This window comes from Sagittula marina (genome assembly GCF_014196795.1).
Taxonomy (GTDB): domain Bacteria; phylum Pseudomonadota; class Alphaproteobacteria; order Rhodobacterales; family Rhodobacteraceae; genus Sagittula; species Sagittula marina.
Map to the genome: position 1 here is coordinate 1 of NZ_JACIEJ010000003.1, position 56343 is coordinate 56343.

The window sequence follows — 56343 nt, forward strand, 5'->3', positions numbered from 1 at the left end:
CCCTTTTCGACCAGCACGACGTTCTGGCCTTCCCGCGCCAACCACCAGGCGGCACAGACGCCGACGATGCCGCCACCGATCACGACGCAATCGGCATCTTTGGGAAGGATGGTGGATGTAACCACCGCCAGGCGTGGTGCGGACATGAGCGATCCTTTCGTTTGGCTAAAGCCTATCTGCAGGAATAGAGCAGGGTGTCCCGCAATGGATGGCGCAAATGGCACCTTTAGTTGAAACCGGATGAGTAACGAGCATGAGCCGGAAATCCTGCGGGGGCTCTTCTGACCATACCGAGGAGGAAAAGCAAATGCGATGACGCGGGCCTGCACGCTCGACCGGACGGACGTGAAGCGCCTCACTGTGCTGCAACGCAATGGCTGGATCACGAACCTCGAGCTGGCCGAAAAGGTTAACCAGTCGCCATCCCCCTTTCTGTTGCGTGTGAAAAAGCTGCTGAATGCGGGCTATTCGCCTTGGATCGACTTGGGGTGCCTTGGCTCGCGCATGATGGTGTTTACCGACTTCACGCTCAAGAACCTCAGGCAGATCGATTTCGCGTGCTTCCAAGAGGCGCTGGAAAAAAATCGATGCCTGTGTGAAATGCCATCTGGTGTCCGGTGGATGCGACTTACTTGTGCCGTTGGTCACTGGCTGGATCGATGATTGCCCGCCCATCGTGGAGGCGCTGGGCGAGCAGAACCCGGGCATCGACAAGTATTTCAGTTTCGTCGTGCTCAAGACCCTCTTTGCGCGCCAGCACTTTGATCTGACGAGCCTTTTCGGTGACCCCGATTGATCCATCGCCAACAGCCGCGTGCGGGGCAGGGACAGACAGCAGACCAGCAGGTCGGTCCGGGCAAAGCCGTCGATCAGCTCTCGTCCGTCGGCATCTGTGCGGGTGTGCGATCACCAAGCGTCCCCCGCGCGGCTTCTGATCCCGGAAGGAAGACACCGGAGGGACGAGATGGCGTCGGTCCAGTTCGGCAAGGGACTTGGCGCGGGGGGCTTGGTCAGCATTGTCACGACCTTTTGTCAGCCATGGGCTTGGGAGATCATGGCGTGCGTCTGGTAATCGCCGTCGGTTCGGGCCTTGGGATTGCGGACCATGCTTGTGCCGCCGCCGACCACCGTCAGCCCCAGCTCCTCGACAAAAGGAACGAGGCCCCTTTCTTCGATCAGGTCGATCCGCAGGAACCGGCCCTGCATATGGTTCACCCCGGCCGCGATGAGCGACCGTGCAGCGGTGGCATCCCGCGCGACCACCGGGCCAAGAACATGTCCCTTGCCGAACCGGCGCAGGATGGCAAAGCCGCCGGTGGTGGTCAGCGTCTCGCCGCTGTCTGCAATCCGCGAAAGGAGCGGCCCGCGCGCCATCCCGCTGGCCTCTGTATCCATTTCTGCCAGCTTGTGGAGGTTTGCAGGCGCAAAGGTCACCGGCAGTTCCGGGGTCGCGGCACAGGCTGTCCCTTGCAACTGCACCACATGCCCGCAGTCCTCAAACCCCAGCTTGCGGTAAAGCGGAAGACCGTCCTGGGGGGCGACAAGGCGCATTTCGCGGTCCCGGGCAAGGGTGATCACGTGCTCCATCAACCTGCGTCCCAGCCCCCGGCCGCGCATCGCCGCGTCGGCGATGATCATGTTCACGGCGGCCACGGGACCGAACAGAGAACACAGCGCCGTGCCCATGACCCGGCCGTCGGCCACGGCGGCAACCCCTTGGGATATTGCCAGATGTAGCTTCCAGTCTTCGATCCGGTGGGGCCATTGCACGGCTTGCGACTGGCCCTGCGCCTCGGGGAGATGCGCCTCGGCGAAGGGCACAAGCTCGATCGCGGGAGAGGGCGAGGAGACAACTTGGGTCATGGCGGAATTCTTTCATATCTGTCCGCAATCTTGTGATCCTACGACAGTATCTGTCGCGTGATCGCAAGGGCGCGCGGCAGGTTTCGCCAAAACGGGTGGTGCAGGGCATCCGAACGGCGTTGACCACCCGGCCGCCGTAGCTGGCCACCACGCCGATGAGCCTGCCCAGAACGGCGGCCATAACCAACCAGCAGCGAAATGCGTCTCGCTGTCAGCGGTCGTGCTGCGATGTCGCATCCCAACGGATCGGTGCCAAGGTAATGTTGTCCTGTCAGCCGGCGGCGCAAACCGCGCCCGCTGGTCTATCTGCTGGGAACGTAAGGCAGCAAATAGGGGCCGAGGACGCAGGCGAGCGCGAATTGCGACAGGGGACCTCCCGGAATCAGGATTAGCACGGTGAAACCGATGACCGAACCTGATCGTCGGCACCTCGGCGGCGAGGTTCGCAACGAAATTGCCGTCGGGGGTGATGCGGCACAGCGCGTCGAACAGGGAGACTGCAACGTCATCAGCGGTATAGATGCGTGGCATCCAGCGGGATGAACACCGTCGGTTTCTGCGACAATCCGACCCCTATCCGGCCAGTAGGCCCGGACGGCACAGTCTGGGCGAAGGCTGGTTTCCTCAGCAGGTTTGGCGTCATCATGCACGCTTTGAACAGCCACACATGCCGAAGACCCACCACCGCACGGCCGGATCGGTTGGACAAAGACCGGGTGAACGCAACTTTTCCCAAAGACGGTGGTCCTCAACAAAAACGTCGTTCAGGTGTTTGCGAAACACAGGCGGTCCCCTGACCGGCTGCACATGCTTACAGGTCTGATCCCGAAATGAATGGTTGGGCCGAACCTTCCGGAAAGAGAGGCAGGTCGCGGGCATTCGGACGTCAGCCGGTTCAGGCAACCACGCGGGGAACGCGTCAGCCGGCGAACGGGAGCCAGTCGTGCCTGAACGCTGCCGGGCATTCAAGGTGAGAGAGAAGGCGCAGGAACGCCCGCAAGCCTGACATTTACACATGGAGGGCAGGGTCGCAGGACAAGGAATGGCACAGATAATGGTTTTCCGCGTCTGTTAAACAAGCCGCTAATCAGTCCGGATTTACATAAGATGCTTTGGTTTATGTTTGGTCAGAGCCGGAATCCTAACAGTTTTGCAAGCTCCCGCTGATACCGAACAGGAGAATGTCGGAGCAGGGAGAGCGCTCAATCATGACTAATTTCTTCAAGACTGTAACCGGCAAAATGGTCGTCGCGACCGGTATCTCGATAACACTCATCTTGGCCGGCTACATCAGCTACAGCGGATGGAGTGCATCACACCAGGCTGATCGCCAAGTTATGGCGCTCGCGACCGAAACAGCCGGGGAAATTGCGCAAACCGTTGCTGTACAAATCACCGAAGCAACCTCGGCCGGTGCCGCGATCAGCGGGACACTGGCCGGCTACATGTCTACCGGGAACGCCACGAACGCGAACATGATCGAGATGTTGCGCGGTGTTCCGATGCAGTATGACATTGTTTTTTCTGCGTGGATGGCCGGGTTGCCCAACGGAGCAACCGATGCCTATTTGACCGGCTCCGAGGGACGGAATGCTGACGGTGTCTTCACACCTTACTGGACAAAGTCCGAACAAGGCGGCCTGGAATTCTCGACCTTCAGCGTCGACCCCACCTCCCAGTGGTTTTCTGTGCCGGTGGATACGGAAGAAGGATTGATTACAGAGCCTTACCTGTCAGGTGAAGGGCGTCTTCTCACGTCTGTCTCGGTCCCCGTTGTCGTCGATGGACAAACGGTTGGCGTCGCAGGTGTGGACATCGTTTTGACAGACCTGACCACGATGCTCGCCACACTTGAAACATTTGACGGCGGACGCGTCATGCTCGTGGACAGCGAGGGGAAGTGGCTGGCCAATCCAGACGAGGCCAACCTGACGCAACCTTATGCCGACGTGGGATCGGACGTGGTCAACGCTGCACTGACGAATGGCACGCCCCAGGTGATCAAGGGGCTGCCGGACGGCGCAACACGGTTGGTGTACCCCTTCACGGCCCCGGGTATGAACACGACCTGGGCAACGATCTTGGATGTTCCAGAAGCCGTTTTTTCCACGCCTGTTCATGATGCTGTCTTTGAAGCTATCTCGGGCGGACTTTTGATTCTGATCATGTCGCTCTGTACGATCTACTTCACGGCGCGCGCGCTGGTAGGGCGGCCACTCGGGGTTATGCTGGTTTCGATCAACAAGCTTGCCGCAGGACAGTACACCGAGGAGGTGCGCGGAACCGATGGCCGTGACGATGTCGGGACCATGGCCGCTTCGGTAGAGGCCTTGCGGGTTCGCCTGCTCGAGAAAGAAGGGCTGGAGCAGGAACAGGAGCGCCAGCAAGAAGAGCAGGCGCGCGTCGTCGAGACGTTGGCCAAAGGCTTGCAGGGACTTGCAAATGGCGACCTGTCGCAGACAATCGAGACCGAGTTCTCGGGATCGTACGACGCACTGCGCGAAGATTTCAACCTGACCGTCACCACACTCAATGACATTATGGCAAATCTATCTGAAAGCATCGTGGCAATACGCTCGCGGTCTGACGAAATCAGCATTGGGTCAGATGAACTGGCACGACGGACGGAAAGCCAGGCGGCCACTCTGGAACAAACGGTGGCTGCTTTGGATCAAATGACAACGTCGGTGAAAGCCGCTGCGAAGACCGCTGCGAATGCCGAACACGACATGTCCGAGGCGCGCAAGACGGCCGAAAACTCGGGCGAGATCGTCCGAGATGCGGTCACTGCCATGTCTGAAATCGAGAAGTCCTCTGAAGCGATCACGCAAATCATCAATGTCATCGAAGACATCGCGTTTCAGACAAATCTCTTGGCGCTGAATGCTGGTGTCGAGGCCGCGCGCGCCGGCGAGGTCGGGCGCGGTTTCGCTGTTGTCGCGTCTGACGTTCTGAGCCTCGCACAGAGATCGTCAGAATCCGCAAATGATATCAGGCGCTTGATCGATTCCAGTTCAGCGCAGGTGGCCAATGGCGTTGAGTTGGTCAACCGTGCGGGGGCGTCCCTCACAGATATCGTCAAGCGCGTCGCCCAGGTTGCGGACGAGATGTCAGACATCGCGTCAGGTGCAGAGGAACAGTCCGTTGGCCTGGGGGAAATCAACGTCGCGGCCACACATCTTGACCAGGTTACGCAACACAATGCGGCTATGGTTGAGGAAACATCTGCCGCAGCCGCAACCCTTCAGCACGAGGCGACCTCTCTCGAAAACCAGGTTGGCCGTTTCAACTTGCGCGCTGTCGATCGTCACCGTCAGGGGGTGGCGCCGGGGGCTTCCAAGGTATCAAAGCCCTCGGAGGTTCCGGCAGAGACTGGCCCTTCAGAAACCATGAAGGCCTTTTCTCAAACTCCGCAAAGACACGACGAAAGCAGCGCAGTTGCGGAGAAAAAGGTTGCAAATGGCTCTTGGTCCGAATTCTGAACCAAGTCCGAAGCTGGCGCTCAGAAGCGGTACGGACGTCAGGCGGATCAGCATTCGGATCAGGGGGCCGGGTTTGATCGAGGGGCGCTCGTGTCGCTGTAGAAACCGCGCATCTCTTCGTGAAGGCCATTCAGGGAGGCTATCAATGCCCCGGAGAGGAGGACCGGCAGGACTGGGAAACGAGAGGGCGCGCTTATGGAACAACCGATCATGAACCTTCTGCCGTCCTAGCATCGCCAACCTTGCAAGACCCCGTAATCCGACGGAACGAGAAGCCCGTGCTCAACCAAGCAAAGAGATTTTCAACAACATCACCCCATGCGTCGTTGGACGGCAAACGAAAAGGGCAGGGGCCATCGCGGCCACTCCGCCCCTGCCTCGTCATGAATGACGTATAGGTGCTGCCGATGCCAATCGCGGAGACAGAACACCGCGATCACTGTTCCCGTTTGTTCCCCGGCGTTACTGTCGCACGCTCACTCAGCCATCCAGCCTTGATCGAACCAGTCCGATACGGTGCCGGGCCAGACGAGAGGCGCCCCATCGGTCCCGCGCAACACACCGCTATCGTAGAGGAAACGCGCCATCGTCGTCAGTCGCGCCTCGTCGATCCGGCCCACTGAGGTCGTACCGTCGGTCAGGTAATTGCCCTCGTCGATCACCCGCATCGAACCGCGAACGAGGTCTTCGTTGGGGAAATCTCCGGCGGCAATCAGGATCTCTGCCGCGGCCTGTGGATGTTCGGCGGCCCAGGTGTAGCCCTTTGCGGTGGCTTTCATGAAGGCATCGACCGTTTCGGGGTCGCTCTCGAGCATTGCAGTCCGGCTCCCGATATAGCCGCCCTGGGGTTCGGGCACGCCGTAATCCGAATAGATGAAATGCGACTGCTCGCGCCCGAGAAGATCGCTGTTCACCCCTTCCCAGGTGGCCACCTCCAATGTGAAATCCACGGCGCCCGTGGCCAGCGCTTCGTAGGCGCCCGTGCCCAGCGTCACGGTGTCGTAATCGGCTGTGCCGCCATCGTTTTCGATCATTGTCGAGATCAGCGCATCCTCCCAGGCGCTCCCGAAGCCGGCATAGGTCTTGCCTTCCAGATCGGCTGGGCGGGTGATGTCGGCGTTGTTGCTGTCATAGACCAGCCGGCCGGCCTCGCGCTGCATCGTGACCCAAAGCGCGGTGATGTCCGCGCCGCCAGCCTTGGCGCTCATGAACCCCAGCGCGGTCATGTAGGCGAAATCCACCGCACCGGCGGCAAGCAACGCGGTCGATGCGGTGTCGGAGTAGGGCAGGATATCGACCTGCAGTCCGGCGTCAGCGAAATATCCTTTCTCGCGCGCGACAACCAGACCGATGTGGTTCGTGTTCAGGGTCCAGTCCAGCGCGATGGTGACGTCCTCGGCCTGGGCCATCGAGGCCACGAGGCATGGCAAAAGGCTCAGCGTCATGATTTTCATGGGGTTTCCTTCAAGAGCATGGATTTCAGGGTCGAACGGATGTCGGCCAGCGTGGCCTCGCTGCGGTCGGCGCGCGGGGTGGAAATGGGAATGTCGGCGATGATGCGGCCGGGACCGCCGGCCATGACGAGAATGCGGTCGGCCATTTGCGTGGCCTCGTAGAGGTCGTGGGTCACCATCAGGACGGCCCGCGGGCGTTCGGCCAGCCGGTCGATCAGCCAGTCCTGCATCTGTAACCGTGTCACCGCATCCAGCGCCGAAAAGGGTTCGTCCAGCAACAGAATGCGCGCGTCCTGAACGATGGTCCGCAGAAAGGCCGCCCTTTGACGCATCCCGCCGGACAGCTGGTCGGGAAAACTGTCCTCATGGCCGTCCAACCCGAACGCCGGAAACAGACGCCGCACCCGGTCACGCGCCGTGCGCCGCTCCATCCCCCTGATTTCCAACCCAAGGCGCGCGTTCTCGCAAATCGTGAGCCACGGGAAAAGCGTATCCTGCTGCGGCTGATATGCGATGGCGTCATGCGGCAGCTCGACGGTCTGGCCGTCCAGATGCAGGTCACCTTTGGTTTGCAATTCCGGCGCCAGAACGCCGGCAAGCCATTTGATCACCGAACTCTTGCCGCAGCCTGATGGGCCGATCAGACACGTCAGGCTGCCCTCGACAAGGTCGAGCGACACATCCTCGACCAGCGGATCTGACCCGGCACGCACCGTAAGACCTTGCAGCTCAAGCATGCGCGTTCCTCCGGTACCGGCGGCCCGTGGCCCGTTCGATCCCGTGGATGATCGCCAGAAGCGCAAGCGTGAGACAGGCCGACACCAACACCGCCGACAGCACGAGATCCGCCCGGAAGTTGTTCTTTGCCGACAGGATGTAGATGCCGAGCCCCTGCCGCGCGCCGGCATATTCGGCAAAGATCGTGGCAACGATGGCATAGGTCGCCGAAATCCTGAGCCCGGAAAAGAAATGCCCCCGCGCAGAGGGAAGCGTGGCCCGGCGATAGACTGTCCACGGTGTCGCCCCCATGGAGACCAGCTGATCGCGAAACGGACGCGGCAGGCTCGCGTAGCCGGCGACAAGGCTGACCACCATCGGGAAGAAGGTGACCAGGATCACCAGCAGCACCTTGGGCAGCAGGCCGAAGCCGAACCAAAGCACCATCAGCGGGGCAAGGGCGACGATCGGCACGGTCTGGCTGGCGACCAGAAGCGGCAGCAGCCCCCGGCGCAGCCAGCCCGAGAAGTGAAGCACGATGGAAACAGCGAAAGCGAACAGCACCGACAGGCCAAAGCCCACGCCCGCGACACCCAGTGTGGCCGCAGCGTGCCGCGCGATCGCGGACCGCTCGACCAACAGCCCATTCACGACGTCGCTCGGCGCGGGCAACACAAGCGGCGAGGCATCCGTCAGCGCGACATAGCCTTCCCAGCCGCCAAGAAAGACGCAGATGACCACAAGGGCCGGTAGGATCTGACCGAGATACTTCATGACAAGCCTGTCGCGGGCGCATGATGCCCGCGTGTGGCAGCCCGCTCAGCCGAGGCTGGGGCTGTTGGCCGAGGCTGTCAGGTCGATGGTCACATGGCCTTCTGCCGGGCCGAACCGCAGAAAGGCCTGGCGCAGCGTCTCGAACACCGCGCCCGCATCACCGCGCAACCGCGTGCAGAAATTCTTGGACCGCAGGAACGTGCCGCTGTCTTTCAGGAAGTCGATGCAGCCGTAGATTTCGTCCATATGGCCACCCGCGCCCATGACATAGAGCGAGAATTGCACATCTATCCCGACACCCATATCGGGCGCATCCTTCACGGCGTGCGCCGCCAGTGTCTGCCGCTCGGCCAAGGATTGATCCTGCGCGCGCGCAAGCGTGTCGCACCGGCAATTGGGATCATCCGGCTCACCGGGGCAACCGCGCGACAGGGTCACGTGCATGGTCACATGTTCGGGCCGTTTTGCGGCGGCGGAGAACAGGTCCCGGATCGCGTCGAACAGCGGTCCGGGGGCGCCGACCATGAGCGTCGACATGTCGTCGGTCTCGATTCTCAGGTCGGATTTATAGGGGGACAGGGCGTCCAGCCCGGTGGTGATGACGTCCACGAAATCGGAAGTCATCGGATAAAGTGACACTTGCGCGCCTATGAACATGGTAGCACCTCGCTCCGCTGGCATTATCCAGATCAGCTGTGAAGGGTTCACGCATGTCGCGCATCTCAGCTCCGCTCGGAGCACCCCCGGTTATATGCGCGTACCATTGTTCAACCGGCATTTGATGTCAACCGATTGTCTTTGCATCAGTTTGAAACGCTTGGCTGCACGCGCGGAACGAAGCCAATCTCAGCCATGCTCGTCATGCGTTGGTCTGCAAGCGGCCACACATTGTGTCACTCAAGCGAGCCGAGGTCGGTGCCGTGTCTAAGGTGCGCTTTCTCGCCCGGCTGCGGGGATGACCTGCGCGAATCTTTCTGGCGGAACGGCGCGCGAATTTCCGGCCGTGTGCCGGCCGCAAGACCGTTCCCACCACCCAAACCAACAGGTGACAATGGCCGGACAGCTCAGAAAGCGGTCTTTGGACCATCCCATGCGATGTGTGGGGGCAGGGCGACCTGAGCAAAGCAATGCAAACGCGCATGACGTGGAAAAGGCAGGCCCTATGATTGACCGCCCTCCGCCGACCGAAAGAAACCGGTTTGCCGGGCGTGCGGCACGATCCGGCTTGGCGGCCTTTCTGCAACCCCAGACCAAGCCGGGGAAGTGGAGACACCTTGCGCATGATCCCACGGGCTCTACACTCTGACGGGACGGGAAGAGGGCTCATGCGCGACATCATTCGAAACACCATCGCGGGGGCGTTGCTTCTGACGGGGCTGGGCGTCGGGGCCTGGCCCTATCTTGTGTCCGGCACGTCCGACGTCAGCAGTTCCGACTCCATGTCCCGGCAGGAATTCTCGCAGAACAGCCCGCTGCTGCTGCCGGGCATCCTCGCCGATGTCTACACCGCCTTCGGAGAGACGGAGGAGGCCGCGATCTACGACAAGCTGGCCGAGGTCGCCACGGGGGACGCGCTGGAGCAGCTCTACCTCGAACGGGTCGGCGCAATGGCCGGGGGCGGCCTGAACCCCGATCAGGAAATCCACGAAGTGTCGCTGTTGGGGATGAGCGCGCGACCGTCCGGCGAAACGGTGAACATCTCGGCCCGCTGGCGGGTGCTGGGGGTCGTGGGTCACGCCGAACATATGCACATGCGCGGCAACGCCTACGCAGCGGATCTGAGGTTCGCCGCGACGGATGGGCGCTGGAAGATCGCGGGTTTCGATCTGACGGACGTGGACCGCACGGATGCCGGAACGCTGGAACGCAACGCCGATGCGCCGGGCAACACCCCCCCGGTCGCCCCATCGGAGCAGGAGAGTTGATCCACGCCCGCGACCTGACCTTTGCCTACCCGCGCGCCGGGTTTGCGCTGAACGTGTCAGCCCTCGACGTGGCCAAGGGCGAGCGCGTCGGCATCATCGGACCCAGCGGCACGGGCAAGACCACGCTGCTGAACCTTGTCGCCGGGCTCGCACAGCCGGACACCGGCGCCTTGAAGGTGGCGGACCACGATCTGACCGCGCTGGACGACGGCGGGCGCAGGCGGTTTCGCGCGGCGCAGATCGGCTTCATCTTCCAGACCTTCGCGCTGGTCGATTACCTGAACGCCTTCGAGAATATCCTGTACCCTTACCGCGTCGGCCTTGGCCTGACGCTCGATCGTGATGTCCGCAACCGGGCGCAGGCACTGGCCGAGGCCTGCGGCATCGCGCATCGCCTGAAAAGCCATCCGAACGCGCTGTCAGGCGGCGAACAGCAGCGCGTTGCCATCTGCCGCGCATTGATAACGCAGCCGGGGCTGATCCTCGCCGATGAGGCGACCGGCAACCTCGACCCCGAGACCAAGGAAGTCATCCTCGACGTGCTCTTTGCCCGCGCCGCCGAACAGGGGGCAACCGTGCTGGCCGTGACGCATGACCACGATCTGCTGCCGCGCTTTGATCGGGTGATCGACTTCGCCACCCTGCGCCAGCCCGCGGAGCAGACCTCTTGAACGCTCTTTTCCTCGCCTTCGCCCACCTGCGCTGGACATGGGCGCGCAGCCTTGTGCTGATCCTTGTGGGCGCGCTGATCCTTGCGGTGCCGATGGTGACCCAGACTTTGCTGCGCGGGTCCGAAGATGCCCTGACGCGCCGGGCCGAAGCGACGCCGCTGGTGCTGGGGGCGCGTGGCAGCCAGCTCGATCTGGTGATGGGGGCGGTCTATTTCTCCGAGGACCGCGCGCAGCCGATCACCCGCGCCGCCGAGGATGCCGTCTGGGACAGTGGTCTTGGCCTGCCCATCCCGCTCAACACCGCCTTCCAGACGAATGGTGCGCGGATTGTCGGCACCTCGCTGGATTACTTCGACTTTCGCGGGCTGACCCTGGCCGAGGGGCGGCAGATGGCCATCCTCGGGGAGGCGGTGCTCGGCGCGGACGTGGCGCAGCGGCTGGCGCTCGGGCCCGGCGATACGGTGGTCTCTGCGCCAGAGAACCTGTTTGATCTCGACGGGGTCTACCCGCTGGAGCTGCAGATCACCGGCGTTCTCGAACCGACCGGCACCCCCGACGACGAGGCGGTGTTCACCGATGTGAAGACGGCCTGGGTGATCGCGGGCATCGGCCACGGCCATGACGACGTGGTCACGGCGGACGCCGACGGCAACGTGACCGCCAACGCCGCCATCACGGAGTTCCAGCGCATCACGCCGGAGAACATCGACAGCTTTCACTTCCACGGCGCCGCCGGCGGCTACCCGCTGTCCGCCGTGATCGTCGCGCCCTACGACACCCGCTCCGGCACGATCCTGCGTGGCCGCTACCTCGATCCGGAGAACCCGGTGCAGTTGACTGACCCGTCCGAGGTCATCGCAGGGCTGGTGGACCGCATCTTCCGCATCGCGGCGCTGCTCGACGCGGTGACGGTCATCATCGGCATTGCCGCATTGGGCGCCATCGGCCTGTCGCTTTTCCTCGCATGGAGCCTGCGCGCCCCCGAAATGCAGACCGCTCGTCGCCTTGGCGCGGGGCGGTTCACGATCCTGCGACTGGCCACCGCAGAGATCGCAATACTTCTGAGTTGTGCCATGGTGTTGGCGGCAGGTATCGTCCTCGTCGTAAACGCGAATGGCGATCAACTCGTCGCCTGGCTGCTGGCCTTCTAAATTCGCAAACCCCAGAACGGAGCCCTTCATGAAAACCTTCCTGACCGCCGCCGCCCTGCTGGCCTCTGCCACCACCGCCTCGGCGCATTACGGCATGATCATCCCTTCGGACAACATGCCGGGACAGGAGGACGGGCGCAGCGTCGATCTGACCCTGTCGTTCTCGCATCCTTTCGAGGGCGTCGGCATGGAACTGGACAAGCCCGTTGCCTTCACCGTCACCCACGAGGGCGAAACAACCGATCTGCTCGACACGCTGACCGAGGCGCAGGTGATGGACCACGCGGCCTTCGCCACCGAATACCGGATGGAACGGCCCGGCACCTACGTCTTCGCGATGGAGCCGCAGCCCTACTGGGAGCCGGAGGAAGACGCCTTCATCACCCATTTCACCAAGACCTACGTGTCGGCCTACGGCGATGACGAGGGCTGGGACACGGAACTGGGCCTGAAGACAGAGATCGTGCCGCTGTCCAAGCCTTTCGCGCTGTGGGACGGCAACGTGTTTCAGGGCATCGTGAAGCTCGACGGCGAGGCTGTCCCTTATGCCGAGGTCGAGGTCGAATATTACAACGAGGACGGCAGCGCCACCGCGCCCTCCGACCTGATGATCACCCAGACGGTGAAGGCCGACGCCGATGGCGTCTTTACCTATGCCGCACCGACAGACGGATGGTGGGGCTTTGCCGCGCTGAACACCGCCGAGGAACCGATGCAACACGAGGGCGAGGACAAGGCGCATGAACTCGGCGCCGTGATCTGGGTCCACTTCGAGCCGTGGACCACGCAGTGATCCGCCCGCTTGCCATAACTTTCGCCATGGTCGCAGCCCTCCCGGCTGCGGCACATGACCTGCGGGTCTTTGCATCTGTTGCCGGGGACACCGTGACCGTCGAGTCCACCTTTTCCTCGGGACGTGTCCCGACCGAGGGAGAGGTGCGCGTGCTGGATGCCGGGAACGTTCTGCTGATGACGCTGGACATCGGGGCCGAGGGGATGACCCGCTTCGACCTGCCAGACGGCGCGGCGGACAGCGGCCTGATGATCGAGGTCGATGTCAGCGAAGGCCATTCCGACTACTGGATGCTGACGCCCGACGATATCGCTTACGGCCAGACGCATTCGCAGACCAAGGACGAGACCAACTGATGCTGAAACGCCTCTGCCTTGCTGCCGCGCTGGCGGCCTCCGCTGCCTCCGCACAGGACCGCCCCGTCGTGGCAACCGTGAACTATCCGCTGGCCTGGATGGCGGAGCGGCTGGGCGGCGGCGCGGTGGAGGTTCTTTTCCCGGTGCCAGTGGGGCAGGATCCGTCGCTTTGGCGGCCCGGCCTGTCGGACATCGCCGCGATTCAGCAGGCCGCCGTCATCGCGCTGAACGGCGCGGGCTATGCGCCCTGGACTGCGCGCAGTTCCCTGCCGCGCTCGCGGATCGTCGACACCTCGGTGGGCTTTTCCGATGCCTATATCGCGACGCAATCCGTGACCCACAGCCACGGCGCGGACGGGGAGCATTCCCACGAGGGCACCGCAAGCTACACCTGGCTCGACTTTGCACAGGCCGCACAGCAGTCTGAAGCGCTGGCCACCATGATGGAGCGCCGCATCCCCGAGCTTGCCGATACGCTGGCGGACACGCTGCCCGCGCTGCAATCCGATCTCGCGGCGCTGGACGCGCAGGCCCGCAGCGAACTTGCCGGACTGAAAGGCCAGACCATCCTCGCCACCCATCCGCGATACCAGTATCTCGCGCGCGCCTACGGGCTGGAGATCGCCGCGCTGGAATGGGAGGCCGGCGCCATGCCGACCGACGCACAATGGACCGAGCTGTCCGAGTTGAGCGAGGCCAAAGGCGCGACCCTGCTGCTCTGGGAGGCCGCGCCGCCGGCCGGGGCCATCGACCGCGCGCAGGAGATGGGCATTGCCTCCACCGTCTTTGCGCCGTTGGCGAACCGTCCCGCAGAGGGAGATTTCCTTTCCGCTATGCGCGCGGCGATCACGTCTCTGGCAGAGGCTACTCAGCGGTAAGTGGCGATCTTGTCCGCCGAAAGCGTCCGCCGCGTCGGCCAGTTGCGTCCAGCTCGTGGCGGTGCCGCACATGCCCGCCACCGGGGCAGGCGCGGAGGGGGCGTCTGAAGGTGTCCTTGTCGCGGTGACAAAAGGCGCTGATGCGAGGGTGGCGGGGGAACGTGCATGCTGGCGCCCCCGATGAACGCGGTGGTCCCCGCGACCTGATAACCCAGCGCAATGAAAATCCCGCCAGACCGTATGGTCTGACGGGACTGGTCACGACCTTTCATGCAGGGCCTATGCGGTCAATGAGGCGCTGTTGCGACCGACGCGGCGTCGGGTTGCGGTTCAGGCAAAACAGTCTTTCCCAGCGGTAGCACGGCGTCTGCCGTATTGCGCACCAGTGCCGCGTCGTGGCTCACGAGCAGGATCGCGGTGCCCTCGGTCATGGCGATCTCGCCCAGCATCCCGATGACCCTGGCTTGCGTGATCGGGTCGAGGCGCGAGGTTGGCTCATCGGCAAAGATCAGGGCGGGTCGCCGCAGAAGCGCCCTCAGGATCGACAACCGCTGCAGCTCGCCGCCAGAAACCGCGCCGGGACGCCGCTCCAGCAGAGTGGGCGACAGGCCAAGCTGCTCCAACAGAGGCGCCACGCGCGCGCTTTCCCCGGTCATGCGTGCCACGTCGTTCAGGGTTTCCCCAAGCCTGCGCTTGCGTGGGAAGGCCGCGACGGGGTCCTGATACAGCTTTTGAAAGCCGTGCGGCCCAATGTCGGCGCGCCGCGTGACGGTCCCGGCGGCGGGCGCGACCAGCCCCAGCACCGCATCGCCCAGCGTGGACTTGCCGCAACCAGACGGCCCGGTGATGCCGAAGACACCGCCGGCCGCTACGTCAAAGCCCACCCCGGAGAACAGCTCTCGCCCGCCGCGCGCGACCGACAGGCCGTGCACGTCCACGACCGGCGGGCCGTCTCGCCGGCTTGGCGCACGACGCGTCCAGCTTTCGGGATCGGCGGCAAGGAGGGCCCGGGTGTATGCCTCGCGAGCGGCGCTCATGACCGTTTCGGTCGCGCCGGTTTCGACCACCTTGCCTTGGCGCAGGACGATCATCTGACCGCCCATGCGCCGCGCCAGCGCCAGATCGTGCGTGATGACCAGAAGGCCACCGTTGTCGCCCATCTCTGACAGCAGCAGGTCAGCCACATCGTCGCGACGCGCGGCGTCCAGCCCCTTCGTTGGCTCGTCGGCGATGACGATGCCCGCACCACCGGCGCGCGCCGCCGCGATGGCCACGCGCTGCGCCATGCCGCCCGACAGCTGGTGCGGATAGTGCCGTGCCGCGGCGGTCAGCCCCAACTGCCCAAGGTCCGACGACGCCCGCGCCTTTGCATCCGCAGCGGACAGGCCGCGCACCAGCCGATGTGCCTCGGTGACCTGCGTCCCCGCGCGCATCAAGGGATCGAGCGATAGCCACGGCTCCTGCGGAAGCACGCTGATCTCCCGCCCCCAGAGGCCGCGAAAGCGGCGTGGCTCACTGGCGGACAAGGTGTGTGCGCCGATCCGCACCTCGCCCTGCGCCCGCAATCCGGCGGGCAGCGTGCCCATGATCGCCTGCGCCATCAGGCTTTTGCCCGATCCGGTTTCGCCCAGAATGATCAGCGGCTCGCCGGGGGTCACGGTCAGCGACAGCGGCTCCAGCAGGGTTTGCGCACCATCCCGGACGGTGATGTCAGTTGCAGTCAGAAAGCTCATGTTTCGCGGCTCCCGGCCAAAAGGGTAAGGCCCAGAAGCAGGGCAAAGGTGGCGATCGCCGGCGACAGCAGCGCCAGCGGAGCTTCGCGCCAGTAGGGCAGAAGTTCGACCATCATCAGCCCCAGTTCCGGCGTCGGCGCGCGCATCCCCACATGGACAAAGCCGAGCGCCGCGATGGCCATGATGGCAGTCGCGATGCCAAAGGCAGCTGTGGTCAGCATCAGCGGCGCGATCTCCGGCCAGACGTGGGTGCGGAAGATATACGGCGCGCGAAACCCCAGCAGGCGCGCCGCCTCGACCGACGGCGACACCAGCACCTCGCGCGTGGCGGCGCGGGTGAGGCGGTAGAATTCGACCCAAAGCACCAGCGACAGGCCGATCCAGAAGCCCGTCGCCGTGCCCGGCACCATGGCCAGCACGATCAGCACCAGCAGCAGTCCGGGCAGCGCCAGCAACGCATCCGCCAGGGTGGTCAGGACCGTGTCGACCCATCCGCCCATCGCGGCGGACAGCGTGCCGAGGATCAACCCCGCCGCACCGGCCGTCAGCACCGCTGCGAGCGCGATCAGCGGCGACAGCATCAGCGCCGCACACAGCCGATGAAAGACCGAGCGGCCCAAGTGGTCATACCCCAACGGCGCCGTGGCCTCGGGGCCGGAGAGCGCCTTGAGCAAGGATTGCGCCAGCGGGTCCCCGGGGATCAGAAGCGGCCCGATCAGGGCGACCGCCGCGACGAGGATCACCAGCGACGCGCCAAGGCTGCGCGCCACGGGCAAGCGGGCGGGTTGTGTATAGAGTTCAGCGGTGCTCATGCCCTTGCCTCCGTTTCTCCGCGCGGGTCGATGCGCCGCACGATCAGGTCGATACAGGTGTTGACGAGCACGAAGCCCAGCCCCAGCACCAGCGCAGTGCCCTGCACCATGGGCACGTCGCGGGAAAAGATCGCATGCACCAGCGCATGACCGATCCCCGGCCAGCCAAAGATCGCTTCGATGACCACGACGCCTTCGACCAGGGTCACGAATTGCAGCCCGAGGTAGGTCAGCAGCGGCACAGAGACGTTGCGCAGCCCGTGGCGCATCAGCACCTCGCGGCGCGACAACCCCTTCCATTCGGCGAACCGCCAGAACGGCATGTCCGCGATCCGCGCCATGGCGTCCCGCGCGATGCGGGCGTTCACGGCGGCCAGACCCAGCGCGAGCGTCAGGCTCGGCAGGATGAAATGGCGCGCCTCGCCATGTCCGGCGGCGGGCAGAAGGCGCAGCTGTACCGCCAGGAGCACGATCAGGATCAGGGCCAGCAGGAACTGCGGTACCGCCTTCAGCCCGGTTGAAACGACCAACAGGCATCGATCCAGCACGCCCCCCGGACGCAGCCCCGCAAGGATCCCCAACGGCGGCCCGATCAGCACCGACAGCAACAGCGCGATCCCGGCCAGCGCGGCAGAGGCGCCCAGCTGATGCGCGATCTCGTGCATCACGGGCTGGCCACTCACCAGCGAGGTGCCGAAGTCCAGCGTCAGCAAATCGCCCAGCCATTGCAGCAGCGCGGGCAGGGCGGGGCCGTCAAGGCCCAGCTCGCTGCGCACCGCCTCGGCGGCGGCGGCATCGACATTGTCATAGCCGTAGCGACCGGCGGCGATGCGCCAGGCGGCATCCCCCGGCAGGCTGCGCATCATGACAAAAGTCGCGGTCCCGATCAGGACGGCCACCACAACCGCCTGAACCAGACGTGATGTCAGCGCCTTCATTCTGCCCACCGCAGGTCCTGCAGACCAAAGCTGCGTTCAAACGGGTCGATGATCGCGCCTTCGACGGCGTTCGACACCGCCAGCGTCTGGCGATACCAGGCGATGGGGATCACCGGCAGCTCGTCTTGCAGGATCGCCGCGGCCTTGGCCTTGTCAGCCGGCGCACCACCGTCGCGCGCGATATGGGCGACCAGCGTGGCAAACGCCTCGTTGTTCCAGTTCATCGCGCCCCAGTCGCCGTTGCCGACATAGTCCGACCGCACGGTGCCGATGGGATCGGGGATCAACGAGAAATTCCGCGCGATCAGCGCAAGGTCGAGAGAGCCGTCCTGATGCCCCGCAGGAATGGCCGAGGAATTGGTGGAGTTGATCGTCACATCGACGCCCAGGACGCGGAACTGTTGCTCAAGCACAGAGGCCACCAGCGGCAGCTCGGGGCGGTCGGGGTAGGTTGTGAGGGTCAACGCGAACCGTTCGCCGTCGCGGGTCAGAATGCCGTCCGGGCCGGGCGTCCAGCCGAGGTCCGCGAGTGTCGCCCTGGCCGCGTCGACGTCATAGGTCAGCGGTGCGGCGGCGTCGTCATGCCAGCCTGCCAGCGATGGCGGGAACAGCTGGTCGGCACCCTCGGGGTAACGCAGCACTGCCTTGGCAATGCCTTCCCGGTCGATGGCCTGGCTCAGCGCCCGTCGCGCTCGTGGATCGGACAAGAAGGGGTGGCCCGCGTTCACCTTGATCAAAAGAGTGCGCGGAATGGCGGTGGACAAAACCTCGACCCCGTCGACCATGCCGAGCCGCGCCACCGATGCCGGATCAAGGCCAAAGACGAAATCCGCATCACCGGACTCGGCCATGAGCGCGCGGGTCTCGACCCGGCTGACGCCGGAATAGGCCACGTTCGGGATGTGCGCCGCCGTACCCCAATAGGCGTCGAACGCCGTGGCATCGAGGCTGAGCGGCGCGTCCATCGAGGTAACCATGTACGGCCCCGTGCCGATGATCGCGACGCCGCTGCCGTCCTCGGCGTAGGAGGCGGGCGCAAGGATCTGCGCGCGGAACTCCGCAAGATAGGCAGGCAGCGCCGCCATCGGCTCGGACAGGGTGATCTCCACCGCGCCCTCCGCAGCGGTGATCCCGGTGATCGGCAGACCGTTCAGCGGGCCGGGCTTGGCGCGCGCGATCTCCAGCGCGTTGACCACGGCGGCGGCATCCATGGCGGTGCCATCGTGAAAGGTAACGTCCTCGCGCAGCGTGAAGGTCCAGTTCAGGCCGTCCTCCGAAGAAGACCAGTCGGTCGCCAGTCCCGGCGTCAGCCTGCCGTCAGGGTCGGCGTTGACCAGCGTCTCGGTCAGCCCCATGCGGGTGAAGACGAAGCCGGAGGTCGAGGCTTCCGGCCCCTTGATCTCGTATTGTGCGGCGACGTTCAGCGTGTCGTCCTGCGCAAGGGCGGGGAGCGGGGCAAAGGGAGCCGCGCCAAGCAGCGCAGCTGTGAGGGGGAGGTGTTTCATTCAGTCCTCTGGGTCGTTGATGTCAGTGTTGGGAGTGCGCGTGGCCGGACAGCCCGCGCGGCAGGGTTTCGCGGGCGAGGCAGGCGGCCTCGGCACGGGTCAGGCGGTCGAGCACGGTGTCCACGGTCTCGCCACGCTGTCTGGCGCGGGTCCAGATGCGGCGGCAGGAGGCCGGCGACCAGGGCAGCGCGGCCTCTGCCATCCAGCGGCGCAGCGGCGCAGGCAGCGCGTCGTAGGCCCGCATCGGGTCACCGTTGCGGCGGCGTCGGCGCTGGCGGACCTCCCCAAGGTTCGAGGCGCGATCCATCAGCACGCCCCCAAATCGTCCACCGGGTCGATCACCAGCAAAAGGCGCGGTGCGCCGTCCGTCGCGGGCGGCGAACGATGCACGATTCCCGCCAGGTCCCGCCCCGGCCAAAGCGCGCCGCGAAAGGCCCCGACGCTGCCGCGCGCCATGTGATGCACCGACTGCGCGCCGCCGTTCGCGTCCATCGGCCCGAACTCCGTGCCCGGCCCACGCAGGGTACACAGCACGCGGCCCGGAACCGCATCCACGTGCCACTTCGGGCAGGGCTGGCCCGCGCTGACGGACAGGCGCACCTCCAGCATCGGCGCGGCGAGCGCCATGGTCGCCTGCCGGGCAATGGTTGCAACCTCTTCGGCCAGGGCATCCGCACACTCCGTCGCACCCGCCTCGCGGCAGGCCGCGCGCACCGCGTCTGCGACCTTCGCGCTCGGAAGCGTCCGCCGCATCCGTGGCAGCTGTTCCAGCGGCAAACCGTCCAGCCAGGCCGCCAGTCCATCGGGCAACCCGCGCTGCCACAACGCCAGCGATACGCCCTCCGCCCCAAGTGTGAGCAACACCCGCGGGTCGGGGCTGGCGTTCATCGCCGTCGCGATCCTTGGCAGGTCCAGCATCACGCGGCCTCCTCGGCACGGCGCCAGAGCGGGAAGGGGTCGGGCAGGTCCGGCAGGTCGTCGGGTCCGGTCGCACCGTCCAGCAGGCAGGCGTCCAGCCGCCGCTGCAAGTCGGGCCAGTCGATGCCCGCGCCGATAAACACCAGCTCCTGCCGCCGGTCGCCCCAGGGTTCCTGCCAGTGCGCAGCCATATAGGCCCGCGCGCTGTCATGTTGCGGACGTCGCGCCTCCGGCACAGAGGCCCACCACGTCCCAAGCGGCGTCACGCCCGACAGCGCCCCGGCCAACGAGAATTCCGCCACCCAATCGGGGCGCGTGGCGATCCAGAAATGCCCCTTGGCGCGGATCACGCCGGGCAGGTCGCCCTGCAGGACCGCCATGATACGCTCCGGCACGAAAGGCGCGCGGGCGCGATAGACGTGGCTGGTGACGCCGTATTCCTCGGTCTCCGGCGTGTGATCCGCGAAACCGTAAAGCTCCTTGGCCCACATCGGGTGCTCATGGGCACGCTCGAAATCGAAAAGCCCGGTGTCCAACACGGCCTCCGCAGGCACGTCCGAATGATCCGCCTCGATGATCCTTGCATCGGCGTTGAGCGCGCGGATGATCTTGCGCGCGGCATCGACGCGGTCAGGCCCGGCATCGGTCACCTTGTTCAGCACCACCACATCGGCGAATTCGATCTGGTCGGTGAGCAGATGCACGAGGGTGCGTTCATCACCTTCTCCCGCCGTCTCTCCGCGATCCGCCAGGAAATCATGGCTGGAGAAATCGCGCAAAAGGTTCACCGCATCGACCACGGTCACCATCGTGTCCAGCCGCGCCACATCGGACAGGCTGTGGCCGGTCTCGTCACGGAACTCAAAGGTCGCCGCCACAGGCAGTGGTTCGGACACGCCGGTGGATTCGATCACCAGGCTGTCAAACCGCCCCTCGGAGGCCAGGCGCGCCACCTCGGCCAGCAGGTCATCGCGCAGCGTGCAGCAGATGCAACCGTTCGACATTTCGACCAGCGTCTCGTCGGTGCGGCTGAGCTGCGTGTCGGCGCGCACGAGGTCGGCGTCGATGTTGACCTCGGACATGTCGTTGACGATCACCGCCACCCGGCGACCGTTGCGATTGTTCAGGACACGGTTGAGCAACGTGGTCTTTCCCGCGCCCAGAAAGCCGGACAATACCGTAACCGGAAGCCTGTGATCTTGCATCTCGAACCCTTTCATTCAGGCGCAGAGAGCCACGCCTCCCGCCACGGCGGGCGGGAGGTCTGCGCCGAGTTTTCGTTTCGTCATTGCTGTCGGCCGCAAGGGGCCATCCCCGCCAAGCCACTGACTTGCGGAGGGAAATTCATGGGCCTTATCGGCCGTTTCAGTGTGTTATTGTATAACGTTACAAGCCCGCAAGCAGTTTTTTTCGCCCTCGCAGCAAATCGCGGATCGGCGCAAAGGTACTTTTCCATCTTTCCCAAAGACGGGCAGGGTGGCATAAGCCGCGCCATGTCGACCCGCGTGCCCCTGATCTGCGTCCTTGTGCTTGGCCTGTGCCTTGCGCTCACGAGCGTTGTCTCGGCGATGCTGATGGCGCCGGAGCAGGGCGACCGGGAGCGCGCGATCTTTGTCATGACATTCGGAGAGGGCGACCTCTGTGCCGATCACGACGGACACGGCACGCACGAGCACCGTTGCCCCTTCTGCCACGCCACGCCGCAAGCCCCCGAGCTGAGCGCGCCGACCCTGGAGCTGGCCTTCGCGCCGCACGACCTCTGGCGGCAGGGCGAGGCACTGCATCGCGCAGCCCAGGGCCGCAACATCAATCATTCCACGCGGGCACCGCCCCGGATCGTCTGAAACAGACCTGATCCATCGCACCCTGTTTCGCGGGGTGCTGCCTGCTTCATGCCCGTCGCTGACGGGACAGTTGGAATGTTCACATGACTGACACTTCAAACCGCGCGGCCAGTTCCGCGCTTTATCGCGCTGTCTGGCGCTGGCACTTCATCGCGGGGCTCATCGTCCTGCCCTTCGTCCTCATTCTCGCCGTCACCGGCGGCGTCTATCTCTTCAAGGACGAGATCAACAACGTTGCACATGCGGACCTGCGCTTTACCAACGCGCGGACCGAGAGCCTGCCACCCTCCGGCATCGTCGCCGCAGCCCTCGAAGCGCATCCCGGAACGGTCAAGGCCTACACGCCGGCCCCGGCAGCGGACCGCAGCGCCGAGATCGACATCGTTGACGACGAAGGGATGCGCAACACCGTCTACGTCGACCCTGCCGACGGGCGCGTTCTGGGCACACTGTGGGATGGCGGCGCGGCGGGAAGCCCGGCCATGTACGTGGTGCGCAAGCTGCATTCGCTGGAATACATCGGCTGGTTCGGCAATCGCCTGATCGAGGCCGCCGCCGGCTGGATGGTCCTGCTGGTCGCCAGTGGCATATTCTTGTGGCTGCCGCGCGGGCGCAAGGTCGGCACGGTCCGGATCAAGGCCCGCAAGGGCCGCCCCTGGTGGCGCGACCTGCATGCGGTCACCGGGATCTACACCGGTGGTTTCATCATTTTCCTCGCCATGACGGGCCTGCCATGGTCCGGCGTCTGGGGCGGGAAATTCTACGACACGGCCTATGCTTTGGGCCTCGGCATGCCTGACGGCTACTGGTCGGACAAACCCCTCTCGAGTGTGCCCACCAAGGACGTTGTCGACCGTGCCCCCTGGATCATGGAGCAGCAGCCCATTCCGATGTCCGACAGCGGCAATGCGCACGCCGGCCACGGGGCAGGTGCGGCGGCGATCCCCGAGGGCGATGCGGTCTCGCTTCCGGTCCTCGATGACGCGGTCGCAACGGTGGAGCGTCTGGGCATCGTGCCGGGCTATGCCGTCACCTTCCCGAGTGGGCCGACCGGGGTCTTCACCGCGTCGGTTTACCCCGATGACATCACCTACGAACGGGTCATCCACCTTGATCGCTACTCCGGCGAGGTGCTTTACGACGCAGGGCTCGAAGATCTCGGCACGCTCGGTCGCTGGGCCGAGTGGGGGATCAGCGTCCACATGGGCCAGGAATGGGGGCTGCTGAACCAGCTGGTTCTGGCGCTGGCCTGCGCCGCCATGGTCGGGCTCTGCGTCTCGGCCGCCACGATGTGGTGGAAGCGCCGCCCCTCCGGTGCGCTCGGCGTGCCTCAGGTCCCGGCAGACTGGCGCATTCCGCGTACCCTGTTGGTCATGGCCATTGCCGCGGGGATCTTCTTTCCGCTGGTGGGGCTGTCGATGCTTCTGCTCGTGCTGGTGGAACTTCTGGCCTATTTCCGTGATCGCCATCTGTCGGCCACGCGGGCGTAAGCGATCAGTTTGCGTATAGGGCCGCTGTCTGCCCTCCGGGCACGTGCCCTCTGAACAGTGCCGCCAGTGTAACGCTGGCGGCACTGTCTTTCGGGGCAAAGGGCTGCAAGCGGCCATCTCGCCAAAGGCGAGGGGCTCACTCTTCATCCAAAGACAGGCTGATATGGCCCTGACTTTCCCGGATGCCCGACAGACCTATCCCTTGGGTTCAAATGACCTCTGACGGACGCGCGCCAGCGACACGCCTGCCTCGGGATCACTCGGTCGGCGTGTCGCTGTCCGGGATCGCCCCTCTGGAGCGTATGCCATGCAGGGCGGAGGGCTTTAGCGCGGTGGCGAGGATGCTTTCCACGATCTGCGCCCGCAAACGCGCCTGCGCCTTTTCCTCGAACAGGTCGGGGCCGAAGATTGCGGAAAAGGTCGGGCGGTTCGACAGGTTGAAGAAGCTCGCGGCGCTGATCTGCCAGTGCAGCGCAACCGCGTCGAGGTCAGACCGGAAAAGCCCGGCATCCTGCCCGCGTCGACAGATGTCTTCGAGCTTTTCGATCGCTGTCACGTTCATGTCCCGGATGATCTGCGACGCCGCGAGGTTCTCGGCGTTGTGGATGTTCTCGATCATCACCATTCGGATGAAATCCGCGGACTTGCGGTGGTGGTCAAAGGTGAAGGCCACGAGCCGCGCCAGCGCCTCGTCCGGGGGCAGATCGGCCAGATCCAGCGCGGCCTCTCCCTCGCGCACGGTCATATAGGCCGTTTCCAGCGCCTTGGTGTAGAGGCCGAGCTTGTCACCGAAGTAATAATAAATCATCCGCTTCGATGTGCGGGTACGCGAAGCGATGGTTTCGATCCGGGCGCCGGACAGCCCCTTCGCCGCGAATTCCGTCAGGGCCACGGAGAGGATATCTCGTTGCACTGCCTCGGGATTCTGCCTCCAGCTGCGGCGCTCTGCCTCGGTATTCTTTTCCATGCGACCCTCCACTCCGACGCATTAGCACATGCAAAATGGACACGTCAGTCCCTTTTTCCTTGACGAATTGTACCGTGCGGAACAATTTGAGCGCAAGAATTTTGGAAAGGGAGCTCCGCGCGTCCATGAATCTCGAACAATCGCCAGAAACAGGTGTGGACCGCGGCCAGACGGTGCTGAAACTGGGCCTTGTCGGTCGTGGCATCCAGTTGTCGCGCACCCCGGCAATGCACGAGGCCGAGGCAAAGGCCCACGGCCTGACCTGTCGCTACGATCTTCTTGATACCGACGCGGACACCAAAGACGACCTTGCCGCCATCCTGGCCCAGGCCGACGCCGACCGGATGCGCCAGACGTTTCAAAGCCTCGCGCCGACCGAGGGAGAACTTGTATGAAAACGGGCATCGCCACAGTGTCGATCTCGGGCAACCTCGAGGAAAAGATCGAGGCCATCGCCGAGGCCGGTTTCACAGGGATCGAGATTTTCGAGCAGGATTTCATAGCCGATATCCGCAGCCCCGCCGCCGTCGGGCGCCGTATCCGGGAAAGCGGGCTGGAGGTCATGCTCTTCCAGCCGTTCCGCGACTTCGAGGGTTTGCCCACGGCGCTGCGGGCCAAGGCCTTCGAGCGCGCGCGGCGCAAGTTTGACGTCATGCAGGAGCTGGGCTGCGAGCTGATGCTGATATGCTCGTCGGTGCATCCCGAGGCGCTTGGCGGCATCGACCGCGCCGCAGGGGATCTGGCCGAACTGGGCGATCTGGCGGCGTCGCGGGGCTTGCGGGTCGGGTACGAGGCGCTGGCCTGGGGCCGTCACGTGAACGACCATCGCGATGCGTGGGAAATCGTGCGGCGGGCGGATCATCCGAACGTGGGGCTGGTCCTGGACAGTTTTCACACCCTGGCCCGCGGGATCGACCCCGAAACCATCCGACGCATTCCGGGCGACAAGATCTTCTTCGTGCAGCTGGCGGACGCGCCCGCCATCGAAATGGACTTGCTCTACTGGTCCCGGCACTTCCGCAACATGCCCGGCGAAGGCGACCTGCGGGTCACCGACTTCATGCGCGCCGTCATGGCGACGGGCTACGCAGGGCCGGTCAGCCTCGAAATCTTCAACGACCAGTTCCGCGGCGGCAGCCCGAAAACCATCGCCCGCGATGGCTACCGCTCGCTGATCGCGCTGATGGACGACGTGCGGCGCCAGGAACCGGAGGCCATGTCGGGCGTGCCGCCATTGCCCGCCCCGGTCAGCGTGCATGACACCGCGTTCATCGAGTTCGCAGCTCAGGGGGCGGCCCTGACCGCACTGGAAGACTTGCTTGCAAGCCTCGGGTTCCAGCGCAGGGGACGACACGTTTCAAAGGCGGTGACGCTTTGGCAGCAGGGCAACATCCGGTTCCTGCTGAATGCCGAGACGACGGGCCACGCCGCCAATGCCTGGACTGTCCGGGGCACGACGATCTGCGACATCGGTCTTTCTGTGGCCTCCGCCGAAGACACGGTGATCCGCGCAGAGGCTTTGGGCGCCCAGCCGTTTTCGCAGCCCATCGGCCCCGGAGAGATGCCCATCCCGGCGATCCGCGGCCTTGGCGGCAGCGTCATGCATCTGATCAGCGAAGGCGCGCTTTCGGATGTGTGGGATGTGGACTTCCTGCCCGAGGATGCGGCCACGCCAGAGGCCGGCCTCACCCGCGTCGACCATATCGCCCAGACCATGAGCTATGACGAAATGCTGTCGTGGTCTCTGTTCTGGACCACGCTTTTCGACATGCAGAAAGCGCCGATGGTTGACGTGGTCGACCCCGACGGGCTGATCCGAAGCCGGGCCATCGCGGCGCCCGACGGCGCGGCACGCATCACGCTGAACGGCGCAGAGTCGCACAAGACCCTCGCAGGCTCGTTCCTGGCAGACGGGCTGGGCGCAACGATCCAGCACGTAGCGCTGGCCACGAACGATATCTTCGCCACCGCCGAGGCTCTGAAAGCGCGCGGATTTGAGGCGCTGCCGCTGTCACCGAACTACTTCGACGACCTATCGGCGCGCTTTGACCTGCAGCCGGAGCAACTCGACCGCATGCGCGCCGCGAGCATCCTGTATGACGCCGACGAGCACGGGGAGTTCTTCCAGTTCTACTCGAAACCATTCGCCGGCCAGATGTTCTTTGAAGTCGTCGAGCGTCGCGGCGGATATGCTGGCTACGGCGCCCCCAACGCCCCGTTCCGCATCGCGGCCCTCAAGCGTTTGCAGCGCGCCAAGGATATGCCAACGGTCTAGAAAACACAGGGCTTTTGGGAAGGGGCCTATAAAAATCACGACATGCCATCGGAGAACCGATGTCATCAACGACAGGTGGGAACGGATGATCTTTTCCGTCCTGCTGGTCGGCATATATGGCGGCGTCACCACCCCGACCGAAGCCGCAGCACCGGCCGCGCTCTCCGCCTTTATGGCTACAACGGCTGAATAACGGAGATCCTCCCAGTCCCGATCATAAACGGCCCCGGCCGCGACATGCTGGGCACGCGCCAGCAAAGTCCACGGCCATGACACGCTGGACGACGTCGAGACGCTGTGCCGCCGGACGGCAGAGGGCGAAGGCGCCGAAATCGACTTTCGACAGAGCGTCAGCGAGGCCGAGAATATGAAATGGATCAAACAAGCCCGCGGCACGCGCGACGGCCTCCTGGTCACCCCCGCCGGGTTCACCTCCACGTCTATCGCGATCCTCCACAGCCTGCTGATCCACGACGGGCCACTCATCGAGGCGTATATCTCGCCGCTGTTCAAGCGCGACGCGTTTCGCCACGTCTCTTTCGTGACCAAGGCAACGACGGCAAAGATCGAGGGTTTTGGCATTCGAAGATACGCGTTTGCCCCGCGGAAGCGGACGGAAATCGCGCGCAACTGACGCAGCGCGGAACGGACCGCAAGCGGTAATCGGCTTTGCGCCGTCCGACCTGCATGCGATCCCGACGGCGCGGCGATGCAGGTGGGACGTCAGCACGCCGTCTCCGCGAAAATTCAATGTCATCCGGATCGACCCGCGCTGGTGCCGACCGACCATCTCCAGCCTGAGCAAATGCAGCGCCCGACCTCCAGATCCACGCAGGCGACGGAGGCCGCACACCACCGGGTTCGATCGTGTCGGATCATCGGAAACGAGAACCGCCGCCTTGTCTGACAAGGCGGCGGTCCTGACTGTCATCGGTTGCGGTGAACCGTCACTCCATGAAGCGTCTGGCCGAGGGCATGACGTGCATCAGGATGTAGTAGGCCGCGCCCGCTGGCAGAAGGCTCGCGTACCAGCTGATGCCCGAGAACAGCAGCGCCGCGACGACACCAACGGCCATGGCAAAGACAGCGGCCCAGTTCACGCCCTTGTAAGGGCCGTTTTCGTCATAGAGCTTGTCCAGGTCCAGCGTCTGCTTGCGCAGGACATAGTAGTCCACCACGAGGATCGCGAAGATCGGGCCGAGGAAGGCCGAATAGGTCTGGATGAACAGGCTCAGACCGGCGGCGGATTCATCCTTCACCAGTTCCCATGGGAAGGTGGCAAAAGCCAGCAGGCCCACAAGGATCGCCGAGACCTTGAACTTGATCTTGAAGATATCCATCAAGGCGTAGGCCGGGGGCACCACGTTGTTGAGGATGTTCGTCGTGACCTGCGCAAAGGCGATGAACAGCAAGGTGACGACCAGAAGCAGCTTGTTGTCGACAGCACTGGAGAAGACCTTGATCGGATCGACCTCGCCGGTTGCGCCCGACACCATCAGGCCGATCAGGCCCATGAACAATGTCGCGGGCAGGATCGAGTTGGCGTAGATCGCGACCTGCCGCACCGGCCCCACATTGTGGCGCAGCTCGCGCGAGTAATCCGACACGTTCAGCATCATGGTGGAGTAGATGCCGAGGAACAGCATGGTGGCCCCCCAGAACGGCGCGCCCCAGGTGCCGTCGACATTCACCAGGTTGGTGGAAATCTCGTCGCCGTATTTGTTCAGGACGCTGAAGAACATGTAGACCAGCGACCCGATGATAAAGACGGAGCCGATGTTCTCCAGCCACTTGATGCCGTGGAACCCCAGCACCGACAGGCCGATCTGCAGAAACTGAAAGCCCACGAAGAAGACGACCATGTTGCTGAAACCGAACAGGGTCTCAGACACCAGGTTCAGCGCCCCGGCACCGATCCAGCTTTGGAACCCGAACCAGACGATTGCCGGGACCGAGCGGACCAGCGCCGGAAGCCGTGAGCCCGAGAACCCGAAGGCCGAGCGCGCCTGCACCATGAAAGGGATGCCGTACTTGTGCCCCGCCTGGCCGTTGATCATCAGCGCCGCGCCGATCACGGTGCAGCCGATGCCGATGGCCACGACCACCTGCAACAGGTTCAGCGTCCCGACAAGACCCGACCCGACGGTGAAGGTGCCGATCGACACGCAGCCCCCCAGCCAGGCAAAGAGATAGGACCAGGGGTCCATGATCCGGGTCTGTTGCGGCGCAAGGCTTTCCTCCCCCAGCCCCTTTTCGTCGTGATCGGCGATCTGGCCACCGGCCATCCCGGTTTCTGCGTTCATCGTCATGTCTACTCCTCCCTAGAGCATTCTTATTTCTTGTTCGGCGTCGAATAGCCGGAAATCTTGCTGGTCTTCAGGCCGGCCCCCACCAGCGCTTCGATCATCTTTGCCGCGACCGTGACGCCATCAATGACCGGAATGCCTGTTTCGGCGCTCAGCCACTCGGTCAGGTCGGCCATGCCTGCGCAGCCCAGCACGACCGCCTCGCAGTGATCCTCCTCGATGGCGCGCAGGATCTCGTCCCGGACCTTCTCGCGGGCGCCTGACCCTTCCTCTTCGAGCGCCAGCACCGGGATCGCCGCGGACCGGACGCGGCGGCACTGGTGCGACAGGCCGTAGCCGTGGATCAGATGTTCGATCACCGGGATCGACCGGGGCAGGGTGGTCACCACCGAAAACGACGTCGACAACATGCTGGCCGCCTTCACCGCCGCCTCGCACAGACCAATCACCGGCCCGCTGGCCAGTTCGCGACAGGCACCGATGCCCGGATCGTCGAAACAGGCCACGACGATGCCGTCGATGCCCGCCGCCTCTGCCTTGGCGACCTCGGCCAGCAGACCGGGCAGGGACATGGCTTCGTCGTAGTGGCCCTCGATGCTGGCCGGGCCGGTGCCGGTGGCCCCGACGATGACCGTGTCCGAATGCACCACGGCCTGCGCGGCCGCGACGGCTTTGTCCGTCATGGCGGCGGTGGAGTTCGGATTGACGACTAAGATTTTCATGGAGCCTCCTCTTGTTATCATAAATTGTTAACAATAGTTGCTAACACGTCAAGCGTCTTGCCGTCGGAGCAGCCTTGCAAACCCGTGCCCCGCTGCCTAACGTACTGCAAAGAAAGTTTTATTTTCAGAGCGCCATGCAAAGTCTCCCCGAAAACGAAATCGTTGAATCGATCCTGAGCGCAATCGCGGAACAGCGTCTGCCAGCCGGAACAAAGCTGGGCGAACAGACGCTTAGCGACCTGTTCGGCTGCAACCGGGCGAATGTCCGGCGCGCCTTGGCCACGCTGGCCGCACAGCATGTGGTCGAGCTGCGGCCGAATCGCGGGGCCTTTGTCATGACCCCCTCGCCAAAGGAGGCCCGCGACGTGTTCCAGGCCCGTCGCGCCATCGAACGCACCATCGCGCGCGCCGCTGCCGGTCAGGCCAGTTCGGAAGACATCCGGTTCCTCCGGCAAAACATCCGCGAAGAGGCCGAGGCCCGCGACGCCCGCGACAAACCCGCCGAGCTGCGTGCCTCGCGCGATTTCCACATGCGCATCGCACAGGTCGCCGACAACGAAGTGCTCGACCGTTTCCTGTCCGAGCTGACCATGCGCAGCACGCTGATCCTTGGCCTGTACGCCCGCCATGGCACATCGTCGTGTGCCGAGGATGAACATGCCCGCATCGTCGATGCGCTGGAACGCGGGGACAGCGACGAGATGGTCGCCCTGACCGACAGCCACCTGCGCCACCTTGAGGCCGATCTGGATTTTGATGCGCAGCCAAGAGCGGCGACGCTGCAGGACCAACTGGCCCCGCGCCGCGCCCCCTCGCAAAACGCCTGACCGCGCTGCAAGGGCGGATGCTGGTCCCCCGTTTTGTATCGTGCTAAAGGCGGCAATTGAACGTCAGCATCAAAAAAGACGGAACAATGCAGGTGCCGGACCTCGTCCTGCCTGCCACGCCGTCGCGCCTGCAGCGGGATTCGCTACCATGAGCTATATCGACAACATCCGCACGTTTGTCCGGGTCTACGAACTGGGCAGCATGTCTGCCGCCGGGCGCGACCTGCGCATTTCCTCCGCGGTCACCTCTTCGCGGATTTCCCAGCTGGAGGAACATCTCGGCGTGCGGCTGTTCCAGCGGACCACGCGCAGCCTGTCCCCGACCGAACACGGGCAGAGCTTCTACCGTGGCGCGACGGAGATCCTCGAAGCCGTCGACCGGGCAGAAGCCCAGATCATCAACGTGACCGAGAACCTCAAGGGATCGCTGTATATCGCGGCCCCGCTGGGCGTCGGGCGTCGCCTGATCGCGCCGCGCGTGCCGGAATTTCGTGCCGATTATCCGGACGTCAGCATCCGCCTGCGCCTGACCGACCGCAAGGTTGACCTGACCACCGAGGGGCTGGATCTGGCCTTTTTCCTCGGCCAGCCGGAGGACAGCAACCTGCGCATTCGCAAGATCGCCGACGTCGACCGCGTGCTCTGTGCCTCGCCCGACTACGTTGCGCGCCGGGGCATGCCGGTCGATGGTGACGCGCTGATCTCGGACCAGCACGAATGCCTGAACCTGCGCTTTCCTGGCGCACAGGAGCCGCGCTGGCGCTTGCAGACCCCGGACGGCCCGCGCCGCTTTGCCGTCACCAGCCATTACGAAAGCGACGACGGCGATGTGCTGACCGACTGGGCGCTCTCGGGGCAGGGCATCCTCATGAAACCGCGCTTCGAGGTGGCCGATCACCTTGCGTCGGGCGCCCTCGTGCCCGTGGCGGAGGCGACGCCGCCGGAGCCGATCCAGATGGCGTGCCTGTTCACCCATCGCCGCCGCCAGGACCCCAAGACCCGCATCTTCATGGAATTCATGATCGACCGCATCAGCGCCGCCTTTGCCCAGGGCGCGGCATGACCGGTCGCCGCTTGCCGAAGGTTCTTTCGCATTTTTTTTGACAATGCTTGCCGATTTTATCGCCTAGGGTGCGCTCAAAACGGAGGTTCCTGATTTGCAACGCTACCCCAGAGACATGGCCGGACACGGCCCAGACATGCCCGAAGCCCGTTGGCCCAATGGTGCAAGGATCGCCGTCCAGATCGTGCTGAACTACGAGGAAGGCGGCGAAAACAACGTCTTGCACGGCGATGCTGCCTCCGAGGCCTTCCTGTCCGAGATCACCGGGGCGCAGCCATGGCCGGGGCAGCGGCACTGGAATATGGAGACCATCTACGAATACGGCAGCCGTGCGGGCTTCTGGCGCGTCTATGATCTGCTCAAGGACAAGGCCGTGACGGTCTACGGGGTCGCCACCGCTCTGGCGCGGGCACCGCGACAGCTCAAGGCGATGCAGGACGCCGGTTGGGAGATCGCCAGCCACGGCCTGAAATGGGTCGAGCACAAGGACATGCCCGCCGAGGAAGAGCGCGCCCAGATCCGCGAGGCGATCCGCCTGCACACCGAGGTCACAGGCACTCCGCCGCGCGGCTGGTACACCGGGCGCTGTTCCATGAACACGGTCGAGTTGGCCGCGGAGGAGGGTGATTTCGCATATATCGCAGACAGTTATGCCGATGATCTCCCGTATTGGGTGAAGGCCGGAGGCAAGGACCAGCTGATCGTACCCTACACGATGGACTGCAACGACATGCGCTTCGCCATTCAGGCGGGCTTTACCGACGGCGCCCAGTTCGAAGGGTACCTCAAGGACAGCTTCGACATGCTCTATGCCGAAGGCCAGGCAGGCAAGCCGAAGATGCTGTCGATCGGTCTGCACTGCCGCCTGATCGGGCGTTCCGCTCCGGCAGCGAGGCGCAGAAGCGCACGGTCCTGACGGCCTGTGCCGCCGCGATCCCCCCGACACTCGACGATCAGCAGCGTGCCGGGTACGACGATCTCTGCGCTCGCTACGCCGATGTCCACGGCATGCCTTTTGTGTGCGCACCGCAGGATCTGACCGCGTCCGGGCTGATCGACACGCTGCAGCGCCGCATTGCCAATGACCCGAGCGCGGAATTCGCCGAAGCCTGCGCGCAGGCGGAACGCATCGCAGAAGAACACCTGGCGGGGAAGATGACCACATGAACACGATCCATATCCACCCCCTGACCGCCGACACATTCGCCCCCTTCGGCGATGTGATCGACACCGCCGGTGCGCCGGACAAGATGATCAACCAGGGCCTCTGCGGGCGCTTCCATGACCGCGCGGGCCTCGATTTCATCGACGGTGGCAAGGCGGGCATCAGCCTGTTTCAGGCAGAGCTGCGCAAGCTGCCGCTGAAGCTCGACATGATGGAACGGCACCCATTGGGCAGCCAGGCGTTCCTGCCGATGTCGATGGATGGGTTTCTCGTGGTGGTCGCCCCGGATGCGGGCGGTCGCCCCGGTGCGCCGCTGGCCTTCAGGACGGCACCGGGGCAGGGCGTCAACTACCACCGCAATGTCTGGCACGGGGTGCTTGCACCGCTGTCCGGGTCCGGCCTCTTTGCGGTGATCGACAGGATCGGAGAGGGCGACAACCTGCAGGAACACTGGTTCGACCAGCCCTATATGCTGGAAGGCTGACGCCACCGCCGATCATGCCGAAATTCAACGGGCCGGGCGCGTACAGCACCCGGCCCGTTTTTGCACCGACCCTTTGGGCGGCGGGGCGCGGGGATGCGCCCCGCCGGCCGGATCACCCGTAGGTGGCCACCTCTGCCCCGGCCAGCGCCGCGATGTTGAGCAGCCCGCGCGGGGTCACTCCCGGCGTCACGATATGCGCGCGGTTGCCCATCCCCATCAGGATCGGCCCGACCTCAAGACCCCCGGCCGCGCTCTTCAACAGGTTGCGCGCGGCCCCGGCGGCGTCCGTGTTGGCATAGACCAGCACGTTGGCGCGCCCCTCCAGACGGTTGCCGGGCAGCAGTCGATCCCGCAGCTCCGGGTCGAGCGCCGCATCGGTGTGCATCTCGCCCTCGTACTGGAAATCGCGCGCCTCGGCGTCAAGGATCGCCAGCGCGCCGCGCATCACCCGCCCGGAGGCGCTGTCGAGGTTGCCGAACTGCGAGCCGGAACACAGGGCTATGCGCGGCTCCAGCCCGAAGCGGCGCACGTGGCGCGCAGCCGAGATCACCGTGCGCGCCAGCGTCTCCGGCGTCTGTTCGATGTGGATATGGGTGTCGGCCACGAACAGGGGGCCGTCATCGAGGATCACCATGGACAAGGCGCCTGCCGGGCTGAATGCCGGGGTGGCCAGCATCTGGCTGACGTAGTTCAGATGCCACAGGTACTGCCCGAAGGTGCCGCAGATCATGCTGTCGGCATCGCCGCGGTGCACCATCGTGGCGGCAATGGCCGTTGTGTTGGTGCGCATCACGGCCTTGGCCAGGTCGGGCGTCACACCTTGCCGCCTCTGCGCCTGATGGTAGCTTTGCCAGTAGTCGCGATACCGCTCGTCGCTTTCGGGGTTCACGATGTCAAAGCTGTGCCCCGGAACGATCGACAATCCAGCGCGCTCGATCCGCTGGGCGATGACGTCCGGGCGCCCCACCAGGATCGCGCGGTCGGTGCTGTCTTCGCTCATGGATTGCACCGTGCGCAGCACGCGGTCATCCTCGCCCTCGGCAAAGACGATGCGCCGCGACGACTGCCGTGCGGCGGCAAAGACACCGCGCATGACCAGCGAGGATTTGAAAACCTCCGCCTCCAGCGCCTGCTTGTAGGCCTCAAGATCCAGATCCCGGCGGGCCGCGCCGGACGCCATTGCCGCACGCGCAACGGCCACGGCGATGGTCGGCAGCAGGCGCGGATCGAAGGGCTTCGGGATCAGGTATTCGGGGCCGAAGGTCAGCCGTTCGCCCTCATAGGCCTCGCCCACCTCGGCAGAAGTGGTGGCCCGCGCCAGCGATGCGATGGCATCGACGCAGGCCAGCTTCATCGCGTCGTTGATGTCATCGGCCTCGGCGTCCAGCGCCCCGCGAAAGATGAAGGGAAAGCACAGCACGTTGTTGACTTGATTGGGATAATCGCTGCGCCCGGTGGCAATCATCGCCCCGGGTGAAGCGGCGCGGGCCTCTTCTGGCATGATCTCGGGCGTCGGGTTGGCGAGCGCGAAGATGATCGGGTTCTCCGCCATCTCGCGCACCGCGGCGGCGGGCAGGGCGCCGGGACCGGAGAGGCCAAGGAACATGTCCGCGCCCTTCAGCGCCTCGTCCAGCGTCATGCCGTCGGGCGCATTGGCAAAGGCCATTTGCTCCGGCGCCAGATCGGCGCGGGCGGGATGCAACACGCCTGAGCGGTCGAAGACGGTGATGTTGGCCAGCGGCACGCCCATCTTGTGCAGCATGGTCAGGCAGGCAACCCCTGCCGCTCCGGCGCCCAGCCCGACGATGCGGATGTCCTCGGCGCGCTTGCCGGCGATGCGCAGGGCGTTCTGCGCTGCGGCGGCGACCACGATGGCGGTGCCGTGCTGGTCATCGTGAAACACCGGGATACCCATGCGCTCCCGGCAGATTCGCTCCACGACAAAGCAATCCGGTGCCTTGATGTCCTCCAGGTTCACCGCGCCGAACGTCGGTTCCAGCTTGCAGACAAGCTCGGCCAGCGCCACGGGGTCGCTTTCATCCACCTCGATGTCAAAGCAGTCGATACCGGCGAATTTCTTGAACAGGACAGCCTTGCCCTCCATGACCGGTTTGGATGCCAGCGCGCCGATGTTGCCCAGCCCCAGCACGGCGCTGCCGTTGGAAATCACCGCCACCAGATTGCGTTTGGCGGTGTAGCGCGTGGCAAGGCCCGGATCAGCGGCGATCTCGGTGCAGGCTTCGGCGACACCGGGGGAATAGGCGCGGGACAGGTCGCGCGCTGTCTCCATCGGTTTGGTGGGGCGGATCTCCAGCTTTCCGGGGCGCGGCAATGCGTGGTAGTCGAGCGCCGCGCGCCGTTCGTTGTCTTTCCGTGTTTCGTCAAGAGCCATGGTGTCCTCCTCCTTGTCTTTGATCTGAAATCGACGCCGTCAGCCCAAAGGACCCGAGCGCGCGGCCATACGGCGCGCCATGTCGATCATCCGGGCAGAAAAGCCCCATTCATTGTCGTACCAGCCCAGCAGCCGCAGTTGGCGCGGGCCGGTCGTCATGGTTTCGGGCAGCGCCAGCACCAGCGATTCAGGCCGCGCCCGCAGATCGGTGGACACGCAAGGATCGCTCGTCAGCCCGATCAGGGGGGATTCCGCCAGTGCCTCCTTCAGGAAGTCCGCCACGGGCTGTTCGATGTCCTCGTGTGTCTGGATCACCGCGTCGATGGCCGACACCGACAGGCATGGCACGCGCACGGCGGCGATGCTCAGGCGGCTGCGGAATTCGGGCAGCACGCCGACCACCTGCGCGGCGGCACTGGTGGAGGTCGGGATCATCGACACGGCGGCTGCGCGCGAGCGCTCCGGCGAGGGGCCGGGCGCGTCGACGGTCGGCTGGCTGCCGGTATAGCAGTGGATGGTGGTCACATGGGCGGTCTCGATCCCCAGGCCAAGATCCAGAAGACGCAGCAGCGGCGCGATGGCATTGGTGGTGCAGGATGCGTTCGACACGATCCGCGCATCGCCCAGATCCTGATCGTTGGCGCCAAGCACGACGGTCGCATCCGCAGCGGCCGACGGACCGGAGATCAGGACGTCGCGCGCCCCTGCGTCGATCCCGGCCTCTGCCACGGTGCGTGTGGTGGCCCGCCCGGTGCATTCCAGCACCACGTCGACCCCGCTCAGATCCAGCGCGCGCAGATCCGCCTGCTGGCTGAAGGCGATGCGGCGGCCCGCGACCTCGATCCAGCCGGGACCGGTGACGACCTCGGCAGGCAGCGGGCCATAGACGCTGTCATACCGCAGCAGGTAGGCGCAGGTCTCGAGGCTGGCAATGTCATTGATGCCGACGATGTCCAGGCCGGTGTCACCGGTCAGGATCTGGCGGAACAGCGTCCGCCCGATGCGGCCGAAACCATTGATGAAAACGCGGGTCATGAAGGGCCTCCGTACATGAGAAAGAGCGCAGGCAGCCATGCAGTGAACACGCCGTTGGTCAGCGGTGCCACGGATGTCTGCCTGCGAAATGGTCTCTGCATGGCCAGACGCGTTCTGACCTCAGGGAGACATGAAATTCAGAAATCGACCTCGATGGCTATCCCTTTTTCCACGGCGAGGTCGACGACCGCCGATGCGACCGCGAGATCCTGAAGACCGACACCGGTGCCGTCGAACAGGGTGATCTCGTCGTCCGAGCTGCGGCCCGGGTGGCTGCCGTTGATCACTGCGCCCAGCTGATGCACGTCGGCCTCTGCAATCAGGCCTTCCGCAATGGCGTGCTGTGCCTCGCCGATGCTGATCGACTGGGCCACTTCGTCGGTGAACACGGTGGCGCGGGCCAGCAGGGCGGCCTCGACCTCCTGCTTGCCCTTTGTGTCCGTGCCCATGCAGGCGATGTGGGTGCCGGGGCTGACGTGATCGGCCATCAGCGAGGGCGCAAAGGCCGAGGTGATCGAGATGATGACGTCTGCCTCCTGCATCCCGGGCAGATCGACCGCCTCGAAGGGCACGCCCGCTTCGGTGGCGACCTTTTCGATATTGGACAGCATTTCAGGGTGGTAGTTCCAGCCGATGACCTTATCGAAAGGTCGCTGCTCCAGCGCGGCGCGCAGCTGGAACGTCGCCTGATGGCCCGCGCCGATCATGCCGATGACCTTGGCATTGTCGCGGGCGAGGTGCTTGATCGAGACCGAGGATGCGGCGGCGGTGCGCAGCGCGGTCAGCAGGTTGCCCCCGACCATGGCGGCGGGCTTGCCGGTGTCCGGGTCGAACAGAAAGACGGTGGACTGGTGATTGATCAGGCCCCGCTTTTCCAGGTTGTTCGGCCAGTAGCCGCCGGCCTTCAGGCCCAGCGTCAGACCGGCACGGTCAAAGCCGCCCTTGAAGCCGTATAGCGCGTCTTCATGGCCAATCGCCTCGCGCACCACGGGGAAGTTGTAGGCATCCTGCGCGGCCATGGCGGCAAAGACTTTCTCCACGGCGTCAAAGGCCGCCTTGCGGGTCATCAGGTTGGCAATTTCGCGTTCAGGCACGATCAGCATTTGGGTCTCTCCGAAAGTTGAAAGGGGACCGCCGCACAGGGGGCACGACGGTCCGGTGTCGTGGCTCAGGCCGTGGGCACGCGGCCCTTGGTCAGCGTGTTGTAGATCGCCCCGCCCAGCACGGCGCCGATGACCCAGGCGTAGCCATTGAGGAAGCTCAGCGCAGGCACCCAGACCGTCGCGATGGAAAACACCGCCGCGATGCCGAAGGCCTTCACCGCAGGCGCGTTCCACCCGTTGCCGTAGTGGTATTCACCGCCCTCAAGGGTATAGAGCGCGTCGCGGTCCAGCGTTTCCTTGCGGTGCCAGTAATAGTCCACGATCATGATGCCGAAGATCGGTGCCAGCGTTGCACCCAGCGTATTGACGAAACCGCCAATGCCGAATTCGCTGATGAAGCTGGTCCACAGCCCGCCGATCAGCAGCGCAAAGAACGAGGTGATCAGGCCCCCGGCGCGAAAGCTGATGCGGTCCGGCGACAGGTTGGCGATGCCGTTGACCGCGGGGATGAAGTTGGCCACCAGGTTGATGCCCACGGTCGCGGCAAAGAAGGTCACGGCGGCGATCACGCTCAGCAGGATGCTGTCGGTGCGCTCGACGATCTCTGTCGGGTTGATGATGGCCTCGCCGTAGACGACGGCCGCGCCGCCGGTGGTCAGCAGCGCCAGCGCCGAGAACAGGATCATGTTGAACGGCAGGCCGATCAGGTTGCCCATCACCATCGACGCCTTGCTGCGCGAGTAGCGCGAGAAGTCGCTGAAGTTGATCATCACGGCGGCGAAGTAGGCGACCATGGTGCCGACGATGGCAACGAAACCGTTGAACTCGGTCAGGAAGGTGCCTTCAGGATTGGCAAAGATCGTCTGCGTGGCGGACAGCAGCTCGCCGTCGGACTTCTGCCAGAGCACGATCACCAGCCCCAGCATCACCACGTAGACGAACGGCCCGGCGATGTTGAGGAAGGTTTCCACCCAGTTCATGCCGCGCCAGAAGATCACGATGTGAAAGGCCCAGACCAGCACGAAGGACAGCCAGTCGATGCTGGTCAGCCCCAGGATCTCGGCCCCGCCGGACAGGCCGGTGAGCGCGCGGATCAGCAGCGCCAGCGCGGTGGAGGCAAAGTAGACCTGCACCCCGTACCAGAAGACGGCGACGGTGGCACGCAGGATGGCGGGCAGCTTCGCCCCTTGGGTGCCAAGGCTGGCGCGCGCCAGAACCGGGTAGGGGATGCCGTATTTCTCACCCGGCGCGCCGGACAGGTTGACCATCCACATGGTGAACAGCCCGGCTGCGATGAGCCCGGCGAAGGCGGTCCAGCCGCTCACCCCGTAGGAGATGAACAGCGAGGCCACCAGCGAGTAGCCGAACAGCGACTGGACGTCATTCGCCCAGATGTTGAAGATGGCGAACCACCCCCATGTCTTTTCTTCCGGCGCCACCGGATCGAGCGCCGCGTGAGCCCCCGTGTCGGCGTGACTGGCGCCTTGATCCATTACTTCGGTCATGTCCCTCTCCCTTTTTTTTGATGTGTGGCAGGCTTCTTTCATGGCCTGCCGTGCCTGCGTGCCGCGGCCTGTCTGCGCCGCGGGATGCGGCATTTACGACAGGAAACCGCCCGACCCCTCCCCGGGCCGGGCGCTCGCGTCACCGGATCAGTAGGCGCGTCCGCGGGCGGACACCGGCCAGACGCATTCGACCTTGCCGCCGCGCACACCGACGTACCAGTCATGCACGTTGGCGGTCGGGTCGCAGTGGCCCGGCACGAGGCGCAGCTTGTCGTTGACCTTCAGCACGCCCTGCGGGTCCATGACCACGCCGTGTTCGTCGGAACACTTGATGTATTCCACGTCGTCGCGGCCAAAGATGACGGGCAGGCCGCTGTCGACGGACTGCGCCTTGAGGCCCGCGTCGACGATGGCCTTGTCGGCCTTGGCGTGGCTCATGACCGAGGTCAGGATGAAGAACGCGTTCTCCCATTCGCCCTGGTCGATGCGGTTGCCGTCCTTGTCGAGGATGCGGCCATAGTCCGCGTCCATGAAGGCGTAGGAGCCGCACTGAAGTTCGTTGTACACGCCGGAGTTCGACTCGAAGTAGTAGGACCCGGTGCCGCCGCCGGAGACGAGCGTGCAGTCGATGCCCTCCGCCTTCAGACCGTCGACGGCGTCCTTGACCTGCGCGATGGCGATGTCGAGCTTGGCCTTGCGGTCTTCGTAGCTGTCCATGTGCTGCATCGCGCCCTGATAGGCCTGAATGCCGGTGAAGGTGAGGTTCTCGGCGGCGACGATGGCCTTGGCGATGTCGATGACCGCTTCGGTGGTGGTCACGCCGCAGCGGCCCGCGCCGCAGTCGATCTCGATCAGGCATTCGATCTCGGTGCCATGGGTCTGCGCGGCGGCCGACAGCTCTGCCACGTTGTCGATGTCATCGACACAGACGATGGTGCGCGCGCCGTGTCTGGGCAGCTGGGCGAGCCGGTCGAGCTTGGCCGGGTCGCGCACCTGGTTGGACACCAGCACGTCCTTGATGCCGCCACGGGCAAAGACCTCTGCCTCCGACACCTTCTGGCAGCACACGCCAACCGCGCCGCCCAGCTTTTCCTGAAGCTTGGCCACGTCGACGGACTTGTGCATCTTGCCATGCACGCGGTGGCGCATACCGTGCGCCTTCGCATAGTCGCCCATCTTCTTGATGTTGCGTTCCAGCGCATCGAGGTCGAGCACGAGCGCGGGGGTCTGGATGTCGGCCTCGTCCATGCCCGGCTTGGCGGGAATGTCGAAGCCCACGTCGTATGCGTCGAAGTTTGTCAGATCTTTCATAGGGTCCTCCTGAAAATTGTCAGCTGACAATTTTAACGAATTTTTAAGGGTTTAGCTGGCAGCGAGCCACGGCAGGCGGTCGAGGTCGACGTTGCCGCCGGTGATGACGATGCCCACGCGCTTGCCCCGGAAGGCTTCGGGGTTCTTCAGAACGCAGGCCATGGGGACGGCGCTGGAGGGTTCCATGACCACGCGCAGGTGCTTCCAGATGATCTTCATCGCGTCGATGATCTCGGCTTCCGAGGCGGTGTAGATCTCGGTCACGTGGCCCGACACGAAGTGCCAGGTCAGATCCTTCAAGGGGACCAGCAGGCCGTCGGCGATGGTCTTGGGTGCGTCATCGGCAATGATGTGCCCGGCCTTGAAACTGCGGTAGGCGTCGTCGGCCTGTTCCGGTTCCGCCGCGATGACCTGACATTCCGGGGCCAGGGTCGCCAGCGTCAGGCAGGTGCCGGAGATCATGCCGCCGCCGCCGATGGGGGCCACGACCATGTCGAGACCGTCGGTCTGCTCCATGAACTCCTTGGAACAGGTGCCCTGGCCCGCGATGACGCGCGGGTCGTTGTAGGGATGCACGAAATCCCCGCCGGTGGCCGCCTGGACTTCGGCAAAGGTCGCCTCACGCGAGGATGTGGAAGGATCACATTCGGTTATGACGCCGCCGTAGCGACGGACCGTGTCCTTCTTGGCCTGCGGTGCGGTGCGCGGCATGACGACGTTGCAGGGGATGCCCCGGCGCATGGCGGCGTAGCTGAGACAGGAGGCGTGGTTGCCGCTGGAATGGGTCGCCACACCTTTGGCGGCCTGCGCGTCATCAAGCCCGAAGACCGCGTTGCTGGCGCCGCGCACCTTGAAGGCCCCCGGCTCCTGAAAGTTCTCGCATTTGAAGAACAGCTGCGCGCCGCTCAGCTCGTTGAGATAGGCGGAGGTGCGGACCTCCGTGCGGCGAATGTGCGGCTTGATACGCTCATGGGCGGCGAGCATGTCCTCGTAGGTGGGAATATACATCGCGTGGTCCTTCATTCCGCGGCGACCTTCTGCGCCTGCGCGGGATTGGCGCGGTAGTAGTCCTGCGCCGCGCCGGTGCCGATGCCCTGAGGGATGTTCAGGCCAAGGTCGGCCATGCACATTTCAGCGGTCGCGATGCCCGAAAGCGCCATCACGTCCGTGAGCGAGCCGAGGTGCCCGATGCGGAAGACCTTGCCCGCGACCTCGCCCAGACCAGTGCCAAAGGCCACGCCGTAGGTGTTGGCGGCATGTTCGACGATGCTGGTGGCATTGAAGCCGTCCGGCGTGCGGATCGCGCTGACGCTGTCGGAGTAGACCTCGGGCGAGGCGGCGCAGAGCTCCAGCCCCCAGGCCCGCACGGCGGCGCGCACGCCCTCGGCGATGCGGTGGTGGCGGGCAAAGACGTTCTCCAGCCCTTCGGCCAGCAGCATGGTGCAGGCTTCGTTCAGCCCGTTCAGCAGGCCGACAGCGGGGGTGTAGGGATAGGCGTTGTTGGCATAGCCTTTTTCCATGTCCTTCACGTCGAAGAAGGTCCGGGGCAGGGTCGCCGTCCCGGTGGCGGCCATTGCCTTGTCCGAGAAGCCGGTGATCGCCAGGCCGGGCGGCAGCATGAAGCCCTTTTGCGAGCCTGCCACAGCCACGTCGACGCCCCACTCGTCAAAGCGGAAGTCCATCGAGGCGATGGAGCTGACCCCATCCACGAACAGCAGCGCCGGGTGGCCGGCCGCATCCAGCGCGCGGCGCACGGCGGCGATGTCGGATTTCACGCCGGTTGCGGTTTCATTGTGGGTGGCCAGCACGGCCTTGATTCGGTGGCCGGTGTCGGCGGTGAGGATTTCCTCGTAGCGGTCGGCGGGCAGGCCCTGGCCCCAGGGGGTTTCGACCACCTCGACGTTCAACCCGTGACGCTGGCACATGTCGATCCAGCGGTGGCTGAACATGCCATTGCGTGCGGCCAGCACGGTGTCCCCGGCGGACAGGCAGTTGGTCAGCGCGGTTTCCCAGCCACCGGTGCCGGTGGAGGGGAAGATGAAGACATGGGCGCGCTCGCTTTTCAGGACCTTGCGCACGCCCTCGCGGGCGGGGTGCAGGATCTGACCGAACAGCGGAGAGCGGTGGTCGATGGTCGGCATGTCGCATGCCTTGCGCAGGCGTTCGGGGATGTTGGTCGGCCCCGGAATGAAAACGGGATTCTGAAAGCTCATGTCGGTCTCCTTACGGGTCGGTAAAGGGAAGGTACGCGATGGCGGGGTTGCGACATATATTTTCGTATCCCGCGTATTTGACACGGAAAATTTCAGAAAGATAAATGTTTACAGGGGTTTGTGTTTTTCATATCGTGAAACGTAATTTCATTGAAAGCCAGAAGGCATCTTATGGAAAATCATGACAATCCCGCCGCGGCCAAGCGTCGGGCGCGGGGGCGTCCGCGTGATTGGGACGACAAGACGTCGCAGAACACGATCAAGTCGCTGGATCGTGCCATGCAGGTTCTGGAATTCATCAGCAAACGCCAAGGCATGGCCCTGAGCGCGATTTCGGAGGAGATGGGGCAGTCTGCCTCGACGGTCTACCGGGTTCTGGTGACGCTCGAAGGCCGGGGGCTGGTGGAATTCGATCCCGAAGAGCAGCTGTGGCACATCGGTCCGCGCGCCTTCACGATCGGGTCACGGTTTTTGCGCCGCACCAGTCTGGTGGAGCGGGCCCGCCCGATCATGCGCAAGCTGATGGAGGCGACGGGCGAGACCGCGAACCTTGGGGTCGAGCGGGAGGGCAAGGTGCTGTTTCTCAGCCAAGTGGAAACGCACGCCAATATCCGGGCCTTCTTTCCGCCCGGAACGCTGTCGGACATGCACAGCTCCGGCATCGGAAAGACGTTGCTGGCGCAGATGGAGGGGGAGCGTCTGGCGCGCCATCTGGCGGGCGGATTGCAGGCCTTTACCCCGCACACCATCGTCACAGCCGAGGCTTTGCAGGCGGACCTTGCCCGGATCCGGGCGCGCGGCTTTGCGTTTGATGACGAGGAGCGCAGCATCGGTATGCGCTGCATCGCGGCACCGGTCTTTGGCATCGCGGGGGAGGTGGTGGCCGGGATTTCTGTCTCCGGCCCGACGAGCCGCTTGACCCCGGAACAGGTGGCGCAGCTCAGCCAGCCGGTGATTGCGGCGGCAGAGGCCCTGACCCAGTCGATCGGCGGCGTGGTTCCCCCGCCGCCAACCGGCGTGTGAGTCACCGCGTCTGCGGCTGTGCGCCGAGGCGCAGTGGCATGTGGCGGTTCACGTCCTTGTAGAGCAGGTAGCGGAACCGCCCCGGCCCCCCGGCATAGCAGGCCTGCGGGCAGAAGGCGCGCAGCCACATGAAATCGCCTGCCTCGACCTCGACCCAGTCGTTGTTGAGCCGGTAGGCGGCTTTGCCTTCGAGCACGTACAGGCCGTGCTCCATGACATGGGTTTCAAGGAAGGGGATGACGCCGCCCGGCTCGAAGGTCACGACCGTGACGTGCATGTCGTGGCGCAGGTCGTTGGGGTCGACGAAGCGGGTCGTGGCCCAGGCGCCGTTGGTGTCAGGCATGGCCGTCGGCGCAATGTCCTGTTCATTCAGGATCAGGACTTCGGGTTCGTCGATCCCCGGCGCCGGTTGCCAGATCTTGCGCACCCAGTGAAAGCGCAGAACCTCGGTCCCACGGTTGTGCAGCGCCCAGTCCGCAGAGGGTGGCAGGTAGGCATAGCCGCCCGGCGTCAAAACATGCGTCTCGCCGTTCACGTCAAGCGTGGCCTCACCCTCGACGACGAAGAGCACACCCTGCGCGCCGGCCTCTTCCTCGGGCGTGTCAGAGCCGCCGCCCGGCTGCACTTCCATGATGTACTGGCTGAAGGTTTCGGCAAATCCGGTCATCGGGCGGGCAAGCACCCACAGCCGCGTGTCTGTCCAGCCAGGCAGAAAGCTGGTGACGATGTCGCGCATCGTGCCGCGCGGAATGACGGCATAGGCATCGGTAAAGATCGCGCGGTCGGACAGCAGCTGGTCCTGGCCAGGCAGCCCGCCGTGCGGGGCGTAGTATGTAGCAGACATCAGAGTCTCCGGTTACGATTTGAGCCGAATATGTCGCTTGGCCATTGCCAAGGAAAGCTACGAGGAGCGGGCATCTCTTTCAAGATTAATTTGACAATCTGGCTGCGTGGGCAGGGCAAGGATGACGGTTGGGCACAAGGGACGCCGGGCACCCTGTGCCGGTCGCGGTGAGGGTGTGTTCAGGTTCGGGCGGGGCTGATGTCATCCGACGGCTGCCTGGGGCTTTGGGGCATCAGATCAAAGGCGGCCGCGCAGGCGATGTTGTTCAAGCCCGGTGCGCCCGGAGGCCTGAGCTTACGCCGGCGCAGGGCCTTGGATTTGACACGGTGAGAGCAATAATCGCCGGCACCCCTCCAGCGAAAGCGGGCTTGCCAGTCGGCACGGTGACAAAGGGCGAGATGCCATCGCGATTGGGTGTGCCTTGGCGGTGGCGTGTTATCAGGGAAGTGCCGCGCCAACATACTGAGCCCATCGGGCCCTCGGTGTCGCTCGTCACTTGTGAGACCATGCTGGGCTGTCCCTTTGGCAGCCCAGATGGACAGCAGATTTCCATGGCGCTGGTTGGGGACAGTTTGGACCGTATGCCCCAGGAGGTAACCGTGCAGGCAGGCAGCGAAGAGGATGAGTGGCGCGAGGATTGCGCGTTCGCGCGCGCGAATGCCGCGTCGACGTCATCGACCTCAATCGAAAAATCCGGTACGGGCGTTCCTGACCCACCCTCCGTCGCTATGCTGATCTGGACGGGTGCCGTCTGGCCGGATGCCAATGTCACGATCCATCCGTGATCCATGATGACGTCCAGCCCAAAGAGGTCGGTATAGAATTTTTGAACGCCGGCGACCGATGCCACGTCGATGTTTGCGACGATGCGTCGAACGGTCATGGCAGGCTATTTCCCGCGCTTGTCGCCGTAGAAAATCACCCACGTGCGAAAATCATCGGAAAAGGTTTCGAAGCGGTGTGGCACGTGAGCGGGAACAAAAAGCAGATCGCCTTGAGCGAACGGGACCAGTTCGTCGCCGCGCGAGAAGGTGCCTTCACCGCTGGCAATGATGTAGAGCTCGTCCCGGTCGTGAGGCTTTTGCATGTCAGCCCCTACGGGAGCGTAGAGTTCGATGGAGACTTCGGGGCTTTCGAACACGGTTTCGAACGGGGCCTCACGGCTCAGGCGCGCCGCGACGTCCATGAGGGGATGCCGTATGGTATCGCTTGATCGGGGCGCGTTGGCGCTGGCTTTCGCGGTTTTTGCATCCTGCCCTGGTGTGGTGTCGTCCATCCTGCTCTCCATGGTTTTGCGCGGTCGCGGTCAAGCCTTTGGGGATCACTTCCAAAGTGTGGTGCGTTGGAACTAGCTTGAAACGTTCCGGCCATGGTGTCCAGATTTTGCAGGGGCATTCGACTGGCGAACGGTCTTGGCGCGGCTTCCATCGGGCTGCGTGATTTTCGGCTGCACCGCGTCGCTTTGCAGCTTATCCCGCATCGCGCCCGGCGTCTTGGGAATTGCCATGGCCCGGTGTCCGTGTTTGATACATTGCAAGAAGGAAGGGACGTGGGACTGACGCGCCTTCCGCATGGAACGAATGGAGACTGCCATGGCTTCGCGCGCCTTTTCTGTCCTGACTGCCTTGCCGCGGGCGGCACTGACTGCCTTGTCGCTGGCGGCACTGACCGCCTTGCCGGTGATGGCACAAGAGGATGCCTCTGACAGGCTGAGCATCGAGTTGAACTCGGTCGAACCCCAGGAGACAGGGTGCCGGATGAGCTTTGTCGTGCTGAACGGGCATGAGGTGGATCTGTCCTCTGCGGTGTTCGAGGCGGTGCTGTTCGACGCGGAGGGCGCTGTGGAGAGAATGACGCTGTTCGATTTTGGCGCGCTGCCGTCAAAGCGGACCCGCGTGCGCCAATTTGTCGTGCCCCAGCTTGCCTGTGACAACCTTGGTCAAATTCTGATCAACGGCGCGCAAACCTGCGAGGCGGAGGCGGAGGGTGATTTCTGCATCGACGGTCTGGACCTGAAATCGCGCATCGATATTCGCGTCATCGGCTGACGTATGCGCTGAACCTCGCGGTGCTGGTTTCGGCCCGCGGGGAGGCCTGTGCCTGGTCTTGGCGGCGCGCGGGCGGTTTCGTCCGGCGGCGCCCCGGCCCGCAGCAGGGACACAAAGTCCTCTGCGCCTGACCGTCGAGACTGCATTTATAAAATTGCGATCTGTCGGCGGGCGCGCGGACCGCACCACTTACTGCGTTGCGGCCACGGATTGAGGCGCGTGCCCCGCGCCAAGGTTCACGTTCACCTCGACATAGGTTTGCGTCATGTCGCGTACGGCGGCGGCCAGAGACAGCTCGGAGGTCGTCAGCGCATCCTCTGCGTCCAGAACCTCGGAGATCGTGACCTCTTCGCTGGCGTATAGCTGTCGTGTCAGCTCCAGCACTTCGCGGTTCAGGCGCACGGTTTCCTGCGCGCGGGCGCAGGTCTGCGCAGCGGCCCGGTGCCGGGCAAGGGCATTTTCAACCTCGAGAATGGCATCCAGAACGCTGGACTTCCAGTCGAGCCAGGCAATTTCCGCCTCTGCATGGGAGCGCGTGATAGAGGCGCGCGCGGTCGACGGAAGGTCCGGGAACGTGATGTTCGGACCAAGGAAATAGCCAAGACGATCTGTGTTGGAGGCAAACAGCGACCAGTTCAACACGCCGGACAGGGACAGCTTTGGGTAACGTGCGGCGCGGTCCACATCCATCTGCGCCAACGCCGCGCGATACCGCCACTCGGCGGCCTGCACGTCGGGGCGGTTGCGCAGCAGATCCGTGGGCACGCCGATATTGTCGGGCAGGCGGGCTTTGGGTTGGCCTCCGTCGGCCAGCTTGAGCGGCGGCAGGGGCGAGCGCCCGAGCAGCACCGCGATCTCGTTGCGGCGCGTCTCGATCGCGGCCTGGGTGCCGGGCATGTCGGTGCGCGCCTGGCTGAGTGCTGCGCGGGCGCGCAGCACGTCGACCCGCGTGGCGCTTTGGACTTCGGCAAGGCGTTGGGCGTTGGATAAGGTTTGGCGCGCGGTGCGTTCCTGACGTTGCAGGATGTCGAGCACAGCCTGCCTGTAGCGATAGTCGATGTAGGCCGTGGACATGCCGAGCAGCATTGCCAATTGGGCGGCATCGCCCTCGGCCCGTCGCACGGCGACAGTGGCCGACGCGTTGCGTTCCCGCGCCGCGCGCTCGCCCCATGGATCGAACATCCAGTTGAGGCTAAGCTCGGCCGTGCCTGTTTCCGTCGGTCCGGTGTTCTCGCTGCCCCGGTAGCCCGCGTCGATGGAACTGCCAAAGACCGATTGGATGCGCGCGCCATCCAGCACCGCCTGCGCGCTGCGAATGCGCTGGACGGCTTGCAACAGGGAGAGGTTTTGCAGTGTCGCCACCTCGATCAGCCGGTCAAGCTGCGGGTCGCGCATCGTCTTCCACCAATTGTCATTGGCCAAGAGGCGTGGGGACGCGCTGTTCCTGGAGAAGGCCGTGCCAGAGGGTGAAAACGCGCCACGCCCGACCGAAGCGTCCATGCATCCGGACAGCACAAGGCCAAAGCACACTGCCCCTGCGGTCTTGCGAACCTTGTGTTTCATGCCTGCCTCGTCATGTTCCGCGTCGGCTCTGATGGCCGTTTCGGAGCATCGTAGACGGGCTGCGATTGTGAATGAAACGCTTTCGTGATCGAGGCTGGATTATATTCCTTCTGTTGCAGGACAACCCCAAGTGGTGAGCGATTCAGGCTAATTCGGGGCCGGTGGCCGGCAGATCAGGCGGTATGGACCTGTTTTTCCGCTTTGGCTGCGCCGGCGGTCCGGGTCACCTGTGGCGGGCACGTGCCGTTACGGCAGAAGGTCAGCGTGGCGGTGGTCGCGCCCAGCCGCCGCGTGAGACGGGTCAGACCGTCGGTGACCTGAAGCTCGACGGTCCCGCGCGCCATCACCTCGGGGCAGGTCCGGCGCACCGCCAGCAGGTCGCGCAGCAACTGCGTCTTTCGCGTGCCAAAGTCAGAGGGGCTTTGCGACAGGTCCAGCGGCGCGCGATTGTCCGGGTCGGTCAGATGGAAACTGCCGAACTCCGTTCCCTGGTAGACGTCGGGCACGCCGGGCATCAGACACCGCAGGGCAAGTTGCGTCAGCGAGATGGTTTCGGCGCGCGCCACGATATCCAGCAGCTCCGTTTCAGGGGCCGTCCGCCATTGCGCCAGTACAGCGCAGGCAAACCGCTGGGCGGCCCCTTCGGCCTCAGCATCCGGCGCCTGCCATGTGGTGACCTGCTTGGCCTCGCGCATGGCCTTTTCCATATGCGCGGCGAGCCTGTCTTCGAGGTCGTCACGCGCGGGCTGCCACAGCGCCAGCGCCGATTGCACGGCGTACCACCGCAGGCCGGCGGGCACCTGATCTGCGCCGTCGATGTGCAGTGACCTGTCCCAGAGGGTCCGCATCGCTTCCGGGCAGTGCGTTATGGCGATCAGCCGGGCGCGTGCGTCTTCGGCGCGCTTGGTGTCATGGCTGGAGCCAAGCGTCATCGCCTCGGGCCAGCGCGCCAGACGGGTGGTGCACCAGTCCTCGAACTGATCGGGCGTCACCATCGGGGCATCGGGTTCAGAGCCGACCTCTGCCTCCGCCAGACAGCGGGTGTGGCGGTAGAAGGCCGTGTCTTCCTGCGCCTTGGCGACCACGGCACCGGTCACCTGTTGGAAGCGTCGGACCAGATCCTGCGCCGCCGGGGTGCTGGCGCGCATCAGCATATCGCGCAGCGCGTCGAGCGTTTCTGTGTCCCGCAGCCCGGCCGTTGCCGCCTGATGGCTGGCCTCCATCAGGGCGCGGTCCATGTAATCGGGACCGTCGTCCGCGATGTAGCTGCGATACCGGGGGAAGGCCACGAGCAGGGCGCGCAAAGCCTCCCGCAGGGCATCTGGTACGACATGGCGCCCTTCCTCTGCCATTGCCGCCTGCGCGAGGGTCACCAGTTCGCGCAGTTCCGCGCCCAGATCGCCGGACAGGATCTCGTGGCGCGCGGTTTGACAGGCGTCCTCGTAATCGCCAACGGCCCCGGTGGCGGTGCGCCAGATGGCATCGATGCGCTGCATGCCGTCCGCATCCATCAACAGGCGGGTGATGCGGTCGCTGGCCTCGTAACCGGTTGTTCCGGTGATCGGCCAGTCGGGCAGATCCTCCGGGCCGGTCAGGATCTTTTCCACCCAGATCGGCACGTTCGGGCCCACGACCTCGCGCAGCCTGAGCACGTATGCCTCTGGATCGGCCAGCCCGTCGATGTGGTCGATCCGCAAGCCTTGCGCCAGTCCCGCGCGGAGCAGATCTAGCGGCAGGGCGGTCATGTCGTCGAACACATGCGGCAGTTCCACCCGCATTCCGATCAGGTCGGTGATGTTGAAGAAACGGCGATGGGTGAGGCGTTTGCGCTCCGTCTGCCAATGGCGCAGGTGCCAGTGCTGCTGGCGGAACACGTCCGAGATGTCGTCTGATGCGCTGCCCGGGGCCAGCGGCAGCCAACCGCCCTCCCATGTCAGTCGCTGGTCTTCGACGCGAAAGGCATCGCGCGCCAGCATGTCGTCCAGCGGGTCGGGCAGGATCGGCAGGATCAGTCCGGTTTGCCAGTCCACATCGAAATGCTGGGCATAGGCGCTGTCCGCGCCGTGCATCAGCGCGTCGTGCAGCCATGGGTTTTCGACGCTCAGAACCGTGTGGTTGGGCACGAGGTCCAGGATGATGTCGAGCCCATGACCCTGCGCCGCGCGGGCCAGCCGTTCAAAGCCCGCGCGCCCGCCCAAGGCGGGGTCGATTTCCGCCGGGTTGGCCACGTCATAGCCGTGGGTCGATCCCGTGGTCGCGGTGAAGATCGGGGACAGGTAGAGGTGGCTCACCCCCAGCCCGGCGATATGCGGCAGCACGGTCACGGCACGGTCGAAATCCATGCCCTGGCGCAGTTGCAGGCGATAGGTGGCGACGGGATGGGTCATGATGTGATCTCGACATGAAGGGCAAAGGCATCGCGGGCGAGGTCGCCCATGGTGAAGATCGGCGTGCCCTCGACAGCGCCCAGAGGGGTGCCAAGCGCGAGGCACACCCGCAGTGTTCCGCCCTCGAAACGCCAAGCGGCGTCAAAGCTGCGCGCGGTGGGGCGCGACACGGTGCCGTCGCCGATCTTGCCGGACCGAAGCAGCGGCACGATGTGCGCCATGCGCAGGTCGATCAGCCGGCGGGTCAGGTCGCGCCATGCGGCTGCGCGGTCCGCGTCCTCTGCGGGATATGGGCGTGAGACGTCGAAGGCTGCTTCGCCGCAAGGGTCGAGCATCCCGTCCACCTCGTAACCGATCCCGGCCAGCTCTGCCCGACGTCCCTTGCGCACGGCCTCGCAGCTGTCGTCATCCGGCGGATCGCAAAAGAAATGGAAAGGCGCGGTGCTGCCTTCCTCCTCGCCCATGAAGAGCATCGGCACAAAGGGCATCAGCAGCAGGGCGGCATGGATGACGCGGGCGGGTGTCTCTCCGACCAGCGAAATCAGGCGTTCTCCGTGCGCGCGGTTGCCCACCTGGTCATGGGTGAGGTTGGAGTTGATGAAGGCGGTCCAAGGCAGATGCGCCGATGGCGCGCCGCGCGGTTCCTCGGGGGAGGGCTGTCCTTCGTCCACCTGGCCGCGTGCCATGGCCCGCGCCAGATGATCGAACGGCGCATTGGCGAAGCGGCTGTAATAGCCCTGATGCTCGCCGGTCAGCGCCACGTGCAGCGCATTGTGCCAGTCGTCGTTCCATTCGGCGTCATAGCCGTTTTCACGCAAAGACGGCAGGTTGCGCTCATCCTCGCAGATCAGATGCAGCGGGCGGTCGGGCGCGCTGGCGCGCAGATCGCGGGCGAGGTCGCGCATGACCTTCTGGTCGCGGCCGTCGCGGATCTGGTGGACCGCATCGAAGCGGAAGCCGTCGAGCCGGTAGTCGTGCAGCCACCCCATCGCCGCCTCGTGAAAGAAGGCCTGCACCTGCGGGCGGGCAAAGTCGATCGCCGCGCCCCAGGGCGTCGCCCGGTCCGAGAACATCTCCGGCACGTAGGCCGGCAGCAGATTGCCGAAAGGTCCGAAGTGGTTCATCACCAGATCGAGCAGCACGGCCATGCCCAGCTCTTGTGCGGTGCGCACGAAGGTGCGCATCGCATCGGGGGAGCCATAGTCCGGCTGAGGCGCGCGGATCAGAACCCCGTCGTAGCCCCACCCGCGCGCGCCGCTGAACTGCGACACCGGCATCAGTTCAATGACGGTGACGCCCATGGCCGCAAGATCCGCCAGGCGGTGTGTCGCGGCCTCGAATGTGCCTTCGGTGGTAAACGTGCCGATGTGCAGCTCGAAGATCACCGCCTCTTCGAACGGGCGCCCCTGCCAATGCGATCCCCAGTCGAATTGGCTGGGGTCGACGGTGAGCGACGGCCCTTCGGGACCGTCCACCTGCAACCGCGACGCGGGGTCCGGGTAGTCCGTGCCATCGACGCGAAACATATAGGGCAGGTTCGCGCGGGCCGGGCAGCTGACCTGCCACGCGCCATCCGGGCCGCGTGTCATCGGATGCAAGGTGCCATCAAGGCGAAGCGCGACGTCTGCGGCCGAAGGCGCCCAGAGACCGAACCGCCATTCATCAGCCTGCAAAGGCACTGCGCCCCATAGCGGCGCCGTCATGCGGGTTTGCCCTCGGCCGCGGCAAGGACCACGACGGATTGCGCGGTCAGCTCGATCTCCGTTCCGACTTCTTCGTCGCAGGCGACGGGATCACAGGCGGTGTCCAGACGCTTCTGCCAGGTGCCCTTTGGCAGGGTGAACCGGCAGGCATCGCCCGCGTTGATCAGCAGCAGCAGATCGCGGGTGTCGTCCTGACGGTGGCGCAACGCCGTGGCAAAAAGCCCGCCGTCCTGCCAGTCGCCGTCAGTCATTTCGCGGCCTTCGGGGTGATACCACGTGGATTCTGTCGCCTCCGGTCGTGGCCAGAACCCGAAGGGAGAGGTATGTCCGCGCCACTCCCGGCGGAGCTTCGACAAACTCGCCACGGTTTCGATCAGATCGGGGCGCGCTGCGTCCCAGTCGATCCACGTGGTTTCATTGTCCTGACAGTAGGCGTTGTTGTTGCCGTCCTGCGTCTGCCCCATCTCGTCGCCTGCCAGCAGCATCGGCACGCCGTGCGACAGCATCAGCGTGGCCAGCATGGCTTTGACCCGGTGGGCGCGGGCGATGAGGATGCTCTCGTCCTGCGTCGGGCCTTCGGTCCCCATGTTGTCAGAGAGGTTGTTGTCATGGCCGTCGCGGTTGTCCTCGCCATTCGCAAGGTTGTGCTTTTCGGTATAGGACACGGTGTCCCACAGGGTGTAGCCGTCATGCGCCGCGACGAAGTTGATCGAGCTGGTCGCCGGGCGGTGGGAATGGTTGAACTGCACCGGGCTGCCCATCAGCCGTTCAGAGAGGCCGGGCAGCAGAGCGGGGTCGCGCCGCCAGAACCCGCGCACATCGTCGCGGAACTTGTCGTTCCATTCGCGGAAGGGCCAGGGAAAGCCGCCGACCTGATAGCCCCGGTCGCCCACGTCCCACGGCTCTGCGATCAGCTTGACCTTGCTCAGCACGGGGTCCTGCCGGATGGCGTTGAAGAACGCGCCTTCGCGCTCGAAGCCGTCTGGTTCCCGGGCAAGGGTGGAGGCAAGGTCGAAGCGGAAGCCATCCACATGCACGACCTCCACCCAGTAGCGCAGCGAGTCCATCACCATGCGCAAGACCATCGGGTGAGCGAGGTTCAGTGTGTTGCCGGTGCCGGTGGTGTCAAAGCCATGGCGCTTGTTGTCGGGGGACAGCAGGTAATAGCTGGCGTTGTCGATGCCGCGGAAGGACAGGGTTGCGCCCAGTTCATTGCCCTCGGCGGTGTGGTTGTAGACCACGTCCAGAATGACCTCGATCCCGGCGGCGTGAAAGCGCTTCACCGCCGCGCGGACCTCGCTCACGTCTTCGGTCGCCATGTAGGTGCGGTTGGGCGCAAAGAAGCCCAGCGTGTTGTAGCCCCAGTAGTTGCGCAGGTCGTTTTCAACCAGATGGCGGTCCTGCACCATGGCGTGAATGGGCAACAGCTCGATGGTGGTGACCCCGATCTTTTGCAGATGTTCGATGATGGGCTCGGCGGCCAGCGCGGCAAAGGTGCCCCGGTCGGCTTTCACCACGCCGGGGTGGCGCATGGTCAGCCCCTTCACATGGGCCTCGTAGATCACCGTGTCGCGCCATGGGACCATGGGCCGCGCATCGGCTTCCCAATCGAACACCGGATCGGTGACGACGGCCTTTGGCATGAAGGGGGCACTGTCGCGCGTGTCCCGGTCCAGATCGGACCCGCCCACAGGGTAGCCATACAGCGCATCGTCCCATTTCAGGTGTCCGCGCATCGCCATGGCGTAGGGGTCAAGCAGCAGTTTGTCGGGATTGAAGCGATGGCCCTCTTCGGGCTGGTGCGGCCCGTGCACGCGATACCCGTAGGCCTGACCCGGTCCCACGTCGGGGAGGTAGCCGTAGTGGATGCCGCCCTCGGCGCGCGGCAGTTCGAGACGCGCCAGCTCTGCCTCGCCCGCCTCGTCGAAAAGGCAAAGCTCCACCTTCTCGGCGTGGTCGGAGAACAGCGCAAAGTTCGTCCCCGCGCCGTCAAATCGCGCCCCCAGTTCGTCAGGGCGCGCTTGCGCGATGTCCATGGACAGATCGCGCGGGTCGGGGTTCTTGTCGAACATGTCGGAATCCTGTGAGCGGTCTGCGCGTTGCGGGCTGGCCTATGGCAGCAAGGCAACGCGACGCGACCGGAACGATGGGAGATGGAGTAGGCCTGTGCTGAAATCACAGGAGCAACCCCGATCGTCCCGGATTGGTTCCACGGATCTATGCGCAGCGCAGCATGTTTTCTGCGCGTGCACAGGACGCGGCTCAGCCCAGGTCCCTGACAAAGCGCGCGACGCGGTCGAGCGCCTTGGCGGCCTCGGGCAGAGCGTCCGGCCAGAGCGGGAACATATGGAACAGTCCGGGGGTGACGTGCAGCCGGGTGTCCACATTGGACAGCGCCGCCTTGCGCGCCAGCAGCAGCGTGTCGTCCAGCAGGATTTCTGCGCCGGCGGCTTCGAGGTGCACAGGCGGCAATCCTTCAAGCCGCGCCAGGAGGGGAGACGCCTCCGGCCCCCGTCGCGCGGTCTCCGGCATGGCCATGCGCGACAGCGCCTTGTCGGTGGCGTCGTCGTTCATCGCGTCGCCGTCGCGGCCCCGCGTGGTCGACAGTCCGCTGTGGTCGGTGTTCGGGGACACCAGCGCCAGCCCCTTGATCCGGTCTGACCCGGCCAGCGCAAGGTTCAGCGCCAGATGCCCGCCCGCACTGTCGCCGCCGACGCAGCACGCCGGCGATCCGTCGAGCACGGCGCGCGCGTCGTGCAGCATGGCGGGCCAGGGATGCTCCGGCGCCAGTCGGTAGTCCGGCATGACCACGCGCAGACCGCGCTGGGCCAACCCAAGCGCCAGCGCGGCATGGGTCCCTGGACTGCCAAAGACATAGCCGCCGCCGTGAAACCAGATCAGCTCCGGGCCCGTGCCGATGGCCGTGCAGGGGATCCCGCCTCGGGTGACCTCCTCGAACGCGGCCTCGGGCGCGGGGCCGGTCAGGCGGGCAAAACCCGCGCGCATCTCTGTAGGCGATCCGCTGACGGGCGTGTTGGCGATATGAGCGCGCAGCTCGGTTTCGGTGCTGGGGCGTTGGGTCATGGAGGGGTCCTGTGGGGCGGTGTCCGGAAACGGACGGCAAAAAACAACGCGCGGCGGCCCGCCAAAGGTTCCCTCGCCAAATATTCCCGCATTCGGCGAAGGAACGCATTGCCCTTCACCTCGTTTGGACTGGAATGAAACGAAAGGACACTCCTGTGAATCTGGATATCGACGGAAAACTGGCGGTCGTCACTGGCGCTGCGGGCGGTTTGGGGACGGCGACGGCACAGGTGCTGGCCGAGGAGGGGGTGAAGCTCTTTCTGACCGACACCTCGGAAGAGGCTTTGAGAGAGGCGGTCAACAAGCTTGGCGATGCGGTGGTCGGCCATCTGGCGGGCGATCTGTCCAGGGACGCTGACGTGCTTGCGCTGGAACAGCGGGTTGGGCCCCTTGGTGGCGCCGATATCCTTGTCCATATGGCCGGGATCACCGGCGCGAAGGGCGACCCGCTGGAGATGTCCTATGACGAGTGGTTCGAGTGCTGGAACGTCAACTTCATGTCCGCCGTGCGCATGACGAAGGTCTTCGTGCCGGGCATGGTGCAGAAGGGCTGGGGACGCGTGGTGTTCACCGTCTCGGAGAACGCGGTGCAGCCATACCCGGACGAGGCGGTCTATAACGCCTCGAAGGCCGCGCTGCTCAGCTACACCAAGGCGCTGTCGCAGCCCTACGGCCCCAAGGGCGTGTTGGTGAATGCCGTGATGCCTGCCTTTATCGAAAGCCCCATGACAGACGGGATGATGGAGAAGCGCGCAGAGGCAGAAGGTGTCTCTGTCGACGAGGCCGTGGAGAGTTTTCTCGAAGAGGAGCGCCCCTACCTCACGCTGAAACGCCGTGGTCAGGCCGACGAGGTGGCCGTGGTGGCCGCGCTGCTGTGTTCCAACCGGGCGAATTTCACCAATGGTTCTGCGTGGCGCGCTGACGGCGGTGCCGTTGCAGCCATCAACACCTGAACAAAGACATTGAAAGGACACCTCCCATGACGGATGGTAAAGTAGCACATCTGCCCGACCCGGAAT

General features: G+C 64.7%; 54 protein-coding genes and 1 riboswitch (1 of these 55 only partly in view). Of the genes, 24 read left to right on the plus strand and 30 right to left on the minus strand.

Annotated elements, in window-relative coordinates; translation table 11 throughout:
- A partial coding sequence (locus tag GGQ68_RS06225; RefSeq protein ID WP_183964118.1) for an FAD-dependent oxidoreductase occupies positions 1-146 on the minus strand: 146 nt, incomplete at its 3' end.
- Between the two features lie 166 nt (positions 147-312).
- On the opposite strand from GGQ68_RS06225, the gene GGQ68_RS06230 reads away from it, so the two are divergent.
- Positions 313-663 carry a winged helix-turn-helix transcriptional regulator gene (locus GGQ68_RS06230; RefSeq protein ID WP_246429285.1) on the plus strand — a complete coding sequence of 117 codons (351 nt, stop codon included), beginning with the start codon at positions 313-315 and terminating at the stop codon, positions 661-663.
- Complete coding sequence (locus tag GGQ68_RS24245; RefSeq protein WP_246429286.1) at positions 635-796, plus strand: hypothetical protein; 162 nt, start codon at positions 635-637, stop codon at positions 794-796. Before GGQ68_RS06230 ends, GGQ68_RS24245 begins: the two co-directional genes overlap by 29 nt.
- A gap of 236 nt (positions 797-1032) precedes the next feature.
- On the opposite strand, the gene GGQ68_RS06235 is transcribed toward GGQ68_RS24245, so the two are convergent.
- A complete protein-coding gene (locus GGQ68_RS06235) occupies positions 1033-1863 on the minus strand; it encodes a GNAT family N-acetyltransferase (RefSeq protein ID WP_183964120.1) in 831 nt (276 codons plus the stop codon).
- A 1208-nt stretch (positions 1864-3071) separates the two neighbouring features.
- Between GGQ68_RS06235 and GGQ68_RS06240 the strand changes: the two genes are divergently transcribed.
- Positions 3072-5345 carry a methyl-accepting chemotaxis protein gene (locus GGQ68_RS06240; RefSeq protein WP_183964122.1) on the plus strand — a complete coding sequence of 758 codons (2274 nt, stop codon included), beginning with the start codon at positions 3072-3074 and terminating at the stop codon, positions 5343-5345.
- Positions 5346-5821: 476 nt separating this feature from the next.
- On the opposite strand, the gene GGQ68_RS06245 is transcribed toward GGQ68_RS06240, so the two are convergent.
- From GGQ68_RS06245 to GGQ68_RS06260, 4 genes are all read right to left on the minus strand, one after another.
- A complete protein-coding gene (locus GGQ68_RS06245) occupies positions 5822-6799 on the minus strand; it encodes an ABC transporter substrate-binding protein (protein WP_246429287.1) in 978 nt (325 codons plus the stop codon).
- The gene (locus GGQ68_RS06250) at positions 6796-7536 is read right to left on the minus strand and encodes an ABC transporter ATP-binding protein (protein ID WP_183964124.1); all 741 of its coding nucleotides are present in this window, start codon (positions 7534-7536) and stop codon (positions 6796-6798) included. Before GGQ68_RS06250 ends, GGQ68_RS06245 begins: the two co-directional genes overlap by 4 nt.
- Entirely contained in the window at positions 7529-8290 is a 762-nt protein-coding gene (locus GGQ68_RS06255; RefSeq protein ID WP_183964126.1) for an ABC transporter permease, read from the minus strand. The genes GGQ68_RS06250 and GGQ68_RS06255 overlap by 8 nt, the downstream gene beginning before the upstream one ends.
- 45 nt (positions 8291-8335) lie before the next feature.
- Positions 8336-8947: a YkoF family thiamine/hydroxymethylpyrimidine-binding protein gene (locus GGQ68_RS06260; RefSeq protein WP_183964129.1), complete on the minus strand. Its 612-nt coding sequence runs from the start codon at positions 8945-8947 to the stop codon at positions 8336-8338.
- A riboswitch (TPP riboswitch) is annotated at positions 8940-9045 on the minus strand. It overlaps the preceding gene by 8 nt.
- Positions 9046-9615: 570 nt before the next feature.
- Between GGQ68_RS06260 and GGQ68_RS06265 the strand changes: the two genes are divergently transcribed.
- Genes GGQ68_RS06265 through GGQ68_RS06290 form a run of 6 tightly spaced genes read left to right on the plus strand, consistent with a single transcriptional unit; the run spans position 9616 to position 14064 of the window.
- Positions 9616-10215, plus strand: coding sequence for a hypothetical protein (locus GGQ68_RS06265; protein ID WP_183964131.1), 600 nt, complete (start codon positions 9616-9618; stop codon positions 10213-10215).
- Positions 10212-10886, plus strand: a complete 675-nt coding sequence (locus GGQ68_RS06270; RefSeq protein ID WP_183964133.1) for an ABC transporter ATP-binding protein — start codon at positions 10212-10214, stop codon at positions 10884-10886. Before GGQ68_RS06265 ends, GGQ68_RS06270 begins: the two co-directional genes overlap by 4 nt.
- Positions 10883-12037 carry an ABC transporter permease gene (locus tag GGQ68_RS06275; RefSeq protein ID WP_183964135.1) on the plus strand — a complete coding sequence of 385 codons (1155 nt, stop codon included), beginning with the start codon at positions 10883-10885 and terminating at the stop codon, positions 12035-12037. The genes GGQ68_RS06270 and GGQ68_RS06275 overlap by 4 nt, the downstream gene beginning before the upstream one ends.
- A gap of 28 nt (positions 12038-12065) precedes the next feature.
- Positions 12066-12830: a DUF4198 domain-containing protein gene (locus GGQ68_RS06280; protein WP_183964137.1), complete on the plus strand. Its 765-nt coding sequence runs from the start codon at positions 12066-12068 to the stop codon at positions 12828-12830.
- A complete protein-coding gene (locus tag GGQ68_RS06285) occupies positions 12827-13186 on the plus strand; it encodes a hypothetical protein (protein WP_183964139.1) in 360 nt (119 codons plus the stop codon). The genes GGQ68_RS06280 and GGQ68_RS06285 overlap by 4 nt, the downstream gene beginning before the upstream one ends.
- Complete coding sequence (locus GGQ68_RS06290; RefSeq protein ID WP_183964141.1) at positions 13186-14064, plus strand: metal ABC transporter substrate-binding protein; 879 nt, start codon at positions 13186-13188, stop codon at positions 14062-14064. The genes GGQ68_RS06285 and GGQ68_RS06290 overlap by 1 nt, the downstream gene beginning before the upstream one ends.
- 287 nt (positions 14065-14351) lie before the next feature.
- On the opposite strand, the gene GGQ68_RS06295 is transcribed toward GGQ68_RS06290, so the two are convergent.
- From GGQ68_RS06295 to GGQ68_RS06325, 7 genes are read right to left on the minus strand one after another with little or no spacing between them, the layout of a single operon-like run.
- Positions 14352-15797 carry an ABC transporter ATP-binding protein gene (locus tag GGQ68_RS06295; RefSeq protein ID WP_183964143.1) on the minus strand — a complete coding sequence of 482 codons (1446 nt, stop codon included), beginning with the start codon at positions 15795-15797 and terminating at the stop codon, positions 14352-14354.
- Positions 15794-16609, minus strand: coding sequence for an ABC transporter permease (locus GGQ68_RS06300; protein ID WP_183964145.1), 816 nt, complete (start codon positions 16607-16609; stop codon positions 15794-15796). Before GGQ68_RS06300 ends, GGQ68_RS06295 begins: the two co-directional genes overlap by 4 nt.
- Positions 16606-17547 carry an ABC transporter permease gene (locus GGQ68_RS06305; protein ID WP_183964147.1) on the minus strand — a complete coding sequence of 314 codons (942 nt, stop codon included), beginning with the start codon at positions 17545-17547 and terminating at the stop codon, positions 16606-16608. Before GGQ68_RS06305 ends, GGQ68_RS06300 begins: the two co-directional genes overlap by 4 nt.
- The gene (locus GGQ68_RS06310) at positions 17544-19052 is read right to left on the minus strand and encodes an ABC transporter substrate-binding protein (RefSeq protein WP_183964148.1); all 1509 of its coding nucleotides are present in this window, start codon (positions 19050-19052) and stop codon (positions 17544-17546) included. The genes GGQ68_RS06305 and GGQ68_RS06310 overlap by 4 nt, the downstream gene beginning before the upstream one ends.
- A gap of 22 nt (positions 19053-19074) precedes the next feature.
- A complete protein-coding gene (locus GGQ68_RS06315) occupies positions 19075-19359 on the minus strand; it encodes a DUF6525 family protein (RefSeq protein WP_183964150.1) in 285 nt (94 codons plus the stop codon).
- Entirely contained in the window at positions 19359-19970 is a 612-nt protein-coding gene (locus GGQ68_RS06320; protein ID WP_183964152.1) for a DUF1826 domain-containing protein, read from the minus strand. Before GGQ68_RS06320 ends, GGQ68_RS06315 begins: the two co-directional genes overlap by 1 nt.
- A complete protein-coding gene (locus GGQ68_RS06325; protein WP_183964155.1) occupies positions 19970-21175 on the minus strand; it encodes a GTP-binding protein in 1206 nt (401 codons plus the stop codon). The genes GGQ68_RS06320 and GGQ68_RS06325 overlap by 1 nt, the downstream gene beginning before the upstream one ends.
- A 288-nt stretch (positions 21176-21463) precedes the next feature.
- Here GGQ68_RS06325 and GGQ68_RS06330 point away from each other — a divergent pair, with 288 nt between their 5' ends.
- Together GGQ68_RS06330 and GGQ68_RS06335 are read left to right on the plus strand one after the other, a co-directional pair.
- Positions 21464-21814, plus strand: coding sequence for a hypothetical protein (locus GGQ68_RS06330; protein ID WP_183964157.1), 351 nt, complete (start codon positions 21464-21466; stop codon positions 21812-21814).
- Positions 21815-21897: 83 nt separating this feature from the next.
- Complete coding sequence (locus tag GGQ68_RS06335; RefSeq protein ID WP_183964159.1) at positions 21898-23304, plus strand: PepSY-associated TM helix domain-containing protein; 1407 nt, start codon at positions 21898-21900, stop codon at positions 23302-23304.
- A gap of 256 nt (positions 23305-23560) precedes the next feature.
- On the opposite strand, the gene GGQ68_RS06340 is transcribed toward GGQ68_RS06335, so the two are convergent.
- On the minus strand, positions 23561-24271 hold the full coding sequence (locus tag GGQ68_RS06340) for a TetR/AcrR family transcriptional regulator (RefSeq protein ID WP_183964161.1): 711 nt from the start codon (positions 24269-24271) through the stop codon (positions 23561-23563).
- Positions 24272-24396: 125 nt separating this feature from the next.
- Here GGQ68_RS06340 and GGQ68_RS06345 point away from each other — a divergent pair, with 125 nt between their 5' ends.
- The 3 genes from GGQ68_RS06345 to GGQ68_RS06355 all read left to right on the plus strand — a co-directional run bounded on the left by GGQ68_RS06345 (position 24397) and on the right by GGQ68_RS06355 (position 27180).
- The gene (locus GGQ68_RS06345; RefSeq protein WP_183964163.1) at positions 24397-24666 is read left to right on the plus strand and encodes a hypothetical protein; all 270 of its coding nucleotides are present in this window, start codon (positions 24397-24399) and stop codon (positions 24664-24666) included.
- A complete protein-coding gene (locus tag GGQ68_RS06350) occupies positions 24663-26546 on the plus strand; it encodes a bifunctional sugar phosphate isomerase/epimerase/4-hydroxyphenylpyruvate dioxygenase family protein (RefSeq protein ID WP_183964165.1) in 1884 nt (627 codons plus the stop codon). Before GGQ68_RS06345 ends, GGQ68_RS06350 begins: the two co-directional genes overlap by 4 nt.
- A 295-nt stretch (positions 26547-26841) precedes the next feature.
- Positions 26842-27180 carry a type II 3-dehydroquinate dehydratase gene (locus GGQ68_RS06355; RefSeq protein WP_246429301.1) on the plus strand — a complete coding sequence of 113 codons (339 nt, stop codon included), beginning with the start codon at positions 26842-26844 and terminating at the stop codon, positions 27178-27180.
- Positions 27181-27493: 313 nt separating this feature from the next.
- Here the strand turns inward: GGQ68_RS06355 and GGQ68_RS06360 are convergent, their stop codons facing one another.
- Both GGQ68_RS06360 and GGQ68_RS06365 read right to left on the minus strand, forming a co-directional pair.
- On the minus strand, positions 27494-28855 hold the full coding sequence (locus GGQ68_RS06360; protein WP_183964168.1) for an NCS1 family transporter: 1362 nt from the start codon (positions 28853-28855) through the stop codon (positions 27494-27496).
- Between the two features lie 23 nt (positions 28856-28878).
- Positions 28879-29574, minus strand: coding sequence for an aspartate/glutamate racemase family protein (locus tag GGQ68_RS06365; protein ID WP_183964169.1), 696 nt, complete (start codon positions 29572-29574; stop codon positions 28879-28881).
- 134 nt (positions 29575-29708) lie between these two features.
- On the opposite strand from GGQ68_RS06365, the gene GGQ68_RS06370 reads away from it, so the two are divergent.
- The 5 genes from GGQ68_RS06370 (at position 29709) to GGQ68_RS06385 (ending at position 33113) form a co-directional block, all read left to right on the plus strand.
- The gene (locus tag GGQ68_RS06370) at positions 29709-30401 is read left to right on the plus strand and encodes a GntR family transcriptional regulator (RefSeq protein WP_183964170.1); all 693 of its coding nucleotides are present in this window, start codon (positions 29709-29711) and stop codon (positions 30399-30401) included.
- Between the two features lie 148 nt (positions 30402-30549).
- Entirely contained in the window at positions 30550-31464 is a 915-nt protein-coding gene (locus GGQ68_RS06375) for a LysR family transcriptional regulator (RefSeq protein WP_183964171.1), read from the plus strand.
- Between the two features lie 94 nt (positions 31465-31558).
- Entirely contained in the window at positions 31559-32380 is an 822-nt protein-coding gene (puuE, locus tag GGQ68_RS06380; RefSeq protein ID WP_425502960.1) for an allantoinase PuuE, read from the plus strand.
- 17 nt (positions 32381-32397) lie between these two features.
- Positions 32398-32631 (plus strand): 2-oxo-4-hydroxy-4-carboxy-5-ureidoimidazoline decarboxylase, encoded by a 234-nt coding sequence (locus GGQ68_RS24830; RefSeq protein ID WP_425502965.1) that lies wholly within the window; start codon positions 32398-32400, stop codon positions 32629-32631.
- Positions 32628-33113, plus strand: coding sequence for an ureidoglycolate lyase (locus GGQ68_RS06385; RefSeq protein WP_183964172.1), 486 nt, complete (start codon positions 32628-32630; stop codon positions 33111-33113). Before GGQ68_RS24830 ends, GGQ68_RS06385 begins: the two co-directional genes overlap by 4 nt.
- Positions 33114-33225: 112 nt before the next feature.
- Here GGQ68_RS06385 and GGQ68_RS06390 read toward each other — a convergent pair whose 3' ends face one another.
- The 7 genes from GGQ68_RS06390 to bhcA all read right to left on the minus strand — a co-directional run bounded on the left by GGQ68_RS06390 (position 33226) and on the right by bhcA (position 42672).
- Positions 33226-35505: an NADP-dependent malic enzyme gene (locus GGQ68_RS06390; protein ID WP_183964173.1), complete on the minus strand. Its 2280-nt coding sequence runs from the start codon at positions 35503-35505 to the stop codon at positions 33226-33228.
- A 39-nt stretch (positions 35506-35544) separates the two neighbouring features.
- Positions 35545-36540 carry a type I glyceraldehyde-3-phosphate dehydrogenase gene (locus tag GGQ68_RS06395; protein WP_183964174.1) on the minus strand — a complete coding sequence of 332 codons (996 nt, stop codon included), beginning with the start codon at positions 36538-36540 and terminating at the stop codon, positions 35545-35547.
- 137 nt (positions 36541-36677) lie between these two features.
- A complete protein-coding gene (gene bhcD / locus GGQ68_RS06400; protein WP_183964176.1) occupies positions 36678-37643 on the minus strand; it encodes an iminosuccinate reductase BhcD in 966 nt (321 codons plus the stop codon).
- Between the two features lie 65 nt (positions 37644-37708).
- Positions 37709-39148, minus strand: a complete 1440-nt coding sequence (locus GGQ68_RS06405) for an NCS1 family nucleobase:cation symporter-1 (protein ID WP_221235536.1) — start codon at positions 39146-39148, stop codon at positions 37709-37711.
- A 147-nt stretch (positions 39149-39295) separates the two neighbouring features.
- Positions 39296-40459 carry a 3-hydroxy-D-aspartate aldolase BhcC gene (gene bhcC, locus GGQ68_RS06410; RefSeq protein ID WP_183964178.1) on the minus strand — a complete coding sequence of 388 codons (1164 nt, stop codon included), beginning with the start codon at positions 40457-40459 and terminating at the stop codon, positions 39296-39298.
- A gap of 51 nt (positions 40460-40510) precedes the next feature.
- The gene (gene bhcB / locus GGQ68_RS06415) at positions 40511-41482 is read right to left on the minus strand and encodes a beta-hydroxyaspartate dehydratase BhcB (protein WP_183964180.1); all 972 of its coding nucleotides are present in this window, start codon (positions 41480-41482) and stop codon (positions 40511-40513) included.
- Positions 41479-42672 (minus strand): L-aspartate--glyoxylate aminotransferase BhcA, encoded by a 1194-nt coding sequence (bhcA, locus tag GGQ68_RS06420; RefSeq protein ID WP_183964182.1) that lies wholly within the window; start codon positions 42670-42672, stop codon positions 41479-41481. Before bhcA ends, bhcB begins: the two co-directional genes overlap by 4 nt.
- A 171-nt stretch (positions 42673-42843) precedes the next feature.
- Between bhcA and bhcR the strand changes: the two genes are divergently transcribed.
- On the plus strand, positions 42844-43695 hold the full coding sequence (bhcR, locus tag GGQ68_RS06425) for an HTH-type transcriptional regulator BhcR (RefSeq protein ID WP_183964184.1): 852 nt from the start codon (positions 42844-42846) through the stop codon (positions 43693-43695).
- Position 43696: 1 nt separating this feature from the next.
- Here the strand turns inward: bhcR and GGQ68_RS06430 are convergent, their stop codons facing one another.
- Positions 43697-44539 carry a bifunctional allantoicase/(S)-ureidoglycine aminohydrolase gene (locus GGQ68_RS06430; protein ID WP_183964186.1) on the minus strand — a complete coding sequence of 281 codons (843 nt, stop codon included), beginning with the start codon at positions 44537-44539 and terminating at the stop codon, positions 43697-43699.
- Positions 44540-45090: 551 nt separating this feature from the next.
- Here GGQ68_RS06430 and GGQ68_RS06435 point away from each other — a divergent pair.
- The gene (locus tag GGQ68_RS06435) at positions 45091-45324 is read left to right on the plus strand and encodes a hypothetical protein (RefSeq protein ID WP_183964188.1); all 234 of its coding nucleotides are present in this window, start codon (positions 45091-45093) and stop codon (positions 45322-45324) included.
- A gap of 104 nt (positions 45325-45428) precedes the next feature.
- On the opposite strand, the gene GGQ68_RS06440 is transcribed toward GGQ68_RS06435, so the two are convergent.
- Entirely contained in the window at positions 45429-45815 is a 387-nt protein-coding gene (locus tag GGQ68_RS06440; RefSeq protein WP_221235537.1) for a cupin domain-containing protein, read from the minus strand.
- A 316-nt stretch (positions 45816-46131) separates the two neighbouring features.
- Between GGQ68_RS06440 and GGQ68_RS06445 the strand changes: the two genes are divergently transcribed.
- Positions 46132-46587, plus strand: coding sequence for a hypothetical protein (locus tag GGQ68_RS06445; protein ID WP_246429288.1), 456 nt, complete (start codon positions 46132-46134; stop codon positions 46585-46587).
- Positions 46588-46776: 189 nt separating this feature from the next.
- On the opposite strand, the gene GGQ68_RS06450 is transcribed toward GGQ68_RS06445, so the two are convergent.
- The 5 genes from GGQ68_RS06450 to GGQ68_RS06470 form a co-directional block, all read right to left on the minus strand.
- On the minus strand, positions 46777-48150 hold the full coding sequence (locus tag GGQ68_RS06450) for an efflux transporter outer membrane subunit (RefSeq protein ID WP_183964190.1): 1374 nt from the start codon (positions 48148-48150) through the stop codon (positions 46777-46779).
- Positions 48151-48323: 173 nt separating this feature from the next.
- Complete coding sequence (gene treY / locus GGQ68_RS06455; protein WP_183964192.1) at positions 48324-50537, minus strand: malto-oligosyltrehalose synthase; 2214 nt, start codon at positions 50535-50537, stop codon at positions 48324-48326.
- Positions 50534-52240 (minus strand): malto-oligosyltrehalose trehalohydrolase, encoded by a 1707-nt coding sequence (treZ, locus tag GGQ68_RS06460; RefSeq protein ID WP_183964194.1) that lies wholly within the window; start codon positions 52238-52240, stop codon positions 50534-50536. The genes treY and treZ overlap by 4 nt, the downstream gene beginning before the upstream one ends.
- Complete coding sequence (gene glgX, locus GGQ68_RS06465) at positions 52237-54312, minus strand: glycogen debranching protein GlgX (RefSeq protein WP_183964196.1); 2076 nt, start codon at positions 54310-54312, stop codon at positions 52237-52239. Before glgX ends, treZ begins: the two co-directional genes overlap by 4 nt.
- Positions 54313-54502: 190 nt before the next feature.
- Positions 54503-55324, minus strand: a complete 822-nt coding sequence (locus GGQ68_RS06470; RefSeq protein ID WP_183964198.1) for an alpha/beta hydrolase — start codon at positions 55322-55324, stop codon at positions 54503-54505.
- 155 nt (positions 55325-55479) lie between these two features.
- On the opposite strand from GGQ68_RS06470, the gene GGQ68_RS06475 reads away from it, so the two are divergent.
- Positions 55480-56277 (plus strand): SDR family oxidoreductase, encoded by a 798-nt coding sequence (locus GGQ68_RS06475; RefSeq protein WP_183964200.1) that lies wholly within the window; start codon positions 55480-55482, stop codon positions 56275-56277.
- A gap of 26 nt (positions 56278-56303) precedes the next feature.
- A protein-coding gene (locus GGQ68_RS06480) for an SDR family oxidoreductase (RefSeq protein ID WP_183964202.1) crosses the window boundary here: on the plus strand, positions 56304-56343 show its 5' end (the start). Its footprint extends 776 nt past the window's final position; the window shows 40 of its 816 coding nt (coding positions 1-40); the start codon lies at positions 56304-56306; its stop codon lies beyond the right edge, outside the window.

Bases quoted from the DNA above. Each gene is read 5' to 3' on its own strand.
- GGQ68_RS06280 (WP_183964137.1), top strand. From the start codon at position 12,066: ATGAAAACCTTCCTGACCGCCGCCGCCCTGCTGGCCTCTGCCACCACC.
- bhcR (WP_183964184.1), top strand. From the start codon at position 42,844: ATGGAAAATCATGACAATCCCGCCGCGGCCAAGCGTCGGGCGCGGGGG.
- GGQ68_RS06310 (WP_183964148.1), bottom strand. From the start codon at position 19,052: ATGAAACACCTCCCCCTCACAGCTGCGCTGCTTGGCGCGGCTCCCTTT.
- GGQ68_RS06320 (WP_183964152.1), bottom strand. From the start codon at position 19,970: ATGCTGGACCTGCCAAGGATCGCGACGGCGATGAACGCCAGCCCCGAC.
- treY (WP_183964192.1), bottom strand. From the start codon at position 50,537: ATGACCCATCCCGTCGCCACCTATCGCCTGCAACTGCGCCAGGGCATG.
- bhcA (WP_183964182.1), bottom strand. From the start codon at position 42,672: ATGAGCTTTCAGAATCCCGTTTTCATTCCGGGGCCGACCAACATCCCC.
- treZ (WP_183964194.1), bottom strand. From the start codon at position 52,240: ATGACGGCGCCGCTATGGGGCGCAGTGCCTTTGCAGGCTGATGAATGG.
- GGQ68_RS06255 (WP_183964126.1), bottom strand. From the start codon at position 8,290: ATGAAGTATCTCGGTCAGATCCTACCGGCCCTTGTGGTCATCTGCGTC.
- GGQ68_RS06305 (WP_183964147.1), bottom strand. From the start codon at position 17,547: ATGAAGGCGCTGACATCACGTCTGGTTCAGGCGGTTGTGGTGGCCGTC.
- GGQ68_RS06390 (WP_183964173.1), bottom strand. From the start codon at position 35,505: ATGGCTCTTGACGAAACACGGAAAGACAACGAACGGCGCGCGGCGCTC.
- GGQ68_RS06340 (WP_183964161.1), bottom strand. From the start codon at position 24,271: ATGGAAAAGAATACCGAGGCAGAGCGCCGCAGCTGGAGGCAGAATCCC.
- bhcC (WP_183964178.1), bottom strand. From the start codon at position 40,459: ATGAAAGATCTGACAAACTTCGACGCATACGACGTGGGCTTCGACATT.
- GGQ68_RS06240 (WP_183964122.1), top strand. From the start codon at position 3,072: ATGACTAATTTCTTCAAGACTGTAACCGGCAAAATGGTCGTCGCGACC.
- GGQ68_RS06295 (WP_183964143.1), bottom strand. From the start codon at position 15,797: ATGAGCTTTCTGACTGCAACTGACATCACCGTCCGGGATGGTGCGCAA.
- glgX (WP_183964196.1), bottom strand. From the start codon at position 54,312: ATGTTCGACAAGAACCCCGACCCGCGCGATCTGTCCATGGACATCGCG.
- GGQ68_RS06395 (WP_183964174.1), bottom strand. From the start codon at position 36,540: ATGACCCGCGTTTTCATCAATGGTTTCGGCCGCATCGGGCGGACGCTG.
- GGQ68_RS06435 (WP_183964188.1), top strand. From the start codon at position 45,091: ATGGCGCTGGTTGGGGACAGTTTGGACCGTATGCCCCAGGAGGTAACC.
- GGQ68_RS06405 (WP_221235536.1), bottom strand. From the start codon at position 39,148: ATGACCGAAGTAATGGATCAAGGCGCCAGTCACGCCGACACGGGGGCT.
- GGQ68_RS06350 (WP_183964165.1), top strand. From the start codon at position 24,663: ATGAAAACGGGCATCGCCACAGTGTCGATCTCGGGCAACCTCGAGGAA.
- GGQ68_RS06315 (WP_183964150.1), bottom strand. From the start codon at position 19,359: ATGGATCGCGCCTCGAACCTTGGGGAGGTCCGCCAGCGCCGACGCCGC.
- GGQ68_RS06250 (WP_183964124.1), bottom strand. From the start codon at position 7,536: ATGCTTGAGCTGCAAGGTCTTACGGTGCGTGCCGGGTCAGATCCGCTG.
- GGQ68_RS06325 (WP_183964155.1), bottom strand. From the start codon at position 21,175: ATGCAAGATCACAGGCTTCCGGTTACGGTATTGTCCGGCTTTCTGGGC.
- GGQ68_RS06365 (WP_183964169.1), bottom strand. From the start codon at position 29,574: ATGAAAATCTTAGTCGTCAATCCGAACTCCACCGCCGCCATGACGGAC.
- GGQ68_RS06265 (WP_183964131.1), top strand. From the start codon at position 9,616: ATGCGCGACATCATTCGAAACACCATCGCGGGGGCGTTGCTTCTGACG.
- GGQ68_RS06235 (WP_183964120.1), bottom strand. From the start codon at position 1,863: ATGACCCAAGTTGTCTCCTCGCCCTCTCCCGCGATCGAGCTTGTGCCC.
- GGQ68_RS06335 (WP_183964159.1), top strand. From the start codon at position 21,898: ATGACTGACACTTCAAACCGCGCGGCCAGTTCCGCGCTTTATCGCGCT.
- GGQ68_RS06440 (WP_221235537.1), bottom strand. From the start codon at position 45,815: ATGGACGACACCACACCAGGGCAGGATGCAAAAACCGCGAAAGCCAGC.
- GGQ68_RS06230 (WP_246429285.1), top strand. From the start codon at position 313: ATGACGCGGGCCTGCACGCTCGACCGGACGGACGTGAAGCGCCTCACT.
- GGQ68_RS06300 (WP_183964145.1), bottom strand. From the start codon at position 16,609: ATGAGCACCGCTGAACTCTATACACAACCCGCCCGCTTGCCCGTGGCG.
- GGQ68_RS06345 (WP_183964163.1), top strand. From the start codon at position 24,397: ATGAATCTCGAACAATCGCCAGAAACAGGTGTGGACCGCGGCCAGACG.
- GGQ68_RS06330 (WP_183964157.1), top strand. From the start codon at position 21,464: ATGTCGACCCGCGTGCCCCTGATCTGCGTCCTTGTGCTTGGCCTGTGC.
- GGQ68_RS06470 (WP_183964198.1), bottom strand. From the start codon at position 55,324: ATGACCCAACGCCCCAGCACCGAAACCGAGCTGCGCGCTCATATCGCC.
- GGQ68_RS06375 (WP_183964171.1), top strand. From the start codon at position 30,550: ATGAGCTATATCGACAACATCCGCACGTTTGTCCGGGTCTACGAACTG.
- GGQ68_RS06370 (WP_183964170.1), top strand. From the start codon at position 29,709: ATGCAAAGTCTCCCCGAAAACGAAATCGTTGAATCGATCCTGAGCGCA.
- GGQ68_RS06450 (WP_183964190.1), bottom strand. From the start codon at position 48,150: ATGAAACACAAGGTTCGCAAGACCGCAGGGGCAGTGTGCTTTGGCCTT.
- GGQ68_RS06290 (WP_183964141.1), top strand. From the start codon at position 13,186: ATGCTGAAACGCCTCTGCCTTGCTGCCGCGCTGGCGGCCTCCGCTGCC.
- GGQ68_RS06360 (WP_183964168.1), bottom strand. From the start codon at position 28,855: ATGACGATGAACGCAGAAACCGGGATGGCCGGTGGCCAGATCGCCGAT.
- bhcB (WP_183964180.1), bottom strand. From the start codon at position 41,482: ATGAAGGACCACGCGATGTATATTCCCACCTACGAGGACATGCTCGCC.
- GGQ68_RS06245 (WP_246429287.1), bottom strand. From the start codon at position 6,799: ATGAAAATCATGACGCTGAGCCTTTTGCCATGCCTCGTGGCCTCGATG.
- GGQ68_RS06260 (WP_183964129.1), bottom strand. From the start codon at position 8,947: ATGTTCATAGGCGCGCAAGTGTCACTTTATCCGATGACTTCCGATTTC.
- GGQ68_RS06445 (WP_246429288.1), top strand. From the start codon at position 46,132: ATGGCTTCGCGCGCCTTTTCTGTCCTGACTGCCTTGCCGCGGGCGGCA.
- GGQ68_RS06385 (WP_183964172.1), top strand. From the start codon at position 32,628: ATGAACACGATCCATATCCACCCCCTGACCGCCGACACATTCGCCCCC.
- GGQ68_RS06430 (WP_183964186.1), bottom strand. From the start codon at position 44,539: ATGTCTGCTACATACTACGCCCCGCACGGCGGGCTGCCTGGCCAGGAC.
- bhcD (WP_183964176.1), bottom strand. From the start codon at position 37,643: ATGCTGATCGTGCCTGAACGCGAAATTGCCAACCTGATGACCCGCAAG.